This window comes from Brevundimonas sp. NPDC092305 (genome assembly GCF_044755415.1).
In the GTDB taxonomy this organism is placed as follows: Bacteria; Pseudomonadota; Alphaproteobacteria; order Caulobacterales; family Caulobacteraceae; genus Brevundimonas.
The window spans coordinates 277,254-334,924 of sequence record NZ_JBIVQY010000002.1; the positions used below are offsets into that span (position 1 = coordinate 277,254).

General features: G+C 67.4%; 43 protein-coding genes and 2 pseudogenes (2 of these 45 cut by a window edge). 23 read left to right on the plus strand and 22 right to left on the minus strand.

From position 1 onward, the window contains the following. A protein-coding gene (locus ACIQC9_RS11915) for a TonB-dependent receptor (protein WP_400616082.1) crosses the window boundary here: on the minus strand, window positions 1–1,999 show its 5' portion. The gene continues 269 nt to the left of window position 1, outside the view; only the first 1,999 of its 2,268 coding nucleotides appear in the window; its start codon is at window positions 1,997–1,999; its stop codon lies beyond the left edge, outside the window. Between the two features lie 173 nt (window positions 2,000–2,172). Here ACIQC9_RS11915 and ACIQC9_RS11920 point away from each other — a divergent pair, with 173 nt between their 5' ends. After that, window positions 2,173–2,892, plus strand: a complete 720-nt coding sequence (locus tag ACIQC9_RS11920; RefSeq protein WP_400616083.1) for a TetR/AcrR family transcriptional regulator — start codon at window positions 2,173–2,175, stop codon at window positions 2,890–2,892. After that, window positions 2,889–3,662 carry a LytTR family DNA-binding domain-containing protein gene (locus tag ACIQC9_RS11925; RefSeq protein ID WP_400616086.1) on the plus strand — a complete coding sequence of 258 codons (774 nt, stop codon included), beginning with the start codon at window positions 2,889–2,891 and terminating at the stop codon, window positions 3,660–3,662. Before ACIQC9_RS11920 ends, ACIQC9_RS11925 begins: the two co-directional genes overlap by 4 nt. On the opposite strand, the gene ACIQC9_RS11930 is transcribed toward ACIQC9_RS11925, so the two are convergent. The 3 genes from ACIQC9_RS11930 to ACIQC9_RS11940 all read right to left on the minus strand — a co-directional run bounded on the left by ACIQC9_RS11930 (window position 3,659) and on the right by ACIQC9_RS11940 (window position 6,981). Continuing rightward, window positions 3,659–5,125: a carotenoid oxygenase family protein gene (locus ACIQC9_RS11930; RefSeq protein ID WP_400616088.1), complete on the minus strand. Its 1,467-nt coding sequence runs from the start codon at window positions 5,123–5,125 to the stop codon at window positions 3,659–3,661. The genes ACIQC9_RS11925 and ACIQC9_RS11930 overlap by 4 nt on opposite strands. A gap of 44 nt (window positions 5,126–5,169) precedes the next feature. After that, entirely contained in the window at window positions 5,170–5,592 is a 423-nt protein-coding gene (locus ACIQC9_RS11935; protein ID WP_400616091.1) for a DUF2141 domain-containing protein, read from the minus strand. Window positions 5,593–5,745: 153 nt separating this feature from the next. After that, window positions 5,746–6,981, minus strand: a complete 1,236-nt coding sequence (locus ACIQC9_RS11940) for a YihY/virulence factor BrkB family protein (protein WP_400616093.1) — start codon at window positions 6,979–6,981, stop codon at window positions 5,746–5,748. A gap of 83 nt (window positions 6,982–7,064) precedes the next feature. Between ACIQC9_RS11940 and prmC the strand changes: the two genes are divergently transcribed. From prmC to ACIQC9_RS11975, 7 genes are all read left to right on the plus strand, one after another. Continuing rightward, entirely contained in the window at window positions 7,065–7,955 is an 891-nt protein-coding gene (gene prmC, locus ACIQC9_RS11945; protein WP_400616095.1) for a peptide chain release factor N(5)-glutamine methyltransferase, read from the plus strand. A 296-nt stretch (window positions 7,956–8,251) separates the two neighbouring features. After that, a complete protein-coding gene (locus ACIQC9_RS11950; protein WP_400616098.1) occupies window positions 8,252–9,163 on the plus strand; it encodes a DUF4167 domain-containing protein in 912 nt (303 codons plus the stop codon). Between the two features lie 82 nt (window positions 9,164–9,245). Then, window positions 9,246–9,530, plus strand: a complete 285-nt coding sequence (locus ACIQC9_RS11955) for a hypothetical protein (RefSeq protein WP_400616100.1) — start codon at window positions 9,246–9,248, stop codon at window positions 9,528–9,530. A gap of 61 nt (window positions 9,531–9,591) precedes the next feature. Further along, window positions 9,592–10,254, plus strand: coding sequence for a DUF4893 domain-containing protein (locus tag ACIQC9_RS11960; RefSeq protein WP_400616102.1), 663 nt, complete (start codon window positions 9,592–9,594; stop codon window positions 10,252–10,254). A gap of 2 nt (window positions 10,255–10,256) precedes the next feature. Next, window positions 10,257–11,435 (plus strand): FAD-dependent oxidoreductase, encoded by a 1,179-nt coding sequence (locus ACIQC9_RS11965; protein WP_400616104.1) that lies wholly within the window; start codon window positions 10,257–10,259, stop codon window positions 11,433–11,435. Window positions 11,436–11,484: 49 nt separating this feature from the next. Continuing rightward, window positions 11,485–12,198, plus strand: a complete 714-nt coding sequence (locus ACIQC9_RS11970; RefSeq protein WP_400616106.1) for a DUF4893 domain-containing protein — start codon at window positions 11,485–11,487, stop codon at window positions 12,196–12,198. Window positions 12,199–12,452: 254 nt separating this feature from the next. Continuing rightward, window positions 12,453–15,134 (plus strand): M16 family metallopeptidase, encoded by a 2,682-nt coding sequence (locus tag ACIQC9_RS11975; protein WP_400616108.1) that lies wholly within the window; start codon window positions 12,453–12,455, stop codon window positions 15,132–15,134. Window positions 15,135–15,187: 53 nt separating this feature from the next. On the opposite strand, the gene ACIQC9_RS11980 is transcribed toward ACIQC9_RS11975, so the two are convergent. Together ACIQC9_RS11980 and ACIQC9_RS11985 are read right to left on the minus strand one after the other, a co-directional pair. After that, a complete protein-coding gene (locus tag ACIQC9_RS11980; RefSeq protein WP_400616110.1) occupies window positions 15,188–15,532 on the minus strand; it encodes an iron chaperone in 345 nt (114 codons plus the stop codon). Window positions 15,533–15,534: 2 nt separating this feature from the next. After that, window positions 15,535–17,166 (minus strand): serine hydrolase, encoded by a 1,632-nt coding sequence (locus ACIQC9_RS11985; protein WP_400616113.1) that lies wholly within the window; start codon window positions 17,164–17,166, stop codon window positions 15,535–15,537. Between the two features lie 228 nt (window positions 17,167–17,394). Here ACIQC9_RS11985 and ACIQC9_RS11990 point away from each other — a divergent pair, with 228 nt between their 5' ends. After that, complete coding sequence (locus ACIQC9_RS11990) at window positions 17,395–19,662, plus strand: TonB-dependent receptor domain-containing protein (protein WP_400616116.1); 2,268 nt, start codon at window positions 17,395–17,397, stop codon at window positions 19,660–19,662. A gap of 117 nt (window positions 19,663–19,779) precedes the next feature. Next, window positions 19,780–22,368: an ATP-dependent chaperone ClpB gene (clpB, locus tag ACIQC9_RS11995; protein WP_400616118.1), complete on the plus strand. Its 2,589-nt coding sequence runs from the start codon at window positions 19,780–19,782 to the stop codon at window positions 22,366–22,368. Window positions 22,369–22,403: 35 nt separating this feature from the next. On the opposite strand, the gene ACIQC9_RS12000 is transcribed toward clpB, so the two are convergent. From ACIQC9_RS12000 to ACIQC9_RS12020, 5 genes are all read right to left on the minus strand, one after another. Next, complete coding sequence (locus tag ACIQC9_RS12000) at window positions 22,404–24,062, minus strand: P-loop ATPase, Sll1717 family (RefSeq protein WP_400616120.1); 1,659 nt, start codon at window positions 24,060–24,062, stop codon at window positions 22,404–22,406. A gap of 133 nt (window positions 24,063–24,195) precedes the next feature. Continuing rightward, window positions 24,196–25,359: a zinc-dependent alcohol dehydrogenase gene (locus ACIQC9_RS12005; protein WP_400616122.1), complete on the minus strand. Its 1,164-nt coding sequence runs from the start codon at window positions 25,357–25,359 to the stop codon at window positions 24,196–24,198. A 97-nt stretch (window positions 25,360–25,456) separates the two neighbouring features. Further along, window positions 25,457–27,613: a prolyl oligopeptidase family protein gene (locus ACIQC9_RS12010; RefSeq protein WP_400616124.1), complete on the minus strand. Its 2,157-nt coding sequence runs from the start codon at window positions 27,611–27,613 to the stop codon at window positions 25,457–25,459. 81 nt (window positions 27,614–27,694) lie between these two features. Then, entirely contained in the window at window positions 27,695–29,869 is a 2,175-nt protein-coding gene (locus tag ACIQC9_RS12015; RefSeq protein ID WP_400616127.1) for a prolyl oligopeptidase family protein, read from the minus strand. A 93-nt stretch (window positions 29,870–29,962) separates the two neighbouring features. After that, entirely contained in the window at window positions 29,963–30,778 is an 816-nt protein-coding gene (locus tag ACIQC9_RS12020) for a potassium channel family protein (protein WP_400616130.1), read from the minus strand. 60 nt (window positions 30,779–30,838) lie between these two features. Between ACIQC9_RS12020 and dapF the strand changes: the two genes are divergently transcribed. The 3 genes from dapF (at window position 30,839) to ACIQC9_RS12035 (ending at window position 34,774) form a co-directional block, all read left to right on the plus strand. Then, window positions 30,839–31,672 (plus strand): diaminopimelate epimerase, encoded by an 834-nt coding sequence (dapF, locus tag ACIQC9_RS12025; protein WP_400616132.1) that lies wholly within the window; start codon window positions 30,839–30,841, stop codon window positions 31,670–31,672. A gap of 548 nt (window positions 31,673–32,220) precedes the next feature. Further along, window positions 32,221–32,451 (plus strand): hypothetical protein, encoded by a 231-nt coding sequence (locus ACIQC9_RS12030; protein ID WP_400616135.1) that lies wholly within the window; start codon window positions 32,221–32,223, stop codon window positions 32,449–32,451. Between the two features lie 43 nt (window positions 32,452–32,494). Next, entirely contained in the window at window positions 32,495–34,774 is a 2,280-nt protein-coding gene (locus ACIQC9_RS12035) for an NADP-dependent malic enzyme (protein WP_400616137.1), read from the plus strand. 29 nt (window positions 34,775–34,803) lie between these two features. On the opposite strand, the gene ACIQC9_RS12040 is transcribed toward ACIQC9_RS12035, so the two are convergent. The 3 genes and pseudogenes from ACIQC9_RS12040 to ACIQC9_RS12050 form a co-directional block, all read right to left on the minus strand. Continuing rightward, window positions 34,804–36,549: an AmpG family muropeptide MFS transporter gene (locus ACIQC9_RS12040; RefSeq protein ID WP_400616140.1), complete on the minus strand. Its 1,746-nt coding sequence runs from the start codon at window positions 36,547–36,549 to the stop codon at window positions 34,804–34,806. Window positions 36,550–36,598: 49 nt separating this feature from the next. Continuing rightward, window positions 36,599–38,092, minus strand: a complete 1,494-nt coding sequence (locus ACIQC9_RS12045) for a response regulator (protein WP_400616143.1) — start codon at window positions 38,090–38,092, stop codon at window positions 36,599–36,601. A gap of 69 nt (window positions 38,093–38,161) precedes the next feature. Continuing rightward, window positions 38,162–38,842: pseudogene (locus ACIQC9_RS12050) on the minus strand (ATP-binding protein); the annotation flags it as partial. Between the two features lie 251 nt (window positions 38,843–39,093). Here ACIQC9_RS12050 and ACIQC9_RS12055 point away from each other — a divergent pair. Beyond that, window positions 39,094–39,432, plus strand: a complete 339-nt coding sequence (locus ACIQC9_RS12055) for a hypothetical protein (RefSeq protein WP_400616145.1) — start codon at window positions 39,094–39,096, stop codon at window positions 39,430–39,432. Continuing rightward, complete coding sequence (locus ACIQC9_RS12060) at window positions 39,395–39,910, plus strand: ImmA/IrrE family metallo-endopeptidase (RefSeq protein ID WP_400616147.1); 516 nt, start codon at window positions 39,395–39,397, stop codon at window positions 39,908–39,910. Before ACIQC9_RS12055 ends, ACIQC9_RS12060 begins: the two co-directional genes overlap by 38 nt. On the opposite strand, the gene ACIQC9_RS12065 is transcribed toward ACIQC9_RS12060, so the two are convergent. Beyond that, window positions 39,907–40,131, minus strand: a complete 225-nt coding sequence (locus tag ACIQC9_RS12065; RefSeq protein WP_400616148.1) for a DUF6471 domain-containing protein — start codon at window positions 40,129–40,131, stop codon at window positions 39,907–39,909. The two genes, ACIQC9_RS12060 and ACIQC9_RS12065, sit on opposite strands and share 4 nt — an antisense overlap. A 106-nt stretch (window positions 40,132–40,237) precedes the next feature. On the opposite strand from ACIQC9_RS12065, the gene ACIQC9_RS12070 reads away from it, so the two are divergent. After that, a complete protein-coding gene (locus ACIQC9_RS12070) occupies window positions 40,238–41,197 on the plus strand; it encodes an IS1595 family transposase (RefSeq protein WP_400616150.1) in 960 nt (319 codons plus the stop codon). Here the strand turns inward: ACIQC9_RS12070 and ACIQC9_RS12075 are convergent. From ACIQC9_RS12075 to ACIQC9_RS12095, 5 genes and pseudogenes are all read right to left on the minus strand, one after another. After that, entirely contained in the window at window positions 41,194–42,024 is an 831-nt protein-coding gene (locus ACIQC9_RS12075; protein ID WP_400616153.1) for a KilA-N domain-containing protein, read from the minus strand. The two genes, ACIQC9_RS12070 and ACIQC9_RS12075, sit on opposite strands and share 4 nt — an antisense overlap. A 549-nt stretch (window positions 42,025–42,573) precedes the next feature. Next, entirely contained in the window at window positions 42,574–43,149 is a 576-nt protein-coding gene (locus ACIQC9_RS12080) for a hypothetical protein (RefSeq protein WP_400616155.1), read from the minus strand. A gap of 214 nt (window positions 43,150–43,363) precedes the next feature. Continuing rightward, window positions 43,364–44,281, minus strand: a pseudogene (locus ACIQC9_RS12085) (YifB family Mg chelatase-like AAA ATPase); the annotation flags it as partial. A gap of 97 nt (window positions 44,282–44,378) precedes the next feature. After that, entirely contained in the window at window positions 44,379–45,242 is an 864-nt protein-coding gene (locus tag ACIQC9_RS12090; RefSeq protein WP_400616158.1) for an alpha/beta hydrolase, read from the minus strand. 55 nt (window positions 45,243–45,297) lie between these two features. Then, window positions 45,298–47,274 carry an AsmA family protein gene (locus tag ACIQC9_RS12095; protein ID WP_400616160.1) on the minus strand — a complete coding sequence of 659 codons (1,977 nt, stop codon included), beginning with the start codon at window positions 47,272–47,274 and terminating at the stop codon, window positions 45,298–45,300. A 251-nt stretch (window positions 47,275–47,525) separates the two neighbouring features. On the opposite strand from ACIQC9_RS12095, the gene ACIQC9_RS12100 reads away from it, so the two are divergent. Continuing rightward, complete coding sequence (locus ACIQC9_RS12100) at window positions 47,526–47,837, plus strand: hypothetical protein (protein ID WP_400616163.1); 312 nt, start codon at window positions 47,526–47,528, stop codon at window positions 47,835–47,837. Window positions 47,838–47,905: 68 nt separating this feature from the next. Here the strand turns inward: ACIQC9_RS12100 and ACIQC9_RS12105 are convergent, their stop codons facing one another. Then, window positions 47,906–49,984, minus strand: a complete 2,079-nt coding sequence (locus ACIQC9_RS12105) for a prolyl oligopeptidase family serine peptidase (protein WP_400616165.1) — start codon at window positions 49,982–49,984, stop codon at window positions 47,906–47,908. A gap of 73 nt (window positions 49,985–50,057) precedes the next feature. Further along, window positions 50,058–52,142, minus strand: a complete 2,085-nt coding sequence (locus ACIQC9_RS12110) for a prolyl oligopeptidase family serine peptidase (RefSeq protein WP_400616168.1) — start codon at window positions 52,140–52,142, stop codon at window positions 50,058–50,060. Window positions 52,143–52,243: 101 nt separating this feature from the next. Between ACIQC9_RS12110 and ACIQC9_RS12115 the strand changes: the two genes are divergently transcribed. The 5 genes in view from ACIQC9_RS12115 to addB are tightly spaced (each overlapping or abutting the next) and all read left to right on the plus strand, a layout consistent with a single transcriptional unit that may run on beyond the window. Then, on the plus strand, window positions 52,244–53,098 hold the full coding sequence (locus ACIQC9_RS12115; protein ID WP_400616170.1) for a GNAT family N-acetyltransferase: 855 nt from the start codon (window positions 52,244–52,246) through the stop codon (window positions 53,096–53,098). Then, the gene (tsaE, locus tag ACIQC9_RS12120) at window positions 53,095–53,553 is read left to right on the plus strand and encodes a tRNA (adenosine(37)-N6)-threonylcarbamoyltransferase complex ATPase subunit type 1 TsaE (protein WP_400616172.1); all 459 of its coding nucleotides are present in this window, start codon (window positions 53,095–53,097) and stop codon (window positions 53,551–53,553) included. The genes ACIQC9_RS12115 and tsaE overlap by 4 nt, the downstream gene beginning before the upstream one ends. Next, the gene (amgK, locus tag ACIQC9_RS12125) at window positions 53,546–54,634 is read left to right on the plus strand and encodes an N-acetylmuramate/N-acetylglucosamine kinase AmgK (RefSeq protein WP_400616174.1); all 1,089 of its coding nucleotides are present in this window, start codon (window positions 53,546–53,548) and stop codon (window positions 54,632–54,634) included. The genes tsaE and amgK overlap by 8 nt, the downstream gene beginning before the upstream one ends. Continuing rightward, window positions 54,631–55,344, plus strand: coding sequence for an N-acetylmuramate alpha-1-phosphate uridylyltransferase MurU (gene murU / locus ACIQC9_RS12130; protein ID WP_400616176.1), 714 nt, complete (start codon window positions 54,631–54,633; stop codon window positions 55,342–55,344). The genes amgK and murU overlap by 4 nt, the downstream gene beginning before the upstream one ends. Next, window positions 55,341–57,671, plus strand: partial view of a double-strand break repair protein AddB gene (gene addB / locus ACIQC9_RS12135; protein ID WP_400616179.1) — the 5' portion only. Its footprint extends 663 nt past the window's final position; the window shows 2,331 of its 2,994 coding nt (coding positions 1–2,331); it begins with the start codon at window positions 55,341–55,343; its stop codon lies off the right edge, out of view. Before murU ends, addB begins: the two co-directional genes overlap by 4 nt.

The window sequence follows — 57,671 nt, forward strand, 5'->3', positions numbered from 1 at the left end:
GGAACTTCGCCGCCGCGCCTAGGGTGATGTCGCCGCCGCCCGACAGGTCGAAGACATACTGGCCGCCGTAGCGCGCCGTCCACTTCGGCGAGAAGGCCGGATCCTGGAAGGCGCGGCTGCCGCCGGTGGCGGTGAAGCGGCTGTCGTTGAACTCGTCGTAGCTGGCGTCGAGGTAGCCGATCTGGGCGTCGAAGGTCAGGTTGCTGATCGGGGCGACGGCGGTTTCGACCTCCCATCCGAACAGGTCCAGACCGCCGGCGTTGATGACGGACAGGCCGCCGATGGGCAGGCCGGTGATCGGGTCGCTCGACAGACCTGTGACGCGCGCCTGGAAGTCGTCGTACTTCGTCTGGAACATCGCGACATTGAAGCGGAAGCGGTTGTCCCATGCCGAGCTCTTCACGCCGATCTCATAGCTGTCGGCCGTCTCCGGACGGTACTCGGTCGACTCAGCCGGGGTGTTTGCGCGGCCGTTGTAGCCGCCCGACTTGAAGCCCTGCGAGAAGCGAGCGTAGGCCATCACGCCGTCGGTGACCTGATAGTCGGCCGAGATCATCACCGAGGTGTCGTCGTACTTGCCGACGGGCGGAAGGAAGCCATAGGCGGACACCAGCAGCGGCGAGCTCGACGTCACGCTGGTCTGCCGCGCGTAGTCCTTTTCCTCTTCCGTGTAGCGAACGCCGCCCGACACGCGCAGGGCGTCGGTCACCTGATACGTCAGGTTGGCGTAGGCCGCCTTCGACGTCGTTTCGAGTTGATCGTCGATGAAGCGGGTGAAGGTGTAGCTGCCCGGGAACAGCGGCGGGAAGTTCAGGTTCGCGGTCAGGTCGTCGTTGTAGCTCTCCTGATGGGAGGCGACGTCTTCCTTCAGATAGTAGAGGCCGCCGACAGCCGTCAGCCCGCCATTGGTATAGGTGGCCTGGAGTTCCTGGCTGACCTGGCTCTGGTCGACGGCGACGAGCGCGTCCGCGATTTCCAGCTGGGTGGCGTCGAAGTCGATGTAGTCGTCGGTATTCAGCTCGCGATAGCTGGTGATCGACTTCAGGGTAAGGTTGTCGCTGAGGTCCCAGGCGACGCGCAGGGCCGAGCCCCAGGTCTCGAGCCGGGTCTCGTTCGGCAGGCCGGGGGTGGTGCGGGTCTGGAAATTGTATTCCGGGGCGACGGCCGGCAGGACGAGCCGGGGCGCGCCGAACAGGTTGGTCAGGGTGTTCTGGGCCTGTCCGACGGTCAGGCCGGCGTCATCTTTCGAATAGTCGGCGTTCAGGTCGACGCGGATGTTGGAAACCGGATCCCACGCCAGCGAGGCGCGGACTGCGTTGCTGTTCTTGTCGTTGTACTCGGCGCCGGTGACCGGATCGGTGACGTAGCCGCCCCGCTCGGAGTGAAGGGCCGACAGACCGAAGGCCAGCTGATCCGTGATCGGGCCCGAAACCGCGCCCTGCACGTCGATCATGTCATAGTCGCCGTAGGCGACCGACCCGCGCGCGCGGAACTCCTGACCCGGGCGACGCGAGATCAGCTTCAGCGCGCCGCCGATCGTGTTCTTGCCGTACAGGGTGCCTTGCGGACCACGCAGGACCTCGACGCGCTCAAGGTCCAGCAGGTCGAACTGGGTGCCGCGGATACGGCTGTAATAGACGTCGTCCACATAGACGCCGACGGCCGGGTCGAAGGTCTGCAGGGCGTCCGGCTGGCCCACGCCGCGGATGTAGATGTTGGTCGAGTTCGACGAGCCGCGACCCTGGACGATGTTCAGGTTGGGCACCGAGCCCTGCAGGTCCGTGACCTGCTGCGCGCCCTGACGCGCCAGCTGCTCGCCCGAGAAGGCCGACAGCGCCAGCGGCGTGCGCTGCGCCGACTCTTCCGTGCGCCGCGCGGTGACGATGACATCGTCCAGCGCCGACGGTTCTTGCGACGCGGCGTCCTGCGCCATGGCGAAGGTGGACAGCGCGCTCCAGGCGGCGCCGGCGAGAAGGGCGGTCTTTACGTAGCGATTCATGACTCGTTCCTGATGTTTCGACCCGGGACGCTTATTTTATTCAGCGTTCAATGATTTTCGCGGACCGTAATCGTTTTCATCGGGCTGTCAAACGGCGCCGCTTGCCCCCGACGCCTCCGCGCAAACCTGTGGCGCCGTTGCACAGGGGATCGAATGCGGCCTAGCTAGGCGGGATGAGCAAGATCGACGCCCCCACTGGATCCCTGCCGGTCCCCGCCCGCCGGGGCCGCCCGCCCAAGACGCGCGCGGAAGGGACCGGCGACACCCGCGAGTCGATCCTCGACGCCGCCGAGGACCTCTTCTCAAAGCACGGCTTCTATGGCGTCACCATACGCGAGGTGGCGCGCGAGGCTGGCGTCGATACGGCGCTGGTCCACTACTATTTCGGCGCCAAGCGGGGCCTGTTCGACGCCGTCTTCCTGCGCCGGGCCGCGATCTGGAACGACGAACGGGTCGACGCCATCAACCGCTACGCCCGCGAGCAGGGGGCGGCCATGACGCTTGAGGGCCTGCTCGAGGCCTTCCTGCGCCCGCCGTTCCAGTGGTCGCTGAAGGGCGGGCCCGGGTGGAAGCATTATTCGGCGCTGGTCGCCCAGACCAACGCCAACCCGACCTTCGGCGGCGAGACCATGGCCCGCTATTACGACCCGGCCATCCGGCGACTGATCGAGCTGATCAAGCAGGTCCTGCCCGACGCCCGCGACGTCGACCTGTACTGGGCCTATCACATGCTGTCCGGGGCCCTGACCCTGACGCTGGGCGAGACCGGCCGCCTCGACAGACTGTCAGGCGGCCTGTGCCTCTCGGGCGATCTGGAGACCGCCAGCGACTACATGGTCCGCTTCGCCGCCGCCGGCTTCAGGGCCTGCTGCCCATCGGGCCCCGCGACGTGAGTGATACGGCGGAACGACCGCTGACCTTCAGTATCGACAGGTCGCTTCTGAAGGGCATCGGCATCGCGCTCGCCGCGGGCGTCGTGCTCGCATTCAGCCAGGCGTTCGGCATGACCTCCGGTACGCTGGGCCAGCGGTTCGCCTACTGGCTGCCCCTGATGTTCGTCGGCGCGATCTGGGGCCACGTCTGTTCGAGAGGCGTCGAGCGCTGGATCGATCTGGATCAGCGCCCGTGGCTGGGCGCTCTTGCCCTGACCACCCTGATGTCGGGCCCCCTGTCGATCGTGGTCTGGGCCTGGACCGGCTGGCTGTACGATCGCAACCTGCATCGCGAACCGGGCCACATCCTCGACTTCCTCCTGCCCGTCACCGTCGTCACCGGCGTGCTGAGCCTTCTGAACGTCTTCCTGCAGAGAAAGCCGGTCCAGACCCACGCCGCCCTCGTCGGCGCGCCCGCCGCCCGCTTTCCCGACCGGTTGCCGCTCAAGCTGAAGGGCGCCGCGATCCGGGCCGTGGAGTCCGAGGACCACTACCTCCGCGTCCACACCGATCGCGGCTCCGACCTGATCCTGATGCGTCTGTCCGACGCCCTGACCGAACTCGAAGGTCTCGAAGGCGCCCAGACCCACCGCAGCTGGTGGGTCGCCCGCGACGCCGTGCGCGGCGTCGACCGCGGCGACGGCCGCGCCACCCTGACCCTCGACGGCGGTCTTCAGGTCCCGGTCAGCCGCCGCTACGCCCGCGCGCTGCGAGAGGCCGGCTGGTACTAGCCGGCCCACGCGCCATGGAAGCCGGCCGGCAGCGCGACATCCGCGCGCCAGCTGACCACCGGCCCGTCGGCCACGCGGGCCGCGTCGAAGGCGTGCAGCTCTGTCACCCCTTCCGCCAGATTGATCGAGGGCGCGACCAGCCAGGCGTCCGCCTCGCCGGATCGTCCGGGCTTCGGAACCCAGACCGCCTCTTCCATGATCGTCCGCTCGCCGAAGTCGAAGCCGTCCGACCGGCCGGTCTTCCAGTCGTGCACCGCCAGCCCGGTGGGCAGCGGCCGCCCTCCGGTCTCGCCGGCCACATGCGAGGTGTAGCGGCGCGGCAGACCGGCCACGCGCGGATTGGCCTTGGGGAACTCGGCCGTCACGCCCGACGAGGTCATCTCCGCCCGGCCGTCCGTATGCAGGGTGATCAGCGACAGTGCGGCGGGATCGCCCGCAACCGTCCCCTGTTGCTCGACCAGCACCCGGGCGCCGTCGATGGCGAACTGCACGTCCTTGCCGGCCGCCACGTCGAACCGGATCGTTCCCGACGCATCCTCCCATGCATCGCCGAGATGGAAATAGCTGAACGCCGGCAGCTCGAAGATCCGCCGCTTCGTCACATCCGCCTTGTCGACCACCATCACCTGCGTGCCCAGTTCGGGCTTCCAGGCAAAGCGGTTCATGAACGGCATGGTGTCCCGCTCGAACACCCAAGGCTGGAGCACGATCACCAGATGTCGGGCGGTGGCGGTGAAGTCGTGCATATAGCTGGCGCGCGGCAGGGCGACGACGTCGGCAGAGCGCAGGGCGCCGTCGGCGTTCAGCCGCCACACGATCATCCGGTCTCCCGACAGGCCGATGTTCCAGATCGTGCCGTCGGGATCGAAGCGCGGATGCGCCTGGAACGGCATGCCCTTCAGATCGTCGCGCAGGGTCACCACGCCCTGCGTGCCAAGATCGGCGGCGTTCATCGCGGTCGGCGAGCCGCCCTCCCACAGGGCCCAGACACTATCGCCCACGGGCATCACGGCGGTGTTGGCCGCGTTGGCGTCGTCCGGCGAACCGATCTCCGCGCGACGGTCGCCGACCGTCCCGAAGCCCGGCGTGACCACGGCGTCGAGTTCGGTCTCATGCCGGCGCTTGGCGGTGTCGGCGAAGCGCGCCTCGATGGTCGCCTGTCCGTCCCGGATGCGGAAGGCGCGCATCAGCCCGTCGCCGTCGAACCAGTGGGTGGCGCTGCCGCCGGGCCGCCGGAACTTGCCCGGCCCGTTGCGGAACAGGGCGCCCTCCAGCCCCGCCGGCGCCCGGCCGTGGATCAACCGCATGGCGCGCGGGGCGACGTCCGCCTCCAGGTCGGCGGTGGCCAGCGCCCAGTCGGCCGAAGCCTGCATGGCGGCCATGGCGCGCACCGTCTCGGGCGTGACGACGGCGGCGGACAGGGCGGCGGCGCCCATCAGAAAGGAACGACGGGAAGCGTTCATCGGAGACCTCGAGGGCTGAAGCGTTGCGGCGATCGGCGGAGGGTTCAGCGAAGCCGGATGGTCTGGGCGACAGCGCCGTTCACCGCGACGTGGGCGCGGTCCCAGCTGGCGGGCCCCATGTTGCCGACGGCATTATTGGTGAAGGCGAAGGGTTCGGTCGGCATGCCGAACGGGTTCTTGTCCATCGCCCCGTCGCCATCGACATCGTGGAAGGTTTTGGCGGCGTACGCGCCGGCGGGCAGATCCGCGAAAACGGCGTCATGCTGTCCGGCGGCGATGTCGACCTGGGCGGTGCGCACCGGCTGGCCGCCCTGATACGCAGTCTCTGAATCGTACAGGGCGACCATGACGGCGCCCGTCTGCGCAGCGGTGTCGAAGGTCAGGGTCAGGCTCGACCCGGCCGGGTCGGCGAGGGCCGGAGCGGCGGTCAGCGTCAGGGCGGCGGCGAGAGCGGCGAAGCGGATCATGGCGGTCATCCTCGGGAAGGAAGCCCGACGACCGGGCCTCCGATGCCCTGACCCTGGCCGTCGCCGGCGCCGTCCGCCACGCCGTCTTCACGGGCGACCGCCGCCCGTTCGCGAATGGCCTCGTCCGTCCGTTCACGAAGCGCGAACGAACAGTCAGCCTTCGATCGTCTTGTCGATCTTGCGCCTGAGCAGCCGGTCGGCCAGCGCCTCGGCGTGCTTCTGGGTGAAGGCCAGCGCCGCCGGATTGCCCCGCCGGGGGCCGACCGTATCGGCCACCACCGCGCCGCGTTCGCCGATCGGAACAGGCTCGCCGGTCGTGGTGTCCATCGCGGTCTGGTGCTCGACTTCGGCGTTCAGCTCAGCGCCCATCAGAACGATCTGCACCGTCAGCCAGGTCCACAGCAGGAAGCCCATCATGGCCGCCAGCGGTCCATACGACGCCGTCCGCACGAAGGTCTGCAGATACCAGCTGAACAGCAGGGACAGCCCGAGGCTCAGCAGCGCCGCGAAGATCGCTCCCGGGGTCAGCCACCGCCAACGGGCTTTCTGCCGACAGGGGGCGACGCGATAAACGAGCGTCAGCACCACCATATAGACCAGCAGCAGGACCGGCCACCGGAGCGGGGCCAGATACTCCCACTCTTCCGCAAGACCGAGGACGCCCAGCACCACCGGAACGCCCACCACCATCGCAGCCGAGATCAGCACGGCGATTATGCCCGCCAGCGTGATCCCCATGCAGAGAAGGTTGTACCGTACGATGTTTCGGCGCTCGACCTCATGGTAGGCGACGTTGATGCCGTAAAACAGAACCTTGACCGCGCCGCTCGCCGTCCACAGCGACAGGGCGAGTGTCCAGACGAGGGTGAAGGTCAGCTCGGTGTTGGAGTTCTCGGCCAGTCTCTGCATCTCGCCGGAGAGAAACTGAGCCACGCCGGCCGGCAGCATCGCGTAGAGAAACGCCACCCGCGCCGCCGCATCGGTCGGATCGGCGAACAGACCATAGATGGTCACGAAGGCCGCCAGCGTCGGGAACAGCGACAGCATGGTGAAGAAGGTCACGCCGCCGGCGATGAAGCCGACCCGGTCGCCGAAATAGGCCGCGCCCATGCGCCAGAAGATATCGACCCAGCCCTTGTGGGGAATATGCTCCGGCCGCTGCGCCAGCCGGCCTCGGCCCGGTTCATCGCGATCGTAGTCCTCGGGCGTCGGCGGACCTTTCACCAGCGGCTCGGGTCGCGGCGCGCGCAGTTCCAGCCCGTATTTGTGCCCGCGCGTGTACAGCAGGTGCGCCGCCCCCGCCCCGCCGGCCAGACCGCCGACCACGGCGATCACCGTCGGCCACAGGCCGGGGCCGCCACGTTTCCTGCCCGTCTTCTGATGCTGCATCCGCGCGTCAACGATCCGGTCGCGGCGACGTTCCGCCGCCCTGACGCTTGAAATCATCCGCGGTCCGGGTCAAGCGGACAGGCATGACCGACACCGCGACCCCGACCCTGCTCACAGCCTGGAAAGCCGCACAGGCCCGGCTGAAGGAAGGGCGTATCGACAGCCCCTCCATCGACGCCCGCCTGCTGCTCGAGGTCGCGGCGGACTGCTCGCGCACCGACATCCTGACCGACCCCTATCGCGTGGTGACCACGGACCAGCAGTCCGTGCTCGACGGCTACGTCGAGCGCCGCCTGCGCCGTGAGCCGGTGTCGCGCATCCTCGGCCGCAAGGGCTTCTGGAAGATCATGCTGAACGTCACCCCCGACGTCCTCAGCCCCCGCCCGGACACCGAGGCCCTGCTCGATGTCGTCCTGCTGCACTTCCCGCCGCATCAGGCGTTCGAGATGATCGATCTGGGCACCGGCTCGGGCGCCATCCTGCTGGCGACGCTGGCCGAACGGTTCGGCGCAAAGGGAGTCGGCACGGATGTATCCTCCGAAGCGCTGGCGGTGGCCAAGGAGAACGCCGCCAACCTCGATCTGGACAGCCGCGCGACCTTCCTGCGCACGGAATGGGCCGCCGGCTTCGCGGACGACAGCTTCGACCTCGTCGTGTCCAATCCGCCCTATATCCCCAGCGACGATATCGACGGTCTGGACCCCGAGGTCCGCGACCACGATCCCCGTCTGGCGCTGGACGGCGGTCCCGACGGCCTGACCGCCTATCGTGAACTGGCCCCCGAGATCCGCCGCATCCTGCGTCCCGAAGGCATCTTCGCTGTCGAGATCGGCTGGGATCAGGGCGCGGCGGTCAAGGCCCTGTTCGAGGCCGCAGGCTTCACCGACGTCATCGTGGTCAAGGACCTGTCCGACCGCGACCGTGTCGTTACCAACGGTCCGGACCCGAGGACCAATCCGATCCCGAAGATGTAAGCCGATCGCCGCCGCGGCGCGGGCGTGGAATAAACGCCCTTGGAAATCCTGTCTGCCCGCGCTACATCCTTTCTGTCTCCCACCCCATCGCACGCCTCGGACCGCTTCAGGTTCAGTCACGCGCGCTCGGGGCCAAGTGAGGGTCGGGCCGGTCGCCCGGCGGACCACGGGGCGACACAGGCATTTCCGAACACATCGTCGGCGGGGAATGGGCCCCGCTTCGCAAGCGGAACGACACGGACGGACCCCGGGCGATCTTCGCCCGGCCGGCCTCCCCAACAAGGCACAAGACGTCCATGAGAGATTTCAAGGGCATGAAGCGTCAGCGCGGGCGCAACCGCAAACAAGGCGGCGCCAGCAACGCGAACGCGACCAACCCGAACCGGTCGTGGGATTCCCAAGGCCCTGAGAACATCAAGGTCCGCGGCAACGCCCAGACCGTCTACGAGCGCTATATGCAGCTGGCCCGTGACGCGAGCGCCTCGGGCGACCGCGTTCTGGCCGAGAACTACACCCAGCACGCCGAGCACTATTTCCGCGTCCTGCGCGCCCTCCAGCCCCAGCGTCCGGTTTCCGAGATCGCCCAGCGCGAACTGGCCGGCCAAGGCTTCGACATCGACTTCGAGGACGAATCCGGCGCCCAGGCCGCCGCCATTCTCGCCGCCGCACAGGCCGAGACCGAGCGCCTCGCCCGCGAGGAGCAGCGTCGACAGGAGCGCGAGCAGAACGGCGGCGAATGGCGTCCCCGCGAAGAGCGCGAGCCTCGCGAGGCCCGGGAACAGCGCGAGCCGCGCGAGCCCCGTGAACCGCGTGAACCCCGCGCCGAAGGCGAAGCCGGCGACGACGGCCAGAACCGCGACGGCAGCCGTCGCGAAAGCCGCCGCGAACGCTGGGAGCGCCGCCGCGACGAACGCGTGCGCCGCATCGAATCCGAACAGAACGGCGATGCTCCGGCGTCTGAAGCCGACGGTGAGGACGCCCCCTCCGAAACCACCGCTCCGGCCGAAACTCCCGCGCCCCGCGCCCGCCGCTCCCGTCGCGACGAGGCGGACGACGCCCCCTCGGCCCTGCCCGGTTTCCTGACCCGCTCCAGCGCCTCCGCTCCCGCCGCGCCGGACGCCCCGCCCGAGGGCGGCGAGACCGAGGCTCCGGCCCCGCGCCGCCGCGCCCCTCGCCGGAAGGCCGAGACGCCGGCCGACGAAGGCTGACCTGAACAACTTTCACGCGTAAATATTCATCGGTTCACAACCTTTTCGCGCTTTGCTTCGTTCGCGAAACGGGGAGGTTGTGATGGCGTTTCTGCTCGTCGTGGCCACGATCAGCCTGTGCGCCGGTCTGGCCGGACTTCGCCTGTCCTTGCGCGCGCGTCAGGAGTCGGTGCGGCTCCGCGCATTGAACAACGCGCTCGAAAGCCGGGTCGCCGAACGCACCGCCGAGCTGCGCCGCGCACTCGATCAGGCCAGCGCCCGCGCCGCCGGCTTCGCCGCACGGCTGGCCAAGCCCATGCACATCGGCCGCATGGGACAGGTGCTCGCCGACACGGTCGCCGCGGCCCGGGCCGCCTCCGCCGCCTGACCCGGGCTTGACGTTGCCGCCCCGGACTGGCCTTTGGGTGGCTCGCGTTTCGGGGAACTGGATGTCGCTTCTGTCCCGCCTGTCGCTCGTCGCCCTCGCGGCCGCCTGCGCCCCGGCCTGCACGACCGCGCCTCCGCCCCCGCAGCCCCCGATCCCGCCGCCGCCCGTAGAGGCGCCGCCTGCGCCGACCGGCTGGCGGGCGCAGGCCGCCCGCGCCGACCTCGACCGCTACGCCCGCCTCGACGCCGCCTGGACGCTGGCGCTGGATCAGGCGCGACGCCTGCGTGGCTCCGGCGACCTGCGCGCCATCGGCGAACTGATCGTGCCTGACGCCCAGCGTCCCGCGGTCGCCCCCCCGCCCGGCGACTATCGCTGCCGCACCGTCAAACTGGGTTCGCGCGACGGCGACGAGGGCCTCGGGTACGTGGTCTACGGCTGGTTCGCCTGCCGCCTCGAGGCCACGCCCCACGGCGGCCTCCGCTTCGTCAAGCGCACCGGCAGCCAGCGCCCCGTCGGCGACCTCTATCCCGAGGACGATCGCCGCATGGTCCTGCTCGGCGCCATGGCCCTGTCCGACGATCCGGTCGCCCCGGCCTACGGCGCCGCCCCTGACCGCGACCTGATCGCCGTGCTGGAGCGGATCGGCGAGCGTCGCTGGCGTCTGGTCATCCCGTGGCCGGCCGCTGAGTCCAACCTCGACCTCATCGAGCTGGTCCCGGCCTGAGCATGTCGGTCCAGCACGTCGCTGTCGTCGGCGCGGGCCCCTCCGGTCTCGCCGCCGCCCTGATGCTGGCCCGTCAGGGCCGGCGCGTCACCCTGTTCGAGCGGTTCGACGAGGCCCGCCCGGTCGGCGCCGGCTTCATGCTCCAGCCCACAGGTCTGGCAGTGCTGGATGACCTCGGACTGACCCCGGCCGTCGCCGCCCTGGGCCAGCCGCTTAACCACATCTTCGGCCGCGAGGCCCGGCGCGGTCGCGTCGTTCTCGACATCCGCTACAGCGACCTGAACCGCCCGCGTCAGGCGCTGGGGGTCCATCGCGCCGCCCTGTTCCATGTCCTGCATCAGGCCTGCGTCGCCGAGGGCGTCGAGATCGTTACCGCGCGCGAAATGGTCGCCGCCGGAGAGGGCCGCCTGACCGACGCTGCGGGCCATGAGACTCCCGCCTTCGATCTGGTCATCGACGCCTCGGGCGCCCGCTCCCGCATCGCCGCCGCGCTCGGCCCCGGCCCGCGTCCGCTTCGCTTCGGCGCCCTGTGGGCCACCGTCCCCTGGCCCGGCGCCCCATTCGACGAGACCGCGCTGGAACAGGTCTATCGCGCGGCCGACAAGATGGTCGGCGTCCTGCCCGTCGGCGCTCGCCCCGGCTCGCCCGACCGTCTGGCCACCTTCTTCTGGAGCCTGAAGGCCGACGATCACCCGGCATGGCTCGACGCCGGCCTCGACGCCTGGAAGGGCGAGGCGCTCAGCCTCTGGCCCGAGATAGAGCCCGCGCTGGATGCCCTCACCGATCCGGACCAGCTGACCCTCGCCAGCTACGGCCACCACACCCTGATCCGCCCGGTCGCCGACCGGCTGGCGGTCATCGGCGACGCCGCCCACTCGACCAGTCCGCAGCTCGGTCAGGGCGTAAACATGGGCCTGCTCGACGCCCATGCCCTGACCGAGGCCCTCGCGACCCACGCCGACCTCGGCGATGCGCTCGCCGCCTACGCCCGCGTTCGCCGCTGGCATCTGCGCCTGTATCAGGCGCTCAGCTTCGGCTTCACCCCCTTCTATCAGGCTGACGGTCGCTTCCTGCCCTGGGTGCGAGACCACATTCTCGGCAAGGTCGCGCGTCTGCCTTTTGCGCCGCGCCTGCTGGCCGCCACCGTCTCGGGCCTGCTGCTTGATCCGCGCCGGCGCTGAACCGTCCCGGCCGCCAGCCGTTGAACGGCTCAGCCAGACCGGAGTTCTCATGCGTCCCCTGATCGCCGCCGCCTCGCTCATCGCCCTGCTCGCAGCCTGTGGAGAGCGAGACCCCGCCCCGGCCGCCGATCCTGCGGCCACGCCTCCCGCTGCTGAAACACCAGCGCCCGCCCCCGCATCCGGGACATCTTCCAGCGCCCCCGCGCCGGGCGAACAGGGCGGGACCTCTGACTGGCGTCAGGTCGCCAGCGCCGCCGACATCTCCAGTCTCGGCCGTCTCGATCAGGCCTGGCGCCTCGCCCGCGCGGAAGCCGAGGACAAGGGTTTCGCCTCCGAGGTCGAGGCGCTCGGTCCGCTTGTCGATCCCAACGCCGGCCAGCCCGGCCGCCTTCAGCCCGCGCCCGGAACCTACAGGTGCCGCACGGTCAAACTCGGCACGAAGGCGGAGTCCGGTCTCGCCTACGTCGCCTATCCGCCGTTCCGCTGCACCGTCGAACTGACTCCCGGCGGCGATCTGGTCCTGACCAAGACCACCGGCTCGCAACGCACCCGGGGCCTGCTCTATCCGGACACGGACAGTCGCCTCATCTTCATCGGCGCGCAGGCCTGGGGCATGGACGAGACCGGCTTCCCGACCTACGGCCAGCAGCCCGAGCGCGATCAGGTCGGCGTCTTCGAACGCATCGGCGCCGACCGCTGGCGGCTGGTCATCCCCTTCCCACGTGTGGAGTCCAAGCTCGAAATTCTCGAACTGACCCGCTGATCCATCTGAAGTATTGTATATTACCGATTGGCTTCCGAACGTTAAAGTTCGAACAGAATCATCATATAGACTTGCGTATTTTGCCCTTTTGCTTGAGCAAAACCTAGGTCAATGTGGATTTTTTGATGCATATCGGAACTTTCGCCGCTGCAACGCTGCTCTGCGTTCTCTTGGCGACGCCCAGCGCCCGCGCTGATTACCCAAGAGCATTGACACAGAAGGATACGAACGCTCGGCCGCCGATAGCGGGTCTGGTGATCACCCATACCCGATTTAATCTTGAAAACGGCCTGACTGTCATTGTCCACGAGGATCACAGGGCGCCGATCGTTGCGGTGGCGGTATGGTACAATGTGGGTTCTAAGGACGAGCCTCCGGGGGCGACTGGCTTCGCCCACCTGTTCGAACACCTGATGTTCAGCGGGTCGGAGAATTCGCCGATGAAGTACGCCGAGGCCATGGCGCCTACGGGGGCTACCGGCGTGGACGGCACCACGAGATTTGATCGTACGAGCTATTTCGAAACTGTTCCGACTCCAGCGCTCGAAAGGGCGCTGTTTCTGGAGAGCGACCGGATGGGCTATCTGCTGGGTCAGGTCGGGCAGGACGCGCTCGATCTGCAGCGCGGTGTCGTCCAGAACGAGAAGCGCCAGAACGACAACCAGCCGTTCGGCCTGACCGACTACGCCACCCTCGCCGCCCTGTTTCCCGATGGCCACCCGTATCGGCATTCACCAATGGGTTCGATGGCCGATCTGGACGCCGCGGACCTCGAAACGGTGCGCAACTGGTTCCGCGAGAACTATGGTCCGAACAATTCGGTGCTGGTGCTGGCGGGCGATATCGACGAAGCGACAGCCCGCACGCTCGCGAACCGGTACTTCGGAGCCATTCCCCGAGGTCCTGACAATAGGCCCGCCGAAGCCGACATCCCGACCTTGCCCGCGCCGATCGAGGAGGTGCTTCGGGATCGTGTCGGCCAGACCCGTGTCAGCCGGAGCTGGGCGGTGCCGGGCATGCTTCATCCGGATTCCGTTCCCCTCGCTGTCGGCGCATCGATCCTGAGCGGCCTGTCGAGCTCGCGTCTGCACACCGCCTTGGTTCGGGAAGACCAGATCGCATCCAGCGTGACCAACGGCCATTCCGCCTTCCACCGTGTCGGCGTGTTCAACATCTCGGCGAATGTGAAGCCAGGCGAGGACGCCCGCGCCGTAGGCGCACGCATGGACGCCGTTCTGGAAGACCTCATCGCCAACGGCCCGACACAGGACGAAATCGACCGCGCCGTCACCCAATATGTGACAGGCCGACTCTCGAGACTGGAACAGGCCAGCGGCAAGGCCGCCATTCTCGCCGAAGGTCAGGTTATGGCGGGAGATCCAGGCTTTTATCAAAGAGAACTGGAAATCTATGCGGCGTTGACGCCGGCGCGGGTTCAGGCGGCGCTGCGCAAGTGGCTGACTCGGCCGGCCTACATCCAGATCGTCGAGCCCGGTGAGCGCGCTCCGTACGTGGATGTCGCGACCGGAGCTCCCGGCGCCGAGCCTGCGTCGGTCGCTTCGGTCCAGCGGGTCGTGCGCGACGCGCCCCCGGCCATCGGGCCTTTTTCACGGGTCGATTTTCCGACCGTCGGACGCACGCATCTGTCGAACGGAATCGAGGTCGTCTACGCCCGCTCGACCGCTATACCCATGACCAGGTTGGCATTGGAGTTCGACGCCGGATACGCCGCTGACCGGGTCGACAGACTGGGCGCCCATGGTCTGATGCTGGATGCGCTGAAGGAGGGTTCCACGACGCGGGACTCGATCGCCCTCGCGTCCGCTCAGGAACGACTCGGGATCTCGATGACGTTCAGCGCGTCCATGGATCGCACGACGGCCAGCCTGTCGGCGGTGACGACCAACCTCGATCCCTCGCTGACCCTGCTGTCGGACGTGGTGCGCAATCCGGCCTTCGCCCAGCCGGAGCTGGATCGCCTGAAAGCCCAGCGTCTGGCGGCGCTGGCCAATGAGAAGACCCAGCCGAACGCCATCGCCGCCCGCGCCCTGCCGCCGCTGATCTATGGCTCCAACAGCCCCTATGGCCGCCCATTCTCGGGCACCGGGACCGAGCCGGTGATCACGGCCCTGACCCGCGACGACATGGTGGGCGAGCACGCGGCGTGGATCCGTCCGGACAACGCCAAGCTGTTCGTGGTCTCGGACCTTCCGCTGGCCGAACTGACGCCGAAGCTGGAGGCCGCCTTCGGCGACTGGCGCGCGCCGTCGGCCGCGAAGGGGACGAAGGACTTCACCGCCGCCGTGCCGGACACCACCGCGCGCATCGTCCTGATCGACCGGCCGCAGTCGCCGCAGTCGCTGATCTACGCCGGCGAGGTGCTGCCGGTGTCGGGGACCGACGACAATCTGGGCCTGACCACGGCCAACGTCGTGCTGGGCACCGACTTCCTGTCGCGCATCAACGCCGACCTGCGCGAGACCAAGGGCTGGTCCTACGGCGTGCGCGGCGCCGTCAGCACGCTGGAGCACCGCTCGCCCTACATCATCAGCGCGCCGGTTCAGGCCAACCGCACCGGCGAGTCGATCGCCGCCCTGCTGGCCCAGTACAACCGCTTCCTCGGCGCGGAAGGCGTCACGGCGGCGGAACGGGAACGCACGGTGCTGGGCGAGACCCGGGCGCTGGCCGGCAGCTACGAGACCTCGGGCCAGATCCTCGGCGGCCTACGGTCCAACGACCTGTACGGCCGTCCGGACGACTATCAGGAAAATCTGGCCGGCCGGATCAACGCCCTGACCGCCGAACAGCTGGACGCCGCCGCCCGCGCCAACATCAACCCCAACCGCTTCGTCTGGGTGATCGTAGGCGACGCCTCGGTGGTCCGCCCGCAGCTGGAATCCCTCGGCCTGCCCATCGAGGTCCAGCCCGCGCCCTGATCAGGCACGCCATCGACAGCCGGCCCCGGGAAACCGGGGTCGGCGCCTGTCATCTAGGTCAGCCCGGCCTGCGCCCGAGCGATCCGCTCGATGAGTTGCAGCGGCAGCTTGTCCTTGTAGGGCAGCTGCACTGTGTCGCTCTTCGCCCGGTACGGCCCGACCTCGGCCTCGAGCGCCGCGTCGCCGCGATAGATGGGATACAGGCCGATGTGGGTCTTCCACGCCCCGAGATAGAGGAAGTTGCGCCCGTCGCGTCGGAAGGCGGCGATGCCGTAGCTGATCTTTTCCTCCGCATCCGGAACGGCCTTTCGGATCGCCTCCCGCACCGCCGTCGCCGCGGTCCGCGCCGGCTCGGGCTGTGCGGCGATATAGGCATCGACGGTCCCGGGCTTGCTCATGGTCAGGCCTTCGTCAGTCTCAGGTCCTGATAGTCGTAGCTGAAGTCCGCATCCGGGCTGACCGCCTTGACCGTCGCGCTTGCCGGTCGGCCGTTCTCCAGAGCGAAGGTCACGAACGCATCCTCCTCACGCTTGTCGGGGAAGCGGGTGCGCAGGGTTTCGCCGTCATAGGGCTCCAGCGGCCCCTTCAACGCGGGCGTCCGGCTGAAGGTCAGCCACAGGCCGCCGTTGCGTTCCGAGATGACGATGTCGCCGTACCAAGGGTCGCGCCACGTGCCGGCATAGGCCGACAGCGGCAGCGACGGCTTCGCGCCCGCCGCCTGTTTGGCGTCGATCTCCGCCGCGGCGGCGATGGACTTGTCGATCCCCTCGCGCTCCAGCCGCTTCGAATCGGCGATCCAGTCGAAGGCCGGCCCCATGCGGCTCGCGCCCATGATCACATCGGCGATGCCCGAGCGCAGGGCCCGGAGCAGGAAGCTCTCTTCCGCATTGGTGAAATAGCTGAACCCGACCTTGCGGCCCGGCAGCAGAACCGTGCCCGAGATGCCGCCCGGCGATCCGCCGCCGTGGGTGATCATCCGCTCGCCGCGATAGTCCATCACCTGCCAGCCGGTCGCATAGGTCGCGGTCACAGCGCGCCCCGGCATGTCTGGCGTCGGGCCGCCCGAGTTGGAGACGATGACGTTCGGCCGCCACATCTCACGACCCTGCGCCTCGGAGAACAGCCGCGAACCGTCCGGCAGAACGCCGCCCGACAGCTGCACCGCCATCCACCTGGACCAATCCACGGCGTTGGTCAGGAAGCCGCCGGCGGCCGCCGCCGAGGTCCAGTTCCAGACCTCCTGAACCGAGTCCGCGATCCGCGTCATCGACCCCTGATAGCGCAGGGGCGGTCCGACCCGGCCGTGCGGCAGGGCGCATTTGGACGGATCGGCGTCCTTCATCACCACAAGGGTGTCAGTCATGCCCAGACGATCGACGATCCGGGTCTGGACGAACTGCTCCCACGGCATGCCGCTGGCCGCCGCCACGACCTCGCCGGCCGCCACGAACATCAGATTGCAGTAGTGGTAGCGCTGCCGGAACAGGTCCTCGATCGGCACATTCGGGATCGCCGCCATGATCTCGGCGCGGGTCCGGTCGCTGTTGGGCCAGAACAACAGGTCGCCGGCGCCGAGGCCGAAGCCGATCCGGTGGCTGACCAGATCGCGCACCGTGACCAGATCATTCAGCTCGGGCTTCGACAGGGTGAAGCCGGGCAGATAGGTCCGCACCGGCTCGTCCCATTTCACCTTCCCCTCGTCGACCAGGATGGCCAGCGCGGCACAGGTGATCGCCTTGGTGTTCGAGGCGATGGCGAACAGGGTCCGCTCGTCCGCGGGCTCCGGCCGGTCCATGGCCTTCTTGCCATAGCCGCGGGTCAGCACCGCCTTGCCGTCGCGCACGACCGCCACAGACACCGCCGGCTGATCCGGCCACGCCTGCAGGCACTGCTTCACATAGGCGTCGATCGCGGCTGCCAGCGCTGCGTCGTCTCCCGCCGCCTCCTGCGCCCACGCGCCGAAGGGAACCACGACGCCCGTTGCGGCGACGGACGAGGCCAGCGCGGCGCGGCGGGTCAGGCGGATGGACATGAAGCGGCTCCTGAAAACTCGGGCAAAACCTAGCTCGCAGGATCGGTCGACGCCAGAGCCTGTCCCGCCCTCAGGCCGGCCGGAGAACGCCGATAAGCGAACATGAAGGGTATGTAATGTTTCAGTAATTGCCCATTTCAGCCGTCATTATGACGGCGATTTAACTGTCAAGCACCCTTTACCTTCGCATATAACGCCGATCTCACCGCGTTGGTGACGGGGGCTATCATGACGACTTTCAAACTCTGGCTGCTGACCGGCGCCGCTCTGGCCGCCACGTCGGGGAGCGCGTTCGCCCAGACGGCGCCGACGACTCCGCCGCCCGCGCAAACCCCCGCCCAAACCCCGCCCGCTGCGACGCCCGCCCCGGCCCAGACCCCCGCGCCCGAGCCCGAGGACGACGAGCCGACCAAGGTCGAGGACGTGGTCGTCAACGCACGCCAGAGTGATGTCCGCACCTCGATCGACTCAGTCAGCTACAGCCTCGCCGACGACCTGCAGGCCGCGACCGGTTCGCTGGCCGAGGCCCTGCGCAACGTGCCTTCGGTCGAGGTCGATCCCGACGGCAACGTCAGCCTGCGCGGCGACGCCAATGTCACCATCCTCGTCGACGGCCGACCCTCGACCCAGTTCAACGGCCCCAGCCGCGGCCCGATGGTGCTGCAGATTCCGGCGAACCAGTACGCCCGCATCGAGGTCATGACCAACCCGTCGGCGGCCTACAGCCCCGAGGGCTCGGGCGGCGTCATCAACCTGATCTCCAAGCCGAACACGGTCCGCGCCGGCGCCACGACCACCGGCTCCATCCGCGCCAATGTCGGCGACAATGGCCGCTGGAACATCGGCGGCAACATCGCCCACGTGATGGGCAAGACCACGCTGTCGGCCGATATCGGCATCCGTCACGACACCTTCGTTCAGGAGGTCGAACGCCTGCGCACGCGGCTGGATTCGGGCTCCGGCCAGTTCCTTGAGGCGCGCCAGAACCAGACCGTCTCGGGCGATTCCGACACCGTCTTCGTGCGTCTGGCGGCCGAGCATAACCTCGACGACAAGACCCAGCTGTCGGGCGACATCCGCCACACCGACATCGACAACCTCGCCGACGCCATCGACCTGTACGAAGCCGACGCCGTGGGCGGCGGTCTGGCCTCGGCCTACACCCGCAACTCGTTCGGCGGGTTCCAGGGCCAGTTCTCGGGCGCCTCGGCGCGCGTCCTGCGTCGCTTCGACGACCAGGGTCACGAGTGGTCCAACGAGCTCCGCTACGATCGCAACAACTTCACCTTCGGCTTCGACACGGCGGTCAACCAGACCATCCCCGCCACGCCGACCTTCTTCGAGGACGTCGAGCTCCGGAACCGTCAGAACCAGATCGGCTACACCAGCGCCTATGTCCGGCCCTTCGCCGACGGCGGCCGCCTGCGCGCGGGGTATGAGCTGCAGGCGGTCAGCCTTGAGCTCGACAACGCCGTCGCCCGTGGGCCGACGCCCGGCGGCCTGATCCCCGACCCGATCGTGTCCAACGAATTCCACTTCGATCAGCAGGTCCACGCCCTCTACGCGACCTACGAAAAGCCGTTCAGCGAGAAGCTGTCGGCCCAGTTCGGCCTGCGTCTGGAACAGGCCAATCTCGATCTCGATCAGGTCACGACCAACATCCAGTCGTCCAACGACTACTTCCGCGCCTATCCGACGATACATCTGGCCTACACCCTGGCCGAGGGCGAGAGCGTGCGCGGCAGCTACAGCCGGCGTATCGCACGGCCGCAGCCGCAGCAGCTGAACCCCTTCCTCAGCTATCAGGACCCGCTGAACTACCGCTCGGGCAATCCGGATCTGCTGCCACAGGAAACGGATTCGTTCGAGGTCATGTACCAGAAGCGGGCGGGCCAGAACTTCTACCAAGCCACCCTCTACTACCGCGACACGAAGGATGCGTTCACCGAGGTGACCACCGATCTCGGGACCGGCATCTTCCTGACGCGGCCGGAGAACCTCGGCTCCAGCCGCTCGACCGGGCTCGAACTGGTGGCCAACGGCGCCCTGCACCCGACCCTGCGCTACAGCGCCAGCGTCAACGCCTATCGTCAGGAGATCGACGCGGCCGGCATTCCCGGCGCGGTGGATCGCAGCGGCGACGGCGTGGGCGGCCGCCTGACGCTGAACTGGTCTCCGACGCAGGAGGACTTCGTGCAGTTGTCCGGCATCTGGGCCGGCGACCAGCTGCAGGCGCAGGGCGTGCGGGAACAGACCACGCTGCTGAACTTCGGCTACCGTCGGAAGATCAACAAGGACTGGTCGTTCAACGTCACCGCCCGCGATTTGCTGGACGAGTACGGCGCCGTCAGCACCATCGAGACGCCGACCTTCACCGACCGCACCAGCATCACCTTCGGCGGCCGCGCCGTCTATGTCGGCTTCACCTGGAACTTCGGCACGGGCCAGCGCCGTCCGGAGCAGTTCGACTTCTCGGCGCCCACGACCGGCAGCTGACGCATCCGTCCGGCCCTTGTGTGACGCAGGGGCCGGGCCCACCTGAAGTGCAACCGGGACCGCGTCGCTCGCAGTGAGGACGGGGTTCCGGAACTCCGCCTTTCAGGGGATGAACACGTGAACCTCGACCTTTACTCCGACCGCGCCAGACAGGCCGTCCAGTCGGCCCAGTCTCTCGCCCTCGCCCGCCGGCACCAGCAGTTCGCACCCGAGCACCTGCTCAAGGTGCTGCTGGAGGAGCGCGACGGCCTCGCCCGCAATCTGATCACCGCCGCCGGCGGCGACGCGAAGCGCGCCGAGGCCGATGTCGAGACCGCGCTGAAGAAGCGCGCTCAGGTCTCCGGCGGCTCGGGCCAGCTCTATCTCGACGGCGACACCGCCCGCGTCTTCGCCGCCGCAGAGGCCGCCGCAAAGAAATCCGGCGACCAGTTCGTGACCACCGAACGCGTCCTGTCCGCGCTGGCGAAAGAAGGCGGCGTCGCCAAAACCGTGCTCACCGCCGCCGGCGTCACGCCGGACAAGCTCGACGAGGCCATCAACGAGATCCGCAAGGGCAAGACCGCCGACTCGGCCGGGGCCGAGGACGCCTATGACGCCCTGAAGCGCTACGCCCGCGACCTGACGCTGGCCGCCGCCGACGGCAAGATCGATCCGGTCATCGGCCGCGACGAGGAAATCCGCCGCACCATTCAGGTCCTCGCCCGCCGCACCAAGAACAACCCCGTCCTGATCGGCGAACCCGGCGTCGGCAAGACCGCCATCGTCGAGGGTCTGGCGCTCCGCATCGTCAACGGCGACGTGCCCGAAAGCCTGCGCGACAAGAAGGTCATGGCGCTGGACATGGGCAGCCTCATCGCCGGCGCGAAATACCGCGGCGAGTTCGAGGAGCGGCTGAAGGCCGTGCTGAACGAGGTCTCCGCCGCCGAGGGCCAGATCATTCTCTTCATCGACGAGATGCACACCCTGGTCGGCGCCGGAAAGGGCGACGGCGCCATGGATGCGTCCAACCTGCTCAAGCCCGCGCTGGCCCGGGGCGAGCTGCACTGCGTCGGCGCCACCACGCTGGACGAGTACCGCAAGCACGTCGAAAAGGACGCGGCTCTCGCCCGCCGCTTCCAGCCCGTCTTCGTCGAGGAGCCCTCGGTCGAGGACACGGTGTCGATCCTCCGTGGACTGAAGGAGAAGTACGAGGTCCACCACGGCGTGCGCATTTCCGACAGCGCCATCGTCGCCGCCGCGACCCTGTCGAACCGCTACATCACCGACCGTTTCCTGCCCGACAAGGCGATCGACCTCGTCGACGAGGCCGCCAGTCGCGTGCGCATGGCCGTCGACTCCAAGCCCGAGGCGCTGGACGAGATCGACCGCCGTCTGGTCCAGCTGAAGATCGAACGCGAGGCCCTGAAGAAGGAAACCGATTCAGCGTCCAAAGCCCGCCTCGAAAAACTCGAGGACGAGATCGCCGACCTTGAGGGCCAGTCCGATGACCTGACCGCCCGCTGGAAGGCCGAAAAGGAAAAGGTCGGCGCCGGCGCCCAGTTGCGCGAAACCCTCGACCGCCTGCGCGCCGAACTGGCCGCCGCCCAGCGCGCCGGCGACCTCGGCCGCGCGTCGGAGATCGCCTACGGCCAGATTCCCGGCATCGAGAAGCAGCTTGCCGAGGCCGAAGCCAACGAGGCCGACAAGTCCGGCCCCCTGACCCCGGAGGTCGTCGACGCCGAACAGATCGCCGCCGTCGTCTCCCGCTGGACCGGCGTCCCCGTCGACAAGATGCTGGAGGGCGAACGCGAGAAGCTGCTCAAGATGGAGGACGTGCTCAGCGGCCGCGTGATCGGTCAGGACGAGGCGCTGGCCGCCGTGTCCGACGCCGTTCGCCGCGCCCGCGCCGGCCTGAACGACCCCCACCGCCCGCTCGGCTCCTTCCTCTTCCTCGGCCCCACGGGCGTGGGCAAGACCGAGCTGACCAAGGCGCTGGCCGAGTTCCTGTTCGACGACGAGGCCGCCATCACCCGCCTCGACATGTCCGAGTACATGGAGAAGCACAGCGTCTCCCGCCTGATCGGCGCCCCTCCCGGCTATGTCGGCTATGACGAGGGCGGCGCCCTGACCGAGGCGGTGCGCAGGCGCCCCTATCAGGTCGTCCTGTTCGACGAGGTCGAGAAGGCCCACCCGGACGTCTTTAACGTCCTGCTTCAGGTGCTGGACGACGGCCGCCTGACCGACGGTCAGGGCCGCACCATCGACTTCCGCAACACCCTGATCATCATGACCTCCAACCTCGGCTCCGAGGCCCTGGCCGGTCAGGGCGAAGGCGACGACGTCGAGACCGTGCGCCCCTACGTCATGGAGGCCGTCCGCGCCCACTTCCGCCCCGAATTCCTGAACCGCATCGACGAGATCATCCTCTTCCGCCGCCTCGGCCGCGCCCAGATGTCCGGCATCGTCCGCATCCAGCTGTCGCGGTTCGAAAAGCTGCTGGCCGACCGCAGACTGACCCTGTCCCTCGACGACGGCGCCTACGCCTGGCTCGCCGACAAGGGTTACGACCCGGTCTATGGCGCCCGCCCGCTCAAGCGCGTGATCCAGAAGGAACTGGTCGACCCGATCGCGCGCAAGCTGCTGGCGGGGGAGGTGGAGGACGGGTCAGTGATCGCGGTGTCGGCGGGCGCGGACGGGCTGGAGATCGGGAAGGCGCGGGTGCACTGACGAGCCCGAACGCTCTGGCTTAACCGCTGGTGTAATCAAACCGTCGGAGAGTCGATGTCTGAGTCTTGGTCCTTTGTGGCGATCGCGAGCTGTCGCCACAGCATAGGATGCACATAGATCATCGTATCGTCGCCTACGTCAGCGGCATTCAGGGTCTGTCGTCCGCGGTAATTCCATTTGACTGGCGTTCCCGCATCAGTCTTGAGGCCCAAGACCCCAACCTTGTAGAGCGCATCGAGCCACTCGTTCCTGAATTCTCGGGCTTTTCCTCCGCCATACGAGCCCGCCTGCAATGCTGCTGCTCCAAGCCGGTCTGTTTCCGCGCCTTTTGAAGTCGCTAGATCGAGCATCAAGTCTTCGATCTGGCCATCTGTGATTGATCCCAACGTGAATCGACGAGCCCGCCCGATTAGGGGCTTACAGGCTCGGTCCAGAAGCGGGTAATGGCCGAGCCACTCATCCCGCAAGGCGTTAAATCGATCAGCACTATAAGGCTCCTCCGCCTTCCTGACCGCCGCCACGGTGACTCGGTCGCTTCCAACAGATTGATCGATACATTCGTTGACGAAGGCGATTATGTCGCGCGGGCGGTGGAGGGTTCGCTGGACAATATACGGAAGGCTCTCGCTCTGGTTTATCCGATCAGGAAATATCTCATCAAAACCAACCGCCGCGTTGCTGTATTGCCTCTTTATGGATTCCTTTAGGCGCCGATCTACGATCTCTTTAAGTTCCCCCGGAAGCCATTCAACATTCAGGATGTTTCCTTTATACTTTTCCTCCTGAAACCCTTCGTCCCGGGTCGACTCGAAGACACGCTCGAGAAGGTCGGTTCGTATTGATATGACGATTTTTACGTTCGATACCTTCTTGAATTTCTTACAGGTTTCAATAAGGGCGCGGACAAGCCAGAGCTTGGTTTGGCCTGTCGCAAAGTTCAAATCCAGATCATCTATTAAGACGTAGTGAGGCTTCTTGTAGTCATCGAAGACTTCTTCATGCAACCAATCTATGACTTCGCTGAGTTGCTGAAGGTGCACGTTGTCAACGACCTTCTGAGCTCGAGCAACGACGTCTTTTCTGTGCTCCTCAGACGCGAATGATCGCCCACCAGCCTTGGCCGCAATCGGCCCCGCAGCTTCCAAGCTAGCGTTCAATTCCGATTCAAATTTCTGGGTAACTTGGGTGATCCTAGCATCTGTTTCTAGCCAGAAATCGGACCCGAATGAGCGCATGTATTCCATGGCCCGTTTCCGCTTTTGATTGAAAGCGTCCGAGAATTTTGCAAAAAACTGCCGAGTTCTCTGCTCATCTTCTAGCTTGAAGTGATATTTGATGAGCTCGGTAGCTATGACGTGGCGCCACAGAAGTTGATAGAAAAGATCGAGCTTTACGCCCGCTGCTTCGAAAAAGCGGATAATATCCGAGTTGGAAATGTACTGGAGTGATAGTTCGGCTGGATCGATGCGAATTGTCCGATCACGCTCCCTCTCAAGACGCCGAATAATCGCGGTTTTGCCTGTCCCCGTTCTTCCGAGAAGCAAGAATTTCGGCGAAGAAAGGTCCGAGATTTCCTTGAACGCATAGTTCTCGAAGAATGTCGTAAACAGAAATTCGTCGTCGTCTTCAGCCGCTGGTTGGCCGATGTTTTGGCCCTGTCGAAGGGTAATTGGGTTCCGCGGTTTTGGGCTCATAAACAAGCTTCGCGGGAATCGTGCGCGGTCGTCAAGCGCGGTTATCCAACCGTTGAAGCGTAACCGTGGATGAGAAAAGGCCCCGGCGTCGCCACCGAGGCCTCTGGTCTCCCCGCCGTCGCGCGTTCGCGACCTACGGGTTGATCACGATCTTCACGCAGCCGTCCTTCTTCTCCTGAAACGTCTTGTACATGTCCGGTCCGTCCTCGAGCCTGATCTTGTGGGTGATCAGGAAGCTGGGGTCGATCTCCCCCGCCTCGATCTTGCGCATCAGGGGTTCGAGATAGCGCTGCACATGCGTCTGGCCGGTCTTCAGGGTCAGGCCCTTGCCGACGAAGGCGCCCATCATCACCGGCACGCCGCCGACGAAGACGCCGGGCAGGCTGATGGTCCCGCCCGGGCGGCAGGCGACGATGGCCTGGTTCAGGGCGTAGGCCCGCTCCATCTTGCCGGCGACAGCCTCCTGCGTCTTCTCGATCAGGCTGCCCGAGCCGTGGCTTTCCAGACCGACGGCCTCGATGACCGAGTCCGGGCCGCGTCCGTTGGTGCGGGCCAGAATCTCGTCCTGCAGCTCGCCCTTCACGGCCGAGAAGTCGATCGTCTCGGCGCCGCCCGCCTCGGCCATCGCCAGCCGTTCCTCGACCTCGTCGATGGCGATGACCCGCTCGGCGCCCATCATGAAGGCGCTGCGGATGGCGAACTGGCCCACGGGGCCGCAGCCGAAGACGAGGACGGTGTGCCCCGGCTTGATGTCCGCATTCTCGGCCGCCATCCAGCCGGTCGGGAAGATGTCGGACAGGAACAGCACCTGATCGTCGGTCAGGCCCTCAGGCACCTTGATCGGCCCCACGTCGGCGAAGGGGACGCGCAGATACTCCGCCTGCCCGCCGGGGAAGCCGCCGTACATGTGGGTGTAGCCGAACAGGCCGGCCGTCGGATAACCGGTCGTCTTCGCCTGTTCCGCCCCCGCCGGATTGGACACCTCGCACAGGCTGAACAGCTGGCGTTTGCAGAACTCGCAGTCGCCACAGCTGATGGTGAAGGGCACGACGACGCGGTCGCCGACCTTCAGCTTCTTGTTGTCCTTACCGACGGCGACGACCTCGCCCATGGTCTCGTGACCCATGACGTCGCCGTGCTTCATCCCGGGCACGAAGCCGCCGTACAGGTGCAGGTCGGATCCGCAGATGGCGCAGCTGGTCACGCGGATGATGGCGTCGCGGCCGTCCTGGATCTCGGGATCCGGGACCTCCTCGCAACGGATCTTTTCCTTACCCTGCCAGCACAGCGCCTTCATGACCGTCTCCATCGAATGAGGAGAAGGAAGGTCCGGCGGGCGCGCCTGTTCCGTCGGGTATCCGACACAGGCGCGTGACCGGGCGCGGCATGAAGCGTCAGTCCATCAACTGCTGGCTCAGATAGACGTAGTGCCGGGCCCAGCGGCGGGCGTTGGCGACCGGGTCGGCGTCGTTGGAGTGCCCGCCCGAGGTCTCCTCATAATAGAGGTGGTCGTAGCCCATGTCCCCCAGCCGGGCCGCGAACTTGCGGGCGTGGCCGGGGTGGACCCGGTCGTCGCGGGTATTGGTGGTGATGTAGACGCGCGGATACTCCGCCCCCGGACGAAGGTTCTGATAGGCGGAATAGCGGGCGATGAAGGCGGCGTCGGCGGGCACGCGCGGGTCGCCGTATTCGCCGATCCATGACGCGCCGGCCGGCAGGTCCTGATAGCGCAGCATGTCGATCAGCGGGCTCTCGATCACCGCCGCGTTGAACAGCTCCGGATGCTGGGTGATCGACACCGAGGTCAGCACCCCGCCGTTCGACCGGCCGTAGATGCCCAGCTTCTCCGGCGTGGTGATGCCCCGCTGCTGCAGGTCGCGGGCGACGGCGGCGAAGTCGTCGAAGGCCAGCTGGCGGTTCTCGCGCAGCACCGCCTGGTGCCAGGCCGGGCCGAACTCGCCCCCGCCCCGGATGTTGGCCTGCACGAAGACGCCGCCGTTCTCGAGCCACAGCTTGCCCATCTCGGGCTTGTAGGCGGGCGGGAAGCTGACCTGAAAGCCGCCGTAGCCGAACAGGATGGTCGCCGCCGGCGCGGCCTGGTTCTTCGGCCGGGTGACGAAATAGGGGATCTTCGTCCCGTCGGACGAGGTCGCCTCGAACTGTTCGGTCACATGGGTCGAGGCGTCGAACTTGGCCGGCGTCGACTTCAGCTCGACCGGCGCCGACGCGTCAGCCGCCAGAAGACCCAGGGTCGGCGGCGTCAGGAACCCTTGCGCGGAAACGAAGACCTGTCCCGACGCCTTCGAACTGTCGCCCAGTCCGATGGCGCTGTTCTCCGGTCCGGCGATGTCGGCGCCCGACCAGATGGGCTGATTGTTCTGGCCGAACCGGTAGCGCATGACCCGGCTGACGACGTTGTCCGAGATGACGGCCACGACGTGATCGTCCATGACCGCCACGTCCTGCAGGGACTGGCGCGGCGTGGGCGTGAAGATCGTTTCCGGATCCGTATCCGGGTAGAACCCGCCCGCGCCCCGGGCCAGCTCCTCCATCGAGATCGCCAGCAACGCCCCTGGCGCGATCGTCCGGGGGCCCCAGCGCCACGCCTCGTCGTTCGACAGCACCAGCCGCTGGCCCAGCGTCCCGTAGATCGACACCCGCTCAGGCACGGCCAGCTTGACGGGCCGACCGTCGACCAGCCGCCACGTCTCCGACCGATAGGTGTCCAGCGGCCGCGAAATGATCACCGCCTCCACCGCCCCGCGACTGTCGCGATACAATGAGGCCGACACGCCATAGCCGCCGTCCGACTGGTCGCCGCGGTAGACCTCGGTCGCGTCAGCCAACGACTGGCCGCGCTTCAGCGATTTCACGATGTAAGGATAACCCGACTCCGTCAGCGTGCCCGCGCCGAAGTCCGTAGCGACCAGAAGCGTGTCGCGGTCCAGCCAGCTGATCCGGTGCTTGCCTTCCGGCAGCACGAAACCGTCGTCGACGAATCGCTTGGTCGTCGTGTCGAACTCGCGCACCACCACCGCATCCTTGCCGCCGTCCGACAGGCTGATCAGGCAGCGAGTCTCGTTCGGGGCCAGACAGCTGGCGCCCTTCCAGACCCAGTCCTTGCCCTCGGTTCGCGACAGGGCGTCGATGTCCAGCAGGGTTTCCCACGGCGGGGTCGCCGCGCGATAGCCGTCCAGCGTCGTCCGCCGCCACACCCCCTTGGGATTGGTCGCGTCCTGCCAGAAATTGCCGATCCCCTCGCCGAGGAAGACCGGCGCCGGAATGCGGTCCGTCGCCGTCAGGATCGCCTCAGCCTCAGCCCGGAAGGTCTCGTAGCGCGGATCGCCGGTGAGGGCCGCGAGGCTCTTCCCGTTCTCGGCCCGCACGAAGGCCATAGCCTCGGCGCCGTTGACCTCCTCCAGCGCCAGATGATCGTCCGCGGCCCGCACGCCGGCGGGAGACAGGTCCGCCGGCATGTGCGGAGGGGTCTGGGCCAGCGCCCCGCTGCTGATCGCTATCGCCGCCACGCCTGTCATCAGGAACCGGATCATCACAAACTCCGCTCATCGCAGGGCGCGGACCTGCGAGCGTCCGCGCCGGATATGTCGTCCCGGCCCCGCATCCGGCCGGCCCTACTCCTGCGCCGGCGAGTCCATCAGCCGGCGGCTCAGATAGGTGTATTCCAGCGCCAGACGCCGGGCCGTCTCCTGCAGGTTTGCCCCCGCCGCGTGGCCGCCGTCGGTGTTCTCGTAGAACAGCACCGGATAGCCCAGCTCCTCCAGCCGCGCCGCCGCCTTGCGGGCGTGGCCCGGATGGACGCGGTCGTCCTTGGTCGAGGTGTGGATGAAGACTTCCGGATAGGGCTGGCCGGCGGCGAGGCGCTGATAGGGCGAATACTGTTCGATCCACGCCCGTTGTTCCGGAATGTCCGGATTGCCGTACTCGGCGATCCAGCTCGCCCCCGCCAGCAGCTTGTGGAAGCGCAGCATGTCGAACAGCGGCACCTGGATGACCGCGCCGTTGATCAGGTCCGGACGCTGGGTCAGCATCGCCCCCATGAACAGCCCGCCCTGCGAGCCGCCCATGATGCCCAGATGCGGCTGGCTGGTGATGTCGCGCGCGATCAGGTCCAGCGCCACGGCCTGAAAGTCCTCGTGCGCCCGCTGGCGGTTCTGCTGCAGCGCCGCCTGGTGCCAGCGCGGGCCGAACTCGCCGCCGCCCCTGGTGTTGGCCACCACATAGACGCCGCCCCGCTCCAGCCACAGCTTGCCGACCGTCGCCGAATAGCCGGGCAGCAGCGAGTTCTGGTAGCCGCCATAGCCGTACAGCAGCGTCGGATTGGACCCGTCCAGCGGCATGTCCGCCTTGTGCACGACGAAGTACGGGATCATCGTCCCGTCCGCCGAGCGGGCCTCGAACTGGTCGACCGTCATGCCGCTCGCATCGAACTTGGCCGGCAGGGACTTCAGGTCGTCTGTCGCGCCCGACCCGGCGTCCGCCAGATACAGGGTCGAGGGCGTCAGATAGTTCGACGCGCTGACGAAGACCCGGTCGTCCGCGTCGCTGGCCGAGCCGATCCCGACGGTGGAGTTCGCCGGCAGGTCCAGACGGGTGCGCGCCCACTCGCCCGAGGCGTTGGGCGTATAGGCGTAGATGTTGCCGCGCACGTTCTCGTACAGGGCCACGATCAGCTTGTTGCGCGTCATCGACAGGCCCTCGACGGCCTCCCGCTCGCCCGGACGGATGATCAGCTGTGCACGGGCCGCCGGATCGGCCAGCCAGTCCTGCAGCGTCCAGGCGATCACGTCGCCGGTCCTGAATTCCTGCCCCGAAGGCGCGGTCCAGTCCTGATCGGTGGTGACCACCAGCTGGCCCTGAACCAGACCGTTGATGTTCGACTTGGCGGGCAGCTGCAGCTGGACCGTCGTGCCGTCCGCCTTCAGCAGGTGAGTCTCGCCGTTGTAGAAGTCGATGCCGCGATTGATCAGGGTCGCTTGCACCGCGCCCTCGGCGTCACGCAGCGTATAGCCCGACACCGAGACGTCGGTCTGTTGGCCCTCGAACACCGTCCGCGCCTGATCGATCGTCTGGCCGCGCTTCAGGATCTTGACCACCCGCGGATAGCCCGAATCCGTCAGCGTCCCCTCGCCGAAGTCGCGCGAGATCAGCAGGGTGTCGCGATCGATCCAGCTGGCCCCGCCCTTGGATTCCGGCAGGATGAAGCCGTCCGCGACCCAGGTCTTCGTCGACCGGTCGAACTCGCGCACCGTCACCGCGTCCTTGCCGCCGTTCGACAGGCTGACGAGGCAGCGGGTCTCTTCCGGCGGCAGGCAGCTGGCGCCCTTGTAGACCCAGTTCTGGCCCTCGCTGGCGGCCAAGGCGTCGAAGTCCAGCACCGTCTCCCACTGCGGCTCGGCGGTGCGATAGCTATCCAGTGTCGTGGTGCGCCAGACGCCGCGCACATGGGTCGCGTCCTGCCAGAAGTTGTCGATCGTGCCGTCGTGGTTGAAGCCCGGCGACGGGATGCGGTCGCGCGCCTGAACGATCTCAAGCGCCTGCTGGTGCAAGCCCTCGTAGCGCGGGTCGCTCCGCAGCACGCCCAGCGAACGCTCGTTGTGCGCCCGCACCCACTCCATCGCCCGCTCGCCCTCGACCTCCTCGAGCCACAGATAGGGATCGGTCGCGTCCGAGGTGGCGAAGCCGCCCGAGCTTTCGGCGGGGGCTGGGGCGGGGACGGTCTGGGCCATGGCGGCGCTCGAAAGGGCGGTGGAGGCGAAAAGCGCGGCGAGCGCGGCGGTGCGGATCATGGAGGGCTTTCCCGACTGAGGTCGGCCGGCACCTTACCCGGCGACCGGGGCCCCACAAGCCGCGCGACCTTACCGATTTGTCATGATCGGTCTTCAGCCGCCCTCGTCCGGAATGCACAGCACCACGCCGCAGGCCTTGCAGTGAACGGCGTCCGGATCGTGCTTGGACAGGCCGCAGGTCGGGCAGTCGTGCTTGATCTTGTGCGGCTTGATGATCGTCTGGGCCAGTCGCAGAAACAGGGTGATCCCCGTCAGCATCACCACGATCGACAGCACCCGCCCCCAGTTCCCGGGCAGGGTGATGTCCCCGAACCCGGTCGTCGTCAGGGTCGCGACGGTGAAATACAGCGCGTCCAGGTAGCCGCTGATGCCCTCATGGCTGTCGCGGAACGTCGCATAGACGAACCCCGTGACCACGAACACGAAGGTCACCAGCGAGGCCAGCGCCCGGGTGATCTCCTCCACCCGCGTATCGTCGTACTTGTGCCCCACCGTCCGCCAGAAGAAGTCCGAGTTCAGCAGGGTCCACAGCCTGAGCAGCCTCAGGAAGCCGAAGTTGAACAGCCAGTAGGGAAACAGCAAGGTCGCCAGCACGAACAGGTCGATCCATGTGGCCGGCTTCTTCAGCCAGTCCTTGATGTCCGTATGCGCATACGCCCTCGCCGCCAGATCCGTCGCCAGGATAGCGGCGATCACATAGTCGACGACATAGAAGACCAACCCCGCCTCATGCAGGATCGGCGCGGCCAGAAAGAAGCCGATGATGGCGAAATCGATGACGATGACCGCCAGCCGGAACCGCACCGCCGGCGGCGCCGAGCCATGATAGAGGTAGCGCAGTCGCGCCCTCAGCCTCAGGCCCTCGGCTTTGGGTGCGACGGTATTCACGACGGGCTTGGCGCGACTCATGGCCCAGCTTAACGCTCGTCTCTCGCCTCAGGTCCAGCCCTTCCCTATATCCGGCCCAGCATGACCCGTCCCTTCGTCAAGATGAACGGCGCCGGCAACGACTTCGTCGTCGTCAATGCGCTCGAGACGCCCTTCGCGCCCACGGCCGATCAGGTGCGCGCCATCGCAAACCGCGAGACCGGCGAGGGCTGCGACCAGCTCATCGCCATCGAACCTTCCGGAACGGCGGACGCCTTCATGCGCGTCTGGAACGCCGATGGCGGTCAGGTCGAGACCTGCGGCAACGCGCTGCGCTGCGTCGGCTGGATGCTGATGCAGTCGACCGGCAAGGACCGCGTGACCATCGACACCCTCGGCGGGCAAACGACGGCGACCCGGGGCGACGACGGACAGGTCACCGTGGATATGGGCGCGCCTCGTCTCGACTGGACCCAGATTCCGATAGACGAGGAGATGGACACCCGCGGCATCGAGCTCCAGATCGGCCCCATCGACGACCCGGTCCTGCACACGCCGGGCGCCGTCTCAATGGGCAATCCTCACGTCGTCTTCTTCATGGACCATGCACCCGACGACGGCTTCGTGCGCGGCTCGGGCTCCCTGATCGAGCACCACCCCCGCTTCCCAGAGGGCGTCAACGTCGGCTTCGCCCACGTCCTGTCCCGCGACCATATCCGCCTGCGGGTCTGGGAACGCGGCGCCGGCCTGACGAAGGCCTGCGGAACCGGCGCCTGCGCCGCCCTCGTCGCCTCCGCCCGCCGCAACCTCACCGACCGTCAGGCGACCATCGACGTCGACGGCGGCCGCCTCTCCATCCTCTGGGACGACACCACCGACCACGTCTTCATGACCGGCCCGGTCGAGGTGGAGCGCACGGGGATGCTGGCGGTCTAGCCTTTCCTTCTCCCCTTGCGCGAGAAGGAATTTCGCCCGATCCCTGCGATCCCTTCGGTGTGATCCCTGAGCCGGATTTCCCCAACCCGATCAACGCCGGTGCAGAATTTCCAGCGCCCTGCGCCCCGGACGTAGAACCCCGCCCATAATCCCCCCGTCCCGTCGCAAGGGAGGCTCGTCGGCCGGCGAACCTGACGGCGTCGGGAGCGGAGGGAGCGGGAGGTGTCCGAGAGGGCGCCGCCGCTCCGGTCGGACGGTCGCAACCTCACTGGCGGATCATCACCCGGCCGGGGTCAGGAGGGTCGAGGGGGATACTCGGCCGTTCCGGGGATGGTTCACGCCGAACCACCCGCCCGCCGGAGGCGCTGCGGTAAGGCCCGAACACGGCCACCCGACGCAAGCTTCCGGATAACCCTCCGCGCGGAGCGTCAGTCTTTGCCGAAACGGTTATCTCCATCTGCTCCGGGCAAGGGCCCGGCGCTCCGTCAACGCCTCCCATAACCGACCGGAAACGGACGGCGTTTCCGCTCGCCCGCACAGGACCCTTCATGCCCAGAGCCCGACCACCCCGCCCCCTGCCGCCCCCGCCCGTTCCGGGCCGCGACGACAGTCCCGAGAACCTGCAGCGCATGCGCGACGATCTGGTGGAGCACTTCGTCAGAATGGGTGAGCAGATCAGGTCCAAGAACGCCGCATGGCAGGCGCGTCAGGCAGCCGGGGCCGAAACCTCCCCGCCTTCCCTCGCGTCAACGGTTGTCCCGCCGGACCCGTCGCTCTAGGAACGGGAACCCCCAAGAGCGCCACACCGCCGGAAACGCCCGAATGCCCGACCTGACCGATAAACAGACCTTCTCCGACCAGGACGCGCTCGATTTCCACAGCGATCCGACGCCGGGCAAGATCTCCATGGCGCCGACCAAGCCGATGGCGACCCAGCGCGACCTGTCGCTGGCCTATTCGCCCGGCGTGGCCGTGCCGGTTCTGGCGATCGCCGAGGATGTGGACCGCGCCTACGACTATACGTCCAAGGGCAATCTGGTCGCTGTCATCTCGAACGGCACGGCCATCCTCGGTCTCGGCAACCTCGGCCACATGGCGTCCAAGCCGGTGATGGAGGGCAAGTCCGTCCTGTTCAAACGCTTCGCCGACGTCGACAGCTTCGACGTCGAGGTGAAGACCACCGACCCGGACGAGTTCGTCACCGTGGTCAAGAACATCGGCGACACCTGGGGCGGCATCAATCTGGAGGACATCAAGTCCCCCGAATGCTTCGTCATCGAATCCGAGCTGCAGGACCTGCTGGACATCCCGGTCTTCCACGACGACCAGCACGGCACCGCCATCATCTCGACCGCCGGCCTGATCAACGCCGCCCACATCGCCGGCAAGAAGCTGGAAGACCTGAAGGTCGTTCTGGTCGGCGCCGGCGCCGCCGGTTTGTCATCCATCGCCCTGATGAAGTCGGTGGGCGTCAAGGCCGAGAACACCGTCATCCTCGACCGCGATGGCGTGGTCTACAAGGGCCGTGACAACGTCGACCAGTGGAAGGCCGCCCACGCCACCGACACCCCGCACCGCACCCTGTCGGAAGCCATGGTCGGCGCCGACGTCGTCCTCGGCCTCGCCGCCAAGGGCGCGATCACGAAAGAGATGGTCGCCTCCATGGCGCCCAATCCGATCATCTTCGCCATGGCCAATCCGGACCCGGAGATCACGCCGGAAGACGTGATGTCCGTGCGCTCCGACGCCATCATCGCCACGGGGCGGTCGGACTATGTCAATCAGGTCAACAACGTGCTGGGCTTCCCCTACATCTTCCGCGGCGCGCTGGACGTGCGCGCCCGGCAGGTGAACCACGAGATGAAGGTCGCCTGCGCCCAGGCCCTCGCCGCGCTCGCCCGAGAGGACGTGCCGGATGAGGTCGCCGCCGCCTATCGCGGTCGCAAGCTGAAGTTCGGCCCGGACTACATCATCCCGACGCCCTTCGATCCGCGCCTGATCTGGTACATCCCGCCCTTCGTGGCCCAGGCCGCCATGGACACCGGCGTGGCCCGCAGGCCGATCGAGGACATGGACGCCTACCGCACCCAGCTGCGCCAGCGGGTCGATCCCTCCGCCGCCCTGATGCAGCAGATTTCCTCGGCCGTCCGCGCCGCGCCGAACAAGCGCGTGGTCTTCGCCGAGGGTGAGGAAACCGCCGTGATCCGCGCCGCCTGGGGCTTCAAACAGGCGGAGCTGGGCATCCCCATCCTGATCGGCCGCGAGGACCTGATCCGGCAGAACGCCGCCGAGGCCGGCCTGAACTTCGACGAACTGGGCATCGAGATCGTCAACGCCCGCGTCAGCGAGCACAACACCGAATACACCGACTGGCTCTACGAGAAACTCCAGCGCCGGGGTTATCTGCGCCGCGACGTGCAGCGGATGATCAATCAGGACCGCAACTATTTCGGCGCGACCATGTGCGCTCGCGGCCAGGCCGACGCCATGGTCACCGGCACCACCCGCAACTTCAACATGGTGCTGAAGGAGGTCCGCCGCGTCCTCGACGTCACCGACCGCATGATCGGCCTGTCGGTGCTGCTGGCCAAGGGCCGCACCCTGTTCGTCGCCGACACCTCGATCCACGAACTGCCCGACGCCGCCGAACTGGCCGAGATCGCCATCAAGGCCGCCGCGACCGTGCGCAAGCTGGGCCGCGAGCCCCGCGTCGCCTTCCTCAGCTATTCCACCTTCGGCAACCCTCCGGGCGACCGCGGCGAGAAGGTGCGCGAGGCCATCCGCATCCTCGACGGCATGGGCGTGGACTTCGAATACGAGGGCGAAATGCCGCCCGAGCTGGCGCTCGATCCCGAGGCCCGCACCAACTACCCGTTCATGCGCCTGTCCAAGGACGCCAACGTCCTCGTCATGCCGGCCATCCACTCGGCCGCCATCTCGACCCGCCTCGTCCAGTCCCTCGGCGCCGCCACCGTCATCGGCCCGATCCTCGTGGGCATGGAGAAGTCGGTCCAGATCGTCCCGCTGGGCGCCTCGGTCAGCGAGATCATCACCGCCGCGACGTTCGCGGCCTACGAAGAGGGCGTGGCGATCGACGCCTAGGCTATCGGGTCTTTGACATCGTCAACGGATCAGGACGGCTGCGCTTCGGTCGCGTCCTCGGCCTCGCGCGCCTTCTGCTCGGCCATCACGACCGGTTGTCGGCGGGCGACGTAGAAGGCCAGCAGCACGGCGAAGACGCCGATGACCGTCGAATAGAGAAAGAAGGTCATGTAGCCGGCGCCAAGGCCCGTCGGCGTCACGCCGCTCTTCGCGGCGCCGGCGACAAGCGATTCCGGGGTCATGTTCGCGAACAGCGGCTTGAGGCTGGCTAATGGACCGCCTGCGTCGGCGGCACGGGCGGACGCCTCGACGATCTTGCCAGACTGCGTCGCGACGATCTTGCCCGGCAACGCGTAGAGCGAGCTGAACAGCGCGTATTGCGTCGCTGTGAAACCTAGCGAGGTCAGGCTGGACATGTAGGCTATCAGCGCCGTGCCCGCATATCCCGTCGCCAGATTGTCGACTCCGATCGCGACAAACAGCGCGGACAGGTCGTGTCCCTGCGTCGCCAGCCAGCCAAAGATCAGATTGGAAAGCGGGCTCGCAAAGGCGCCGATCACCATCGTACGGATCAGCCCGAGACGCGCGACGGACCAGCCTCCGGCGAACACGCCGAGCGACGTCATGATCACGCCGAAGACTTTCCGGACCTCGGCGATCTCTGTCAGGGTGAACCCTAGGTCGAGGTAGAACGGCGGCATGATGTTGAGCACGAAATCCGCCAGCCGGTAGCAGCAGATCAGCGCCAGTATCGGCATCGCCAGATGCCCGAAGCGCCGGAAGAAGTCCTTGAGCGGAGCCCCAAAAGATCCCGCGAGATAAGCTCCCGGGCGGGTCCGGTATCGCGGCAGCGGCCAGCAGGCGATCACCAGCAGTGCGAACCCGCCAATCACGTAGGCGAACTGAAGCAGGACGCCCGACAGGTCATTGTCCGCCAGCCCCGCAGTGACGGTCGATGCGCCGGCCTCACCCAGCATACCCCCGAAGGCCCAGAGCAGCGCATCGGGTTTGTCTGTCAGCCCGGTGCCGATGATCAGGGCGGCCAGAACGATCAGGGCCAACCGAACAACCCATTCGACCTTTTCGACGAAAGGTCGCGACGGGATGTCTGAAACCGGAATCGGGCGCGGCGTATGCGCCTGCTCTCGCGGCGCCAGAAGGACGCCGAGAACGCCAAGGCCCATCAGCGCCGCCATGACAGCGTAGGAGAGGTTCCAGTTGTACAGATCGGCCAGTATCAGCGGCACGGCGCCCGCCACGATCAGTGCTATGCGGTAGCCCCATTGATAGGCCGCCGCCATGGCGCCCTGTCTGCTGTCATCGGCGGCCTCGATCCGCCAGGCGTCGATGACGATGTCCTGACTGGCTCCGAAAAACCCGACCATCACGGCGAACGCCGCCATGGCGCCCAGAGCCTTGGTCGGATCAGAGCCCGCGATCAGCCACAGGCCGAAAATGATGACCGCCTGCGTGACCAGCATCCATGATCGCCGGTGCCCGAGAAGCTTCGTCAAACCCGGGATGCTGGTGCGATCGATCAGCGGCGCCCAAATGAACTTCAACGCATAGGCCAGCGTAGCCACGGCGAAGAAGCCAATGATCTCGAGCGTCAATCCCGCGTCGCGCAGCCACGTCGACAGGGTGTCGAAGATCAGAAGGTTGGGGAGGCCCGCCGAGAAGCCGAGCAGCAGCATGACGAACACGCGCCGCTCACCATAGACCGCCAGCCCTCCCAGACCACGAGCAGGTTTGGCGGGCGTTTCGGCGTTGGTCATCAAGGCGTCTCCGGGACGCCCTCCAATTCAAGTGAACCTCGGCGTCGTACTAGACGGCGACCTTGGCGCGGACTTCGCGGTTCGTCCAGCGGGCCAGCGCGATCCGCAACGCCTCCAGCTCCAGCGGCTTGGTCAGGTGATCGTCCATCCCGGCCTCCAGGCACGCCTTGCGGTCCTCGGCGAAGGCGTTGGCGGTCAGGGCGATGATCGGGGTCTGGTCGCCGCGGGCGCGCACGGCGCGGGTCGCGGTCGGCCCGTCCATGCCCGGCATCCGCATGTCCATGAACACCAGATCGTAGCGGGCGCGCTTCATCGCATCGACGGCTTCCTGCCCGCTGGCGGCGGTCTCGACCGTGCAGCCCTCACGCTTCAGCAGGGTGGCGGCCAGCAGGGCGCCGACCGGGTTATCCTCGACCAGAAGCACGCGGGTGCCCGCGAACCGGGCGGGCGTGACGCGGTCGTCGTCCACGCCGCTGGCGCCCGTGACGGGACGGCCGGGCTGGGCGCCGAGCGCCGCCAGGACCCGCTCGGCCAGCGAGGCGCGACGCAGGGGCTTGATCAGGTAGCCGTGGAAGCCGGCGCTGCGATAGCGGGCGATCAAATCGCGCTCGGACGGCTTCAGCAGAACGATCCCGCGCCCGCCCTGCGGCGCGCGCGCCATCGACTGGCCGGCCTCGCGGCTGGCGTGATCGACCAGCACCACGCTGGCCTTGTCGCTGATCTGGCCGCCCGAGGCGGTGACCTGCGCCTCGGCGGCGGTCTGGACGAAGGGATTCAGGGTGGCGACCCTGATGGACTGGCCGACCAGCAGGGCCTCGCGGGTCGGCGCGCCGAGCGCGACCGGGAAGGCGGCCTCGAACCGGAAGCGGGCGCCGGGACCGTCCGGGCGATCCATGACCTTCACGCTCCCGCCCATGGCCTTCGCGAGCTTGCGAACCACTGCCAGACCGAGGCCCGCGCCGCCGAAGCGGCTGGCGTCGGAGGCGTCGACGTGGCCGAACTCCTCGAAGATCCGCTCGCGGGCCTCGGGCGGCACGCCGGGGCCGGTGTCGTCGACGATGAAGGCCAGTTTCGGCTGTGAGCCGCGACCGCCGCAGCGTTCGACCGCGATGCGGACGCCGCCGGTCTCGGTGAACTTGACCGCGTTGCCGGCCAGATTGAACAGAACCTGCCGCAGCCGGCCCTCGTCCGCCATGACGTCGGGCGCGTCGGAGGCCACCGACCAGGCGATCTCCAGCCCCTTGTCGTGGGCGCGTGGGCTGAGCAGTTCGGCGACGCCGCGCACCAGCGCCTCCAGATCGACCGGGGCCGGATCGAACTCCAGCTTGCCGGCCTCCAGACGGGCGTAGTCCAGCAGGTCGTTGACCAGACCCAACAGGTGGTCGGCGGAACTGCGCGCGGCCTCGGCGTAGGCGCGCTGGGCGCCGTCGAGTCGCGTTCGCTGTAGCAGACCCAGCATGCCGATGACGCCGTTCAGCGGCGTGCGCATCTCATGGCTCATGAGACGCAGGAATTGGTTTTCGGCCCCGTCGTCGCTGGTCATCGTCGCCTTCTGCCGTATCGCGCCCAGATCGATACGGTGCACCAGAAGCGTTAAGGGCTCGTGCAAGTCTCAGAAGGCGGGCGCGCTGGCGGAGCGGGCGGCCTGACGGTCAAAATCCTCGCGCGCGCCAAGGGTCGTGCGGCGATAGATCAGCGCCTCGGCGATGTGGCGACGAAGCACGCCGTCGCAGCCGTCCAGATCGGCGATTGTCCGCGCCAGCCGCAGGGTTCGCGTCCAGCCGCGCGCGGTCAGCCCGCCCGCCTCGCCCGCCCTCTTCATCAGGGCCTGCCCCGCTTCATCCGGTCGGGCGAGCCGGTCCAGCAGTTCGCCGTCGACCCGGGCGTTGACTGTCTGGTCCCAGGTCGCTTCCGGATTCAGCCCCGCCGCCCGGAGACGATCCATCTGCATCGCCCGCGCGGACGAGACGCGAGCCGCCGCCTCGGCCGTGCCCTCGGAGACCGGCGGGAGGGCCATATCGGCGGCGGTGACCGGCGGCGTCTCGACGGTCAGGTCGATGCGATCGAACATCGGGCCCGAGATGCGGTTCTGATAGTCCCGCTGGCAACGGGGAGCCTTGCCGCACGCCCCCTTGCCGGCCCCGCCCAGACCACAGCGGCACGGGTTCATCGCCGCGACCAGCTGGAACCGGGCCGGATAACGGACGTGGGCATTGGCGCGGGCGACCACGATCTCCCCCGTCTCCAGCGGCTGACGCAGGGAGTCGAGCGCCTGCGGGCTGTATTCCGGTATTAGGCAGCAAACACACCAAATATGATGATGTACGTCATTTGAGCGCGTGACGTTGGCGCCGGATTCGCGCTGTGGGTGCTTGTGTGGACAAAAGCGGAACGCTACATTGACACCCGTTGACGTAGGACTTTTTAAGCGAATTGCCCTACTCGGCGACTCAGGCTGACCGCTGGGGAGGGCGAGTGGCTTCTCCCCCGATTCCGGTCAGTGTTTGCGAACGGCTCGTAGAAGCCGCAACCAAACCGTGCCCCGTGGCGGCTGTAGCTCCAGTAGTCGAGCAGCAGCCAAACTGGGACGCGCTGGCAACTTCTCTGGCGCTTGTCGGAACCGGCCTAACCATCGGCGGACTGGTTCTAGCCTTAGCGGCAATCATCGTCGGTTTCGCTTGGGCGAAACTGGTGAAGCGCGACGCTGAGGAAGAGGCCCGCAAGGAAGCCAGGGCGTGCGTTGAGAGACTGATGGTGGAATGGCGCGCGAACGAGTTGCCCGCGCTGGTCCGCCAAAATGTTGAGATTATCCTGAATGCATCCGCTGGCGATGCGAACGACTTAGATGCAGCAGATCGAATGGGAGAAGGAGCCGGTGACTAACATCAATGTTGACCCGATTGCCCTGATCCAGAAGCACTGGGGGGATGTCCCGGTGCCGGTATTCGAGATTGTTACAGGGCTCGGCCTCGGACCGGACTTTGAATACCTCCCGGACAACATATCGGGAGCCATCAAGATGAGGGCGGACGGCAACTACCGCATCGTCGTGAACGCCAACCATCACCCGAACAGGCAACGCTTCACGGCGGCCCACGAGCTCGGGCACTACATCTATCACCGCGACCTGTTGGGTCAGGGTGTCGGTGACACGCGCGCCTACCGCGCTGAGGGTACGGGCATGCCGAACCCAGCCATCCGACCCATGCACGAGAGACAAGCGAACAGCTTCGCGGCCAACCTCCTGATGCCTATGAACTCGATCTACGGAGAGATTGGCCGGGGGATCACCGACACGAAGATGCTTGCGGATCGCTTTGGTGTGTCCGAGATGGCGATGAAAATCCGGCTCGGGCGCTAATCGTCCAGCCGGACAGACGTCGCCCCTACCGCGACCAAACACTGAACGAAGAACGCAGCCGTGAACCCGCCTCGGGCGATCTTATTGGCGATGTTCCGCTCGCTCTCCGGAACGCCTATGGCCGTCAGCTTTTCCGCCAGTTCGCGGTAGCTGACGCCACGCCGCTTGAGTTCAGCCTTCAGCAGGTTCTTGACGCGAGGCGTCCAAACGTCGTCGGCCATGTCAAATCCTCACATCCGGTCGATTTGTCATCGTATCCGATGTTTTCCCCATTGACAACGATGTGCGATAACCGCATATCCGGTGACACATACACCGGATTTGATGATGTCTCAGCACTTTCTCCTCTCAGCCGCCGCCCGCACCCTCTCGCTGGTGAAGGTTATGCGCATGACGGACTCGCAGGCCCGCGAGACCTTCAAGGCCATCCGCTGGGCTTCGACCGAAGGCGCCCCTGTTTGTCCGAAGTGCGGATGCGTGGACATCTACGACCTGACGACGCGTCAGATCTTCAAGTGCGCGGGCTGCCTGTCGCAGTTCAGCGTCACCAGCGGCACGATCTTCGCCAGCCGCAAGCTGCCTGTCCGCGATATCCTCGCCGCTATCGCCATCTTCGTGAACGGCGCCAAGGGCTACAGCGCTCTCCAACTCAGCCGCGATCTGGATGTCCAGTACAAGACCGCGTTTGTGATGGCTCACAAGCTACGCGAGGCTATCGCCCTGACCCGCGACGCGGACCAACTGACCGGCGAGGTCGAAGTCGATGGCGCGTACTTCGGCGGTTACGTGAAGCCCGCCAACGAGAAGGCCAACCGCCGCGACCGTCGCCTGTCAGAGAACCAATCCGGCAAGCGTCAGGTTGTCGTCGCCATCCGTGAACGTGACGGCGAGACCCGCCCCTTCGTCGCCAAGCGCGAGGCTGACGGCGTCGCGCTGGTCGCCGCCAATGTCGAGACCGGTACGACGGTCCATGCCGACGAGGCCTCGCACTGGGATAACCTGCACGCCCGCTTCGCGACCAAGCGCATCAATCATAGCGAGGCGTACTCGCTGAACGGTGCCTGCACGAACATGGTGGAGTCGTTCTTCTCGCGCCTCCGCCGCGCGGAGGCAGGCATTCACCACCACATCTCTGGCAAGTATCTCGCTGCCTATGCGACCGAGATGGCATGGCGTGAGGACAACCGTCGCGTTTCGAACGGCGGCCAGTTTGCACAGATCGTCGCCGGCGCAATGGCGGCCCCGGTGTCGCGCCAGTGGAAGGGCTATTGGCAGCGTCGCGCCTAGCCTTTCTTCATAACCGTGCGGTTTCGGTCGCTGTTCTCGATCGCCAAGACGGTTTCTTGTGCCGCTTGTGGCAGAAGCTTTTTCTTGGCGACGAGCCCTTTGAGATAGGGCGGTAGTTTCTGCGGCACATAAACCTCGCGCATCCAGCGCCGGAACTCAGGAAGCGCTTCTTCGGGATAGCAGTTCGCCATCTGCGGGTTAGAAAGCGATTGAGGGTAACGGATTGGATAATTGTGAGGGTAGAGACGCCGATCGCCGTAGCGTCCGCTCAGTGCATTATCTCGCCAATGGCTTCCCCAGCACCCTCCAATACTGATGTCTAGAATCATCTTGGCACCCATGGTGGCACCGTTTGAGATCATGGTCGCGTAGAGGTCAGCCGTCTCTTTGAAAATGCAAAAGTAACCGACCGGAACGCTGTCGTAGACCAGCGATATGCGCTCCTGAAACATCAGCCACGCGTCGCCTTCCGGAGACAAGCCGGACATCCATTCGTAGACCCACTGAGTGACGCGGACTGCGAACTTCGGGGAAAGCCACTGGGCCAGATGGATGGCGACCTGCGGGTGGACCCAAGTTCCCTGCAGCGCCGGGTTTCCGCCTTTAACTGCCTGAATCAACTCCGATATCGGAATACCGATTTCGGTGGAGAGTTCGGCAACGAACGCCTGTGTCCGATCGTTCTCGTTGTAGTGGCCGAAGAGCTTGCCCGCCGCTGAGCACATTGCTGTGGCGTTCACGTAGCCATCGCGCGATCTCAGCCGCACAATCTGGCCCTGATAAGTGTGGGGTATGAGCGCGAGGCTCTGCTGCTGGGGGTCTGTCATCGGTGTCTCCGCTAAAGAAAAAGCGGGGCCTTGCGACCCCGCTTCCGGTTAGCCTTTGCGCTTTCCGCCAGTGCCGTACGGCGACTGGTTCGTGGGTTTCAACGACAGACCCAGTTCGCTGGCCTTCGCTTGGATAGCAGCGGGCGTGCGACCTTGGTGGATGCCGTGAACACGCGTCGGCGTGTTCTGTTTGATCTCAGCTTTGAGTAGCTGGACCTGTGGAGCAGTCCACGCTTTGCCGTGGTTTTTGGGGGTAGTCATCGTGTGGAGCGCCTCCTTAGCGCCGCTTGGAAAGCGGCCCGGGGGCTTGACAACACGGTAAGCCGAGATGCAATCACGGCTGCGACTACTGCGTTTCCCGCGCCCCCGAGCCAATCGGATGCAGGAAGCCCAAGAACTACGAGGCCACCGGTTCCAGCCGGTGGCCTTTTCGCTTTTAGGCCGTATTTCGGTCATACGGCGCCGGTCGGATAGCAGTCAAGCCTGCGAGTGCCATTAACCAGATAGTTTGTTATCGTCCCAGAGTAGAGACACAACATCTTGGGGTTCTCATAAGGAATTCGTTATGCGAATTAATTGCCAATTCTTGGCCTCGGACTCTGGCTGATTCCCGACAATTATTCCCGCTCTGGTCAATACTGTCAGGCATGCTCCGACCCGCTTCCGGATCATCACCTTTGTCCCGTGGTCCGTTTTCAGGCCCCGCTCCGCGATCCACGCCTCTGCGATATCCAGCGAGGTAATTGGCTCAGACGCCTCTTTCAGTCGGTCCAGTACAAACCGCCGCATCTGCCCCTTCTTCGCCCTGTGTTTCGTCGCATAGCGCTGGATCGCGGCGGCTGTGTCGGCGGTCGGATCGAATAGCCGGATACACGCGTCCAGATGGTCGAGGTCGCACGTCACCTTGCGCACGTCCGCCTCCAGATCGGCTCTCAGTTTCACAAGCTGCTTTCGCTTAGCCTGAAGTCCGGCGATGGTGTTTGGACGTTCAACGGGGGTTGGCATGAGAACGATAGTCCTAGCGGCTCTGGTGGCCTTGGCAGGGTGCAACTCGGCGTCGCCGCAGGAAGCCTCAGACTTGGCCGATGAAGCCCATGCAGAGGCCGAAAGGGCGAACAGCCGCATCAGCGATCTGGAGGGCGAGGTCGAAACGCTGCGCTCTGAGGTCCAACTTCTCAGGACTGAGCTAGAGCTACAGGTAGCGGACCTTCGGTCTGACAGCGTGGCGGACTTCCGAAGTTTGAACTCCGCGATCGGCACGTTGGAAAGCCGCCAGCATACACATTACTAGCGGTGCGGTTCATCACCGTATCTGGTGTGTTTGCTACCTAATACCGCTGTATTCCGGCAGTTCATCGAGGAAGAGCACGCCGTTGTGCGCCAGCGACGCCTCGCCCGGCTTGGCCCTGTGACCTCCGCCGGTAAGGGCCGCCATGGAGGCGGAATGGTGCGGGCTGCGGAAGGGCCGGTCGCGGGTCAGGCCGCCCCGCTCGATCAGGCCGGCGACCGACCAGATCATCGAGGTCTCCAACAGTTCTCGCGGCGTCAGGGGCGGCAGCAGGCCCGGCAGGCGCGCCGCCATCATCGACTTGCCCGAGCCCGGCGGCCCCACGAACAGCAGGTTGTGTCCACCGGCCGCCGCGATCTCCAGCGCCCGCTTGGCGCTCTCCTGTCCCTTGACCTCGCGCAGGTCAGGGACGCGTTTGCCTTCACGCATGGCGCCCGGCTCGGGCCGGCTTAATACCTGCGAACCCTTGAAGTGATTGATCAGACCGATCAGCGAGCGGGGCGCCAGCACCGGCGCGTCGCCCGCCCACGCCGCCTCAGGCCCGTTCGCCTCCGGACAGATCAGCCCCAGTCCCATCGCATTCGCCGCCACCGCCGCCGGCAGGGCGCCGCCGATCGGGGCGATCCGTCCGTCCAGCCCCAGTTCGCCCAGCGCCGCCCAGTTGCTCAGGGCGTCGGGCGGAATCACCCCCATCGACGCCAGCAGGGCCAGTGCGATCGGCAGGTCGAAATGGCTGCCTTCCTTGGGCAGGTCGGCCGGCGCCAGATTGGCGATGATCCTCTTGCTGGGCAGGGCCAGACCGATGCCGGCGAAGGCGCCCCGGACCCGTTCCCGACTCTCCGCCACCGCCTTGTCCGGCAGGCCGACGATCGAGAAGATCCCGTTGTCGGCCGACAGCTGCTGGACCTGCACGTCCACCCGCCGGGCCTCGACCCCTTCGAACGCCACCGTAACGACACTGGCCAGCATGTTCCGCTCCCACCCAATAGGAACAAAACACGAACCGGAAAAACACGCAACCTGTGATTTACACTCGCTCCCGGAAAACGGGCGCGCGTAAGGTCATTCAGCCGGGGCCCAGCTCCCTGCGCAGAAACGCCGTCGCGTCGGCCAGCACCGGCGCCTTCTTGCGGAACAGGGGCGAAAAGGTCGCGATCAGGTCCTCGTGCGAAAGGTCGGGATAGAGCTTCGCCTCACACCGTCCGCCCACCGCGCGCATGCGGTCGCACAGGATGGTGGTGTCCTCGGCGTGCACGATCCGGTCCGCCGTGCCGTGACCCAGCCACAGGGGTGGAGCGTCCGCGCGCACGAAGGTGACGGGCTGGGTCAGGGTCGGGTCGGGAGCCCTTCCGAAGGCGTTGATCGAGGCCGGCACATCGAACGGCAGGAAGTCGTAGGGCCCGGCCAGACCGACCGCCGCCCTGATCAGATCAGGCGCGCCGACGGCCGCCATATAGCGGCGGTCCAGCGTGATCATCATGGCCAGATGGGCGCCCGCAGAATGGCCGATGACGCCCAGATGCGCGGGGTCGCCGCCATAAGTCGCGGCGATGCGTCCAACCTCGGCCGTGGCGGCGGCGGCGTCTTCGATGAAGGCCGGGAACAGGACCTGCGGCACGACGCGATAGTCGGGCACGGCGACGACGAACCCCTTGGCCGCAAGGGCTTGCGCAGCCCAGCCGTAATCGGCCTTCGACCCTGAATCCCAACCCCCGCCATAGAAGAAGACGAGCACCGGCCACGGTCGTTCCGGCTTGGCGGTCGGGGCGTAGATGTCCAGCTTCTGTCGAACGTCCGGCCCATAGCTGACATCGCGAGCCGCCCGCCGGACGCCGCCATCGCGGGGGCCGAAGGTGTTGAGCGCGGACAGGGGAGAACAGGCGGCGGCGAGGGCGCCGACGAGGGGAGCGAAAAAACCTCTGCGGGTCATGCGGCCTCAGGAACGGGGAAGATCATCCCAGATACGCACGAAACGGCATTCGGCCTCAACGCGCCGAGGCGATCAGCGCGCCGCAGTTGGCGTCTTCGGCCAGACCGGGATCGACGAAGGGCAAAAGCGCCGCCAACGGATTCAGGAGGGCGCCCAACGCCAGACCGAAGCCGCCCTGCGCCACCGCCGATCCGGTGTCGATGCCCACCGCCGGCGCCGTCATTGGCCCCTGGACCACGATAGGCGACCACAGGCGGATCAGGCGCGGCTCCTTGGTCTCGCCGTCGATACGCAGGTTCAGCGTCTCGTTCCCCAGATCGATGGTGCCCGCGCCACGCGCGAGCACCGGCGTGGTGTCGATCACGAAGGTCCGGGCCGTGGCCGTGCCGCTTGTGACGGTGAAATCCGCGACGGCGCAGCGGATTTCGGACGAGGACGTGTCGCCGCCCAGCAGCTTGCCGAGGCCGGCCGTGACATTGATTCCCAGCAGCTCTGCGAAGGCCGAGCGGATCTGGCCCTGCGGCACCACGAGGCTGACCGTGCCCTTCGAGTTCGCGGCGAAGTCGTGCACCGAGGCGCCCGGGCCTTCCAGTTTCGCGCGGCCCAGCGCGCTGCCCGTTACCGTGGGCGCGCCGTTTCGGGCAGGAATGATCGACTCCAGCGGATAGCCGCGCAGACGGAAATCAACGGCGCTGTAAGGCGTGTCTCGTGTCGCATTGATCTTCGCCGTGCCGCGCAGCTCGCCGCGGTTGAAGGCGAAGGCGATGGGGTCGAGGTTCAGAATCCCCTTGTCCAGATCGGCGCCCAGCGCGACCTGACGCACGTCCAGTTCGTTCCGCTTTACCCGGGCGGCGCGATATTTCAGCGTGCCGTCCATGACCCGCAGGCGTTCTACATTCAGGGGCGCGTCGGGCAGTAGCTTGCCGGGCGCCCCGGATGTCACCACCGTATTGCCGCTCTCCGTCACCTGCGGACGCGCGCCCAGCACCGAGGCCAGGTCGTCGAGGTCCAGGAGGTTGGAGTGCAGGTCCGCATCGACGCGGCGGCGGTCGCCCACCTTGTCCACCTTCAGATCGCCTGACAGGTCTGACGAGCCTACACGACCGCTGAAATCGTTGAAGGTGAACAGGGCGTCATTGCGCGTCAGCTTTCCGGCCAGCCGGTACGGCGGCGTGTTCGGCGTGGTGATGCCGGTCAGCAGGTAGAGGTCCGCCAGATCTCGCCCCTGCAGCGTCAGGTTGGCGTTGAACTGGCCCAGATCGAACGGGCGGGTAATCGAACCCACGGCGGTCAAGGTAGAGCCGACGCCTGACAGCTCGGCCCGGAAGCCGTAAGGCCGGTTGCGGCGGATATTGATGAAGGGCCCGCCGCGCACTTCGAGCTTCAGGGGCGTGCCGTTCAGCGAGCCCGTTCCATCCAGATGGAAGCCGGCCTGACCGTCCGAGCCCTCGCGCGCCGTGATCGTTGCTTCCAGCTTCATGTCGCGGCGCTGCTCGTCGAAGACGAGCTTACCGTCATTGATGACCAGCCGGTTGATCAGCGGCAGCTTTATGCCCTGCCCGTCATCAGGCTTGTCCGGGTTCAGCTGCCAGCTCTGGCGTCCGCTTTCATCGGCGATCAGCACGGCCTCGGGGCGGGTGATGATCAGGCGGGGCATCTCCAGCTGGCCGGCGAAAAGCTTGCGCAGGCGAACGGCCGCGTCGATGTCCGCGACCTTTAGCGTGTCGCGCTCTCTCGCCCAGTCCGGACCGCCGATGCGGACGTCGCGGATACGGGCCGAGGGGGTCCAGCTGAAAATGTTCACGTCGAGATCACCGTTCAGCTGGATCTCGCGGTCGTACTCCGCCGAGGCCCAGCGCCCGATCGGGCCGCGCAGCCAGTTCCAGTCGAACAGGATCAGAAAGATCACGACGGCCGCGACGATGATCAGGGCGACGCCGCCGGCCCATTTTTCCGGTCCGCCGGGTCGACGAAAGCCGTTGTAGACGGGGTCGTTCTCTCGCACCCAGTCGCGCCACTCCCGAGCTTTCACCCCCACGGGCGCCAGCGACGGAGTGCGGAACGCCGACCAATCAAAGTTTGATTTCAAAGCCTTGGCCAAGACGCGGCGCTCCATTGAGACGAGTCAACGCACGAGGGAGCGGATCGGCTCAGACCTCCGGTCACGGACCGTATGTCGCTCTTCGTGCACGGAACTGTCGCAATAACTTTACAATCCGGGAAAACGAGGCATTATTCCTCCGAACCCTGAGGGAAAATCAGGACCATTGGAGGATAGCTGTCATGCGCAAGACCACCCCTGTCATCGGCCTGACCTGCGCCGCAGGCCTCATGCTGTCGGCGGCCGGGCCGGTTCTGGCGCATGACGCCAAGCCCCGCCTGCAGGCTCAGCGCGTGGTGATGGAGTGTTCGAACGACGCCGCCACCCGCCGCGCCTTTGCCCGCGAACACGGCGCCGCGCCGGTCTTCATCACCGCCAGCCAGGCCCAGGCCGCCCAGACCGCCGGCGAAACCTGGTCGGCGCCGCGCTGCATGACCGCCCGCGAGCATGCCCGCCTGACCCAGTCGATGGGCGATCTGGCCCGCGCCCGCTGAGCCGCGACGCCTGAATTGAAAAGGGCGCGTCCCGCGGGGCGCGCCCTTTTTGCTGTCCTGAAACCGGCCTAGTCGGCGGGCTTCAGATACTTGTCCAGCCAGCCGAACACCTCGTTGTGCCATTGCACGCTGTTGGCCGGCTTCAGCACCCAGTGGTTCTCGTTCGGGAAGACGATCAGGCGGCTGTCGATGCCCTGACGCTGCAGGGCGGTGAAGGTCGACAGGCCCTGTGCGGTCGGGATGCGGAAGTCCAGGTCGCCCTGCACCACCAGCATCGGATCGCGCCAGTTGCGGACGTGATTGACCGGGTTGAACTGCTCGTAACCGCGCGGATTTTCGTACTGGGTGCCGCCGTATTCCCATTCGGTGAACCAAAGTTCCTCGGTGGCGTAGCCCATGCCGCGGATGTCGAAGACGCCGTCGTGGTTGACCAGACATTTGAACTCGCCCGGCCACTGGCCCGCGATCCAGTTGATCATATAGCCGCCGTAGGACGCGCCCAGCGCGCACGCCTTGTCGCCGTCGAGGAACGGATATTCGCGCTGGGCATGGGCCCAGCCCTTCTGCAGGTCCTCGAACGGGCGGTCGCCCCAGTGCTGGCTGATTGCGTCGGTGAAGGCCTGTCCGTAGCCGGTCGACCCGTGGAAATCGATCATCACCACCGCATAGCCGGCCCCGGCGTAGGTCTCGGGGTTCCAGCGATAGGACCAGCTGTTGCCGAACGAACCCTGCGGTCCGCCGTGGATCAGGAAGGCGACCGGATATTTCTGTCCCTCGACATAGCCGGCCGGCTTGATGACGTAGCCGTGCACCGTCTCGCCGTTCCAGCCCTCGAAGTTGAACTGCTCGGCCTCGCCGAAGACCTTGCCGTCCAGCTGCGGGTTCACATTGGTGATCCGGCGCGGCATCTCGCGGCCGCGGAAGGTCTTGACGAACAACTCGCTGGGCCGGGTCAGGGTGTCCTGTGCGAAGACGAAGCCCGAGGTCGTCTGGCCGAACGCCGAGACATGCCCGGGACCGGTGATCGGAATGACCGAGCCGGAGGTCGCGTCGATCTCGAACAGGCGGGTCTGGCCCACGTCGCCGGCGGTGACATAGACGCTGCGGCCGTTCGCCGACCACTGCAGGCTGTCGGCGGAGCGGTCCCAGTTGGCCGCGATCTGGCGGGTTTCACCGGTCGCGACATCGCGCAGGAAGACGGCGTATTTGTCGGCCTCGAAGCCCGGGCGGGCCATGGCGCGATAGGCCATCGTCCGGCCGTCCGGCGAGAACACCGGGCCGGTGTCCCAGGCGTCGTTGTCGTCGGTCAGGTTGGTCAGCTGGCCCGGCGCGTCGACGGCGACCTGATACAGGTCGAAGTTGGTGCTCCACGGCTCGGACTCGCCCGCGTGGCGTGCCGAGAAGACGATCGAACGGCCGTCGGGACCAAAGGTGAACTCGTTCTCGTCGCCGAACGGCTTGGAGGGGGTGTCGCCGTCGAAGCCTTTCGTGACCCACACCGGATCGCCCGAGGCGCGGCCGTCGGCGCCGATCGGCACGACGAACAGATGGTTCTGCGTCCCGTCCGCCCACGTATCCCAGTGGCGTACGAACATGCGGTCATAGACCTGACCCGTGGAGGGATCGTCGGCCACCGCCTTGGCGCGATCGACCGTGCAGGTCAGGTCCGCGCAGTCGGGGAAGACGGCCAGCGATACCGCGACCTGATCGGCCTGCGGGCTAAGGCGATAGGCGTTGACGTCCAGCGGCAGGCTGGTGACCTGCACGGGGCCGGTCCCGTCGGCCTCGGCGCGCCAGAGCTGGCTGGAGCCTGAGCGGCCCGACAGGAAATAGATCTTTCCGTCCGATCCCCAGCGCGCGGTGTTGGCCCCGCCCTCGTTCAACGCCAGCTTGCGGCCCTCGCCGCCCTCACCCTGAAGGTCCATCAGCCAGATCGCGCCCGAGCGGCGGTTGGCGGCCACGTCGGTGGTCGTCACAGAATAGAGAACCCACCGCCCGTCCGGCGACACCTGCGGATCGCCCAGCCGGTTGGCCGAGATCATGTCGGTGTAGGTGAAGGCGTCGGGCGTCTGGGCCAGGGCCGGCGCGGCGGTCCCCAGAAGGGCGACGACGCTGAGGCTGTACAGAAGGCGGGACAGGCGGGTCATGGACGCTTCCTCGGGCAGAACTGTGTGCGGCGAAGGCGTAGCACCGCCCGTCCCCGCGTCAATGGCGATGCGATCAGGGCGCCGGCGCCGGACCGGTGTGGGCCGCCGTCCAGTTCAGGATCTCCGCCTGCCACTCGACCCAGTTCTGGGGCTTCAGCACCCAGTGGTTCTCGTCCGGCACATGCACGAACCGGCTCTCGATTCCCCGCCGTTGCAGCGCCGAGAAGGTCCCCAGCCCCTGCTCGATCGGCACCCGGAAGTCGCGCGAGCCGTGCAGCACCAGCATGGGCTTTGACCAGTCCGCGACATAGGTGTTCGGGCTGAACTGACGGTACAGCTCCGGCCGCTCCCACGACGTCCCGCCGAACTCCGAGCTGAAGTTGCCGAGGTCCATGGCGTTCATCAGCTGGCCGACGTCGAACACGCCTGCATGGTTGACCAGACACCGCCACGGCCCGTTCCAGCGCCCCGCGATCAGATTGACCATGTATCCGCCGTAGGAGGCGCCCAGCGCGCAGGCGCGGTCGCCGTCCATCCATGAGTTCGCGGCAAGCGCGGTCGCCCAGCCCTTCTGCAGGTCCTCCAGCGGGCGGTCGCCCCAGTGGTCGTTGATGGCGTCGGTGAAGGCCTGACCGAAGCCGGGCGAGCCATGGAAGTTAACCATGACCACGCCATAGCCGGCGCCGGTGTAGACCTGCGGGTTCCAGCGATAGCTCCAGCCGTCGGTCCACGGCGACTTGGGTCCGCCGTGGATCAGATAGACCACCGGATAGCGCTCGCCCTCGGCATAGCCCGCGGGCTTGAACACCCACCCCTGCACCGCTTCCCCGTTCCAGCCGGCGAAGGTGAACAGCTCTCCGTCCGGCAGGTCGACGCCGTTCAGCCGCTCGCTGTTGTGGGTCGTCAGGGCGCGATCGCCCTCGACGATCTGGCCCGGGCTTTCGAAGTCCTCGCGCGCCATGACCAGTCGACCGCCGACCTCGTCGAAGCCTCCGACCGTGCCCGTGTCCGTCAACGCCGTGACCGCGCCCGAGCGGGCGTCGATGCGGAACAGCTTCTGCTGGCCGTTCTCGGCGGCGGTGGCGTAGAGCGCGCGCCCGTCCGCGCTCCAGCGCAACGCTCCGGGCCCGCGATCCCAGTCCGCCGCCAGCGGCCGCGCGCCGGACCCATCCGCCGCCCCAATCATGATTACGGGCTGATCGCCGTAAATACCCTCGCGCCGACCCGCCAGCCACGCCAGCCGCCGTCCGTCGGGCGAGAAGGCGGGCGAGCTGTCCGCCGCCGGATTGCCCGGCGTCAGATTGACCGGCGCGCCGCCCGCGACGGGCACGGCGAACAGGTCGGAGTCGTCGGTGAAGGATTCCGTCCGGCCCTGATCCTGCGCCTGAAACACCACCTGCCGCCCGTCGGGGCTGATCACGAAGGCGTCGTCTCCGCCCTGCGGTCGCGACGGCGCATCGCCGTCGAAGCCCTGCATCAGATCGCGCGGCTGGCCGTCCGCCAGACCCGAGCCGTTCAGCGGCTGGAACAGCAGATGGCTGCGGCGGCCGTCGTTCCACGAATCCCACGGGCGCAGGGGCAGGCGATCGTAGGACCGCACGCTGGAGACCTTCGCTGTGGTCGCCTTCAGCCGGTCGCGGGTGCAGTCCAGCGTCTCGCAATCGACGAAGACGGCGGCGGCCAGAACCAGCCCCCTGCCATCCGGCGCGATGCGGAAATGTGTGACGTCGACCGGCAGGGTCGTGACCTGAACCGCAGCCTGACCCTCGCGATCCGCGCGCCAGACCTGACTCGAGCCGCCTCGCGAAGACAGGAAATATATCGATCCATCCGCCGCCCAGCGGCCGGAGGTCGCGCCGCCTTCGGAAATCGGCAAACGCCGGCCCTGACCGTCGGCCTCGATCACCCATAAGGCGCTGACGCCCTTGTTGCCGGCCCAGTCGGTGCTGCGGACATTGTAGAGGACGCGCCGGCCGTCCGGCGACAGACGGGGATCGGACACCCGCTCCATCATGGCGAGGAGCTCAGGGCTCAGACCGCCCGATGCAGTGGGCGCCGCAGCAGGAACGGGCATCGCCGGCGCCTGCGCCGAAGCCGCTCCGCCGCTCGCCACAAGAACCGCCGCCGCTGCCGTGATCGTCCAGACTGATGCCTTCATCTCGCCCTCCCTGTCCCCCGACACCCTAGGCCGGACGGATCGACGCCGCCAAGCTGTGATCGCGCTTGCCGTGACGCGCGCGAGCGGCGACAACCGCCACGATGACCGCCGCCTCGCCCGCCGTTCCGGAGCCGCACATCTGCGACGTGCTGATCGCCGAGCGCGCGCCGCGTCTGACGGCGTCCGCCGCCTGGCCGCTGGTTCGTCCGGTGCTCTACAAGCTGCTGAACTACGGGGCCGCGCGCCGCATGGCCGACGCGGTGCAGCCGATGTCGGGCGCCGAGGCGCTGGACTATATGAGCGACCTGCTGGACCTGAAGGTGTCGGTGCTGAACCCCGACCGGATCCCCGCTCACGGACGCTGCATCATCGTGGCCAACCACCCGACCGGCATCGCCGACGGGATCGCCGTGTTCGACGCCGTCCGCGCCCGCCGGGCCGACGCCGTTTTCTTCGCCAACGCTGACGCCGTGCGGGTCTCGCCCCGGCTCGGCGAGGCCATCATCCCCGTCGAATGGGTCACCGAGAAACGCACCCGCGAAAAGACCCGCGCCACGCTGGAAGCCGCCCGCGCCGCCTTCGAGGCCGAGCGCTGCGTGGTCATGTTCCCGGCCGGCCGACTGGCCCGGGTGGGCAAGGACGGATCGGTCATAGACCCGGAGTGGGCGCCGACGGCGGCCTCTCTGGCCCGGAAGTACAATGCGCCCGTGGTGCCGATCCATGTGTCTGGCCCCTATTCGCGCCTGTTCCACCTGTTCGACCGGGTGTCGCAGGAGCTCAGGGACATCACCCTGTTCCACGAGCTGCTGAACAAGCGCCGCAAGCCCTTCCATCTGAAGATCGGCAAGCCGATCCCGCCATCGCGGCTGGATATCGACGCGGCCCGGGCGACCTATGCGCTCAAGGCCTTCACCGAGCGGGTCCTGCCCAGCCAGCCGGACGCCGATTTCGCATGAGGCTGGAGCTGTCCGACGCCGACGCCACCACCCGGCTGGGGGCCGCCATCGCGCCGCGCCTCAAAGCGGGCGAGGCCGTGCTGCTTTACGGCCCGCTGGGCATGGGCAAGTCGACACTGGCGCGGGGCCTGATCCGCGCCCTGACCCGGCCGGACGAGGACGTGCCGTCACCGACCTTCACCCTGGTCCAGTTCTACGAGAGCACGCCGCCGGTAGCCCACTTCGATCTCTACCGCCTGACCCGGCCGGAAGAGGCCTCCGAGATCGGGCTGGATGAGGCGCTGGACGAGGGCTGCGCCATCCTAGAGTGGCCGGAACGGCTGGGCGACGATCCGTCTGTCTGGCTGGGGCCGGACCGGCTGACCGTGACCCTCACCGAAAGCGGCGACGGCCGGATCGCGACCCTGTCAGGGACCGGGGTCTGGGAAGACAAGCTCAAGGACCTTCATGTCTGACCGCGAACAGCAGCGTCTGGAATTCCTCAAGTCGGCCGGTCTGGCCGACGCCGCCCGCGCGCCCCTGCCCGGCGACGCCTCGACGCGCCGCTACGAGCGGTTGACGACCTCCAGCGGTCAGTCCCTGATGTTGATGGACCAGCCCGCCAGCGCCGAGAGCCCGCCCGCCGATCCCTCATGGTCGCCCGAACGGCGCAAGGCCGAGGGCTGGAACGCCACCGCCCGCCTGTCCGCCGGCCGGATCGAGGCCTTCGCCGCGGTCGCCGCTCACCTGCGCGCGCTCGGCCTGTCGGCGCCCGAAATCGTGGCGCTCGACGCCCCGGCCGGGCTCGCGGTGCTCGAGGACTTCGGCGACGACCTGTTCGCTCGCGTGATCGAGCGCGGCGAGGCCGAGGCGCCCCTCTATCTCGCCGCCGTCGAGGTGCTGGCGCGCCTGCATGACGCCGAGACGCCCGACGTGCTCGCGGGCCCGGCCGGCGACTGGGCGCTGCAGGCCTATGACGAGACCGCCCTGCAGGGCGGGGCCGATCTGTTCGTCGACTGGATGCCGCAGCTCGATACGGCCCTGACCTTCGACGACGCAGCCGTTGCGGAATGGCATGAGGCCTGGGCGCCGATCGTCGCGCGCGGCGCGGCGGGGGCCTCGGTCATAGCGCACCGCGACTATCACGCCGAGAACCTGATCCGCCGGACCGGCCTGTCGGGAGCCGAGAGCGTCGGCCTGATCGACTTTCAGGACGCGGTCCGGGCGCACCCTGGCTGGGACCTGCACTCGCTGTTGCAGGACGCGCGCCGGGACGTTTCGCCGGAACTGGAGCGGCAGGCGCTGGACCACTATTTCACCCTCCGCCCCGGGCTCGACCGGGTCGATTTCATGCGCGACTACGCCGGTCTGGCGGCGCTGAACGAGGCGCGGATTCTGGGCATATTCGCCCGGCTGATCGTGCGCGATGGCAAGCCCCGCTACCGGGCCTTCATGCCTCGCATGTGGGCCCATCTGAACGCCAATCTGACCAAGCCCGGGCTGGAGACGGTTCGCGGCTGGTTCGATCGCCATGTGCCGGAGGACCACCGCCGATGAGCATGCCGAAGACCGCCATGGTGCTCGCCGCCGGCCTCGGCACCCGCATGCGCCCCCTGACCGACGACCGGCCCAAGGCGCTGGTCGAGGTCGGCGGCAGGGCCCTGATCGACCACGTGCTGGACCGGCTGGCCGAGGCGGGCGTGGAGCGGGCCGTGGTCAACGTCCACTGGTTCGCGGACCGGCTCGAAGGCCATCTCGCCGGCCGGGCACGCCCGGCCATCGTCATTTCCGACGAGCGCGAGAAATTGCTGGAGACCGGCGGCGGGCTGAAGAAGGCCCGCCCTCTGCTGGGCGATGACCCCGTATACGTCGCCAATATCGACAGCGTCTGGATCGACCGCGGCGACGCCATCGGCGACCTGTCCCGCCTGTGGGACCCGGAGCGGATGGACGCCGCCCTTCTGCTCGCCCGCCGCGAAGGCTCCATCGGCTTCGAGGGCGACGGAGACTTTTTCCTCGCGGGCGACGGCCGCCTGACCTTCCGCGGCGACGCCCCGAGCGCGCCGTACAGCTACATGGGTCTGCACATCACCCGGCCGGACTATGTCGCGGATGGGCCCGACGGCCCGTTCTCGCTGGCGACCCTGTGGCGGAAGTCGGCAGCCGAGGGCCGGTTGTTCGGCTGCGTGCTGGACGGCGACTGGATGCACGTCGGCGACCCCGTTGCACGGGATCAGTCCGAGGCCCGCCTCACCGGAGAGACATGAGCGGGTTCGATCCCTTCGCGACGTCCGCACCGCGCTGGTACGCGGTCGAGGCCCATCGGCCGTTTCTCGACGATCTGGCGGAGGGCCTGCTGGCCTGGCTGGGCGACGAGCCGCCTGAGGCCCTGTCCGACGCTGTCGTCCTGCTGCCCAACCGCCGCGCGGCACGAGCGTTCATCGACGGGCTGAACCGGCACGCGCGGGGCCGCACGGTCCTGCTGCCCCAGATCCGGCCCCTCGGCGATCTGGAAGAGGACGAGCCGCCGTTCGCCCCCGGCGAGCTGGACCTCGACCTGCCGCCCGCCATCTCGCCCCTGCGCCGCCGATTCGAACTGGCCCGCATGATCGACGCCCACCGCCGCGAACCCGTCTCGCCCCTGATCGCGCTGGAGATGGCCGAGAGCCTCGCCGCCTTCCTGGACTCCTGCCAGATCGAGGAGGTCACGGGGACCGACCGCATCCGCGATCTGGCCGAGGCTGACATGGCGCGGCACTGGCAGGACTCGGCCGACTTCCTGTCCATCGCCGTAGAGGCGTGGCCGCAGCGTCTGACCGAGCTCGGCCTGATCGACCCGCAGGCGCGTCGTATCGCCCTGCTGAAACGTCTGGCCGAAAGCTGGACCGAGCGGCCGCCCCAACACCCCGTCTTCGCCGCCGGCTCCACCGGCACCGTTCCGGCCGCCGCCGCCGTGCTGGGCGCCGTCGCCCGCGCCCCGCGCGGCGCCGTCATCCTGCCCGGCCTCGACCTCGATCTGGACGAGGCGGCCTGGGGCGAGGTCGGCGACCAGCATCCGCAGGGCGCGCTCAAGGCCCTGCTGACCCGTCACGGCGTCGCCCGCGCCGACGTCGCCCTCTGGCCTATCCGTGAGACGTCCGACCAGACCCGCGCCGGACGCGGCCGACGCCGGTTGATCGCCGAGGCCCTGAAGCCGCCCCTCGCCACCGCCGACTGGCGCCGCGCCATCGACGCCATGCAGGCCTCGGGCGACGATCCGGTCGGCGAGGGCCTCGCGGGCCTGACCGTCCTGACCGGCCGCACGGAAGACGCCACCGCCGCCCTCGCCGCCCTGCTGATGCGCGAGGCGGTCGAGACGCCCGGCCAGACCTGCGCCCTCGTCACCCCCGACCTGGATCTGGCGCGGCGGGTGCAGGCGCGCTTGCGTCGCTGGGGTCTGGCGGCGGACTCCTCTGCCGGCGAGCCCCTGTCGCGCAGTTCGATCGGGGTGCTGATGGGGCTGGTCGCCAATCTCGCGGGCGGCTTCGGCGCCAGTCCCCTTCTGGCCATCCTCAAACATCCGACGACGACGCTCGACCTCGAACCCGCCGCCTTCGCCTCGACCCGCGATGCGCTTGAGCAGCACGGCCTGCGCGGTCCCCGTCCCGAGAATTTCGACGCGGTCCGCCGCCGGCTGACCGGCGCCAAACGCCCGCAGCCTGAGGCCGAAAATCTGCTGACCCGGCTGGAAGAAGCGCTGTCGCCGATGCTCTCCGGCGACGAGCCCCGGAGCGTTGACGTCGCCGCCCGCGCCCTGGCCGAGGCGATCGAGCGGCTGGCCGGCGAGGGCGTGGCGGCATGGCGCGGCCCCGAGGGGGAGGCGGCGTCTCGCCTGCTGTCCGGCCTGATCGAGGAGGGCGCCGCCGCCGAACCGCTGGACGGCGCCGCCTTCGCCGAACTGCTGCGCCGCCTGATGGATCAGGAGGTGATCCGCACGGGCGGCGACGTGCATCCCCGCCTGCGCATCCTCGGGGCCATCGAAGCCCGGCTGGTCCGCGCGGATCGCATGATCCTCGCCGGACTGGAGGAGGGCGTCTGGCCGCGCGGCGGGGCGATCGATCCCTTCCTGTCCCGTCCCATGCGCCAGACGCTGGGTCTGCCCTCGCCCGAGCGGCGCATCGGACTGTCGGCCCATGACTTCGCCCAGGCCGCCTGCGCGCCCGAGGTCGTCCTGCTGCATGCCGAGCGGCGCGGCGGCCAGCCATCGGTCAAGTCGCGCTGGCTGTGGCGGCTGGACACGCTCGTACGCGGCGCCGGACGCGAACTGCCGGGCCGCCCTGAGGCCGCGACATGGGCTGCCCGTCTGGACGCCGCCGACCCCGCCCCGCCGCCGACCCTGCGTCCCGCCCGCCGTCCTGCGCCCAGGCCGCCCGTCGAGGCCCGGCCGAAGCGGATGTCGGTCACCCGGGTCGAGGAATGGGTGCGCGACCCCTACGCCACCTACGCCCGCTTCATCCTCAAGCTGTTCGAGATGGCGCGCCCGGACGAGGCGGTTGACGCCCGCATCCGCGGCACGGCCATCCACGACGCCTTGCACCGCTTCGGCGACGCGTGG

What these genes read in the sequence shown, in the direction of transcription:
- ACIQC9_RS11920 (WP_400616083.1), top strand. Translation starts at nt 2,173, where the DNA reads ATGAGCAAGATCGACGCCCCCACTGGATCCCTGCCGGTCCCCGCCCGC.
- ACIQC9_RS11930 (WP_400616088.1), bottom strand. Translation starts at nt 5,125, where the DNA reads ATGAACGCTTCCCGTCGTTCCTTTCTGATGGGCGCCGCCGCCCTGTCC.
- ACIQC9_RS11935 (WP_400616091.1), bottom strand. Translation starts at nt 5,592, where the DNA reads ATGATCCGCTTCGCCGCTCTCGCCGCCGCCCTGACGCTGACCGCCGCT.
- ACIQC9_RS11940 (WP_400616093.1), bottom strand. Translation starts at nt 6,981, where the DNA reads ATGCAGCATCAGAAGACGGGCAGGAAACGTGGCGGCCCCGGCCTGTGG.
- prmC (WP_400616095.1), top strand. Translation starts at nt 7,065, where the DNA reads ATGACCGACACCGCGACCCCGACCCTGCTCACAGCCTGGAAAGCCGCA.
- ACIQC9_RS11950 (WP_400616098.1), top strand. Translation starts at nt 8,252, where the DNA reads ATGAGAGATTTCAAGGGCATGAAGCGTCAGCGCGGGCGCAACCGCAAA.
- ACIQC9_RS11955 (WP_400616100.1), top strand. Translation starts at nt 9,246, where the DNA reads ATGGCGTTTCTGCTCGTCGTGGCCACGATCAGCCTGTGCGCCGGTCTG.
- ACIQC9_RS11960 (WP_400616102.1), top strand. Translation starts at nt 9,592, where the DNA reads ATGTCGCTTCTGTCCCGCCTGTCGCTCGTCGCCCTCGCGGCCGCCTGC.
- ACIQC9_RS11965 (WP_400616104.1), top strand. Translation starts at nt 10,257, where the DNA reads ATGTCGGTCCAGCACGTCGCTGTCGTCGGCGCGGGCCCCTCCGGTCTC.
- ACIQC9_RS11970 (WP_400616106.1), top strand. Translation starts at nt 11,485, where the DNA reads ATGCGTCCCCTGATCGCCGCCGCCTCGCTCATCGCCCTGCTCGCAGCC.
- ACIQC9_RS11980 (WP_400616110.1), bottom strand. Translation starts at nt 15,532, where the DNA reads ATGAGCAAGCCCGGGACCGTCGATGCCTATATCGCCGCACAGCCCGAG.
- ACIQC9_RS11985 (WP_400616113.1), bottom strand. Translation starts at nt 17,166, where the DNA reads ATGTCCATCCGCCTGACCCGCCGCGCCGCGCTGGCCTCGTCCGTCGCC.
- ACIQC9_RS11990 (WP_400616116.1), top strand. Translation starts at nt 17,395, where the DNA reads ATGACGACTTTCAAACTCTGGCTGCTGACCGGCGCCGCTCTGGCCGCC.
- ACIQC9_RS12000 (WP_400616120.1), bottom strand. Translation starts at nt 24,062, where the DNA reads ATGAGCCCAAAACCGCGGAACCCAATTACCCTTCGACAGGGCCAAAAC.
- ACIQC9_RS12005 (WP_400616122.1), bottom strand. Translation starts at nt 25,359, where the DNA reads ATGAAGGCGCTGTGCTGGCAGGGTAAGGAAAAGATCCGTTGCGAGGAG.
- ACIQC9_RS12010 (WP_400616124.1), bottom strand. Translation starts at nt 27,613, where the DNA reads ATGATCCGGTTCCTGATGACAGGCGTGGCGGCGATAGCGATCAGCAGC.
- ACIQC9_RS12015 (WP_400616127.1), bottom strand. Translation starts at nt 29,869, where the DNA reads ATGATCCGCACCGCCGCGCTCGCCGCGCTTTTCGCCTCCACCGCCCTT.
- ACIQC9_RS12020 (WP_400616130.1), bottom strand. Translation starts at nt 30,778, where the DNA reads ATGAGTCGCGCCAAGCCCGTCGTGAATACCGTCGCACCCAAAGCCGAG.
- dapF (WP_400616132.1), top strand. Translation starts at nt 30,839, where the DNA reads ATGACCCGTCCCTTCGTCAAGATGAACGGCGCCGGCAACGACTTCGTC.
- ACIQC9_RS12030 (WP_400616135.1), top strand. Translation starts at nt 32,221, where the DNA reads ATGCCCAGAGCCCGACCACCCCGCCCCCTGCCGCCCCCGCCCGTTCCG.
- ACIQC9_RS12035 (WP_400616137.1), top strand. Translation starts at nt 32,495, where the DNA reads ATGCCCGACCTGACCGATAAACAGACCTTCTCCGACCAGGACGCGCTC.
- ACIQC9_RS12040 (WP_400616140.1), bottom strand. Translation starts at nt 36,549, where the DNA reads ATGACCAACGCCGAAACGCCCGCCAAACCTGCTCGTGGTCTGGGAGGG.
- ACIQC9_RS12045 (WP_400616143.1), bottom strand. Translation starts at nt 38,092, where the DNA reads ATGACCAGCGACGACGGGGCCGAAAACCAATTCCTGCGTCTCATGAGC.
- ACIQC9_RS12060 (WP_400616147.1), top strand. Translation starts at nt 39,395, where the DNA reads ATGCAGCAGATCGAATGGGAGAAGGAGCCGGTGACTAACATCAATGTT.
- ACIQC9_RS12065 (WP_400616148.1), bottom strand. Translation starts at nt 40,131, where the DNA reads ATGGCCGACGACGTTTGGACGCCTCGCGTCAAGAACCTGCTGAAGGCT.
- ACIQC9_RS12070 (WP_400616150.1), top strand. Translation starts at nt 40,238, where the DNA reads ATGTCTCAGCACTTTCTCCTCTCAGCCGCCGCCCGCACCCTCTCGCTG.
- ACIQC9_RS12075 (WP_400616153.1), bottom strand. Translation starts at nt 42,024, where the DNA reads ATGACAGACCCCCAGCAGCAGAGCCTCGCGCTCATACCCCACACTTAT.
- ACIQC9_RS12080 (WP_400616155.1), bottom strand. Translation starts at nt 43,149, where the DNA reads ATGCGGCTGTTCGCCCTTTCGGCCTCTGCATGGGCTTCATCGGCCAAG.
- ACIQC9_RS12090 (WP_400616158.1), bottom strand. Translation starts at nt 45,242, where the DNA reads ATGACCCGCAGAGGTTTTTTCGCTCCCCTCGTCGGCGCCCTCGCCGCC.
- ACIQC9_RS12100 (WP_400616163.1), top strand. Translation starts at nt 47,526, where the DNA reads ATGCGCAAGACCACCCCTGTCATCGGCCTGACCTGCGCCGCAGGCCTC.
- ACIQC9_RS12105 (WP_400616165.1), bottom strand. Translation starts at nt 49,984, where the DNA reads ATGACCCGCCTGTCCCGCCTTCTGTACAGCCTCAGCGTCGTCGCCCTT.
- ACIQC9_RS12110 (WP_400616168.1), bottom strand. Translation starts at nt 52,142, where the DNA reads ATGAAGGCATCAGTCTGGACGATCACGGCAGCGGCGGCGGTTCTTGTG.
- ACIQC9_RS12115 (WP_400616170.1), top strand. Translation starts at nt 52,244, where the DNA reads ATGACCGCCGCCTCGCCCGCCGTTCCGGAGCCGCACATCTGCGACGTG.
- tsaE (WP_400616172.1), top strand. Translation starts at nt 53,095, where the DNA reads ATGAGGCTGGAGCTGTCCGACGCCGACGCCACCACCCGGCTGGGGGCC.
- amgK (WP_400616174.1), top strand. Translation starts at nt 53,546, where the DNA reads ATGTCTGACCGCGAACAGCAGCGTCTGGAATTCCTCAAGTCGGCCGGT.
- murU (WP_400616176.1), top strand. Translation starts at nt 54,631, where the DNA reads ATGAGCATGCCGAAGACCGCCATGGTGCTCGCCGCCGGCCTCGGCACC.